Origin of the sequence: Pseudomonas sp. HS6, assembly GCF_023375815.1 — a bacterium.
Lineage (GTDB): Bacteria > Pseudomonadota > Gammaproteobacteria > Pseudomonadales > Pseudomonadaceae > Aquipseudomonas.
In genome coordinates this window covers 679,972-737,642 of record NZ_CP067412.1, presented here as the reverse complement: position 1 = coordinate 737,642, position 57,671 = coordinate 679,972, and the positions used below count along the sequence as shown (strand labels likewise).

Annotated in this window: 48 protein-coding genes and 3 tRNA genes (2 of these 51 only partly in view); 35 read left to right on the top strand and 16 right to left on the bottom strand. The window is 59.9% G+C overall.

The window, feature by feature from the left end:
• The 4 genes from carA to JJN09_RS03510 all read left to right on the top strand — a co-directional run.
• Window positions 1-268 carry the 3' end of a glutamine-hydrolyzing carbamoyl-phosphate synthase small subunit gene (carA, locus tag JJN09_RS03525; RefSeq protein WP_064593337.1) on the top strand. 869 nt of this gene lie to the left of the window's left edge, so only the last 268 of its 1,137 coding nucleotides appear in the window; its start codon lies off the left edge, out of view; it ends in the stop codon at window positions 266-268.
• A 126-nt stretch (window positions 269-394) separates the two neighbouring features.
• A complete protein-coding gene (gene carB, locus JJN09_RS03520; RefSeq protein WP_249485686.1) occupies window positions 395-3,616 on the top strand; it encodes a carbamoyl-phosphate synthase large subunit in 3,222 nt (1,073 codons plus the stop codon).
• 2 nt (window positions 3,617-3,618) lie between these two features.
• The gene (gene greA / locus JJN09_RS03515; protein ID WP_096819323.1) at window positions 3,619-4,095 is read left to right on the top strand and encodes a transcription elongation factor GreA; all 477 of its coding nucleotides are present in this window, start codon (window positions 3,619-3,621) and stop codon (window positions 4,093-4,095) included.
• Window positions 4,096-4,123: 28 nt separating this feature from the next.
• Window positions 4,124-4,528, top strand: coding sequence for an MFS transporter (locus JJN09_RS03510; protein ID WP_192559750.1), 405 nt, complete (start codon window positions 4,124-4,126; stop codon window positions 4,526-4,528).
• A 9-nt stretch (window positions 4,529-4,537) separates the two neighbouring features.
• Here the strand turns inward: JJN09_RS03510 and JJN09_RS03505 are convergent, their stop codons facing one another.
• Window positions 4,538-4,846 (bottom strand): YhbY family RNA-binding protein, encoded by a 309-nt coding sequence (locus JJN09_RS03505; protein ID WP_011332401.1) that lies wholly within the window; start codon window positions 4,844-4,846, stop codon window positions 4,538-4,540.
• A 101-nt stretch (window positions 4,847-4,947) separates the two neighbouring features.
• On the opposite strand from JJN09_RS03505, the gene rlmE reads away from it, so the two are divergent.
• The 16 genes from rlmE to JJN09_RS03425 all read left to right on the top strand — a co-directional run bounded on the left by rlmE (window position 4,948) and on the right by JJN09_RS03425 (window position 20,441).
• Complete coding sequence (gene rlmE, locus JJN09_RS03500) at window positions 4,948-5,577, top strand: 23S rRNA (uridine(2552)-2'-O)-methyltransferase RlmE (RefSeq protein WP_102619397.1); 630 nt, start codon at window positions 4,948-4,950, stop codon at window positions 5,575-5,577.
• A 202-nt stretch (window positions 5,578-5,779) separates the two neighbouring features.
• A complete protein-coding gene (ftsH, locus tag JJN09_RS03495; protein WP_249485683.1) occupies window positions 5,780-7,690 on the top strand; it encodes an ATP-dependent zinc metalloprotease FtsH in 1,911 nt (636 codons plus the stop codon).
• Between the two features lie 8 nt (window positions 7,691-7,698).
• Window positions 7,699-8,550 carry a dihydropteroate synthase gene (folP, locus tag JJN09_RS03490; protein ID WP_192559751.1) on the top strand — a complete coding sequence of 284 codons (852 nt, stop codon included), beginning with the start codon at window positions 7,699-7,701 and terminating at the stop codon, window positions 8,548-8,550.
• A gap of 16 nt (window positions 8,551-8,566) precedes the next feature.
• Window positions 8,567-9,904, top strand: a complete 1,338-nt coding sequence (gene glmM / locus JJN09_RS03485; RefSeq protein ID WP_249485682.1) for a phosphoglucosamine mutase — start codon at window positions 8,567-8,569, stop codon at window positions 9,902-9,904.
• A gap of 65 nt (window positions 9,905-9,969) precedes the next feature.
• Window positions 9,970-10,725, top strand: a complete 756-nt coding sequence (tpiA, locus tag JJN09_RS03480) for a triose-phosphate isomerase (RefSeq protein ID WP_249485678.1) — start codon at window positions 9,970-9,972, stop codon at window positions 10,723-10,725.
• Window positions 10,726-10,729: 4 nt separating this feature from the next.
• Window positions 10,730-11,113, top strand: a complete 384-nt coding sequence (gene secG, locus JJN09_RS03475; protein WP_011332406.1) for a preprotein translocase subunit SecG — start codon at window positions 10,730-10,732, stop codon at window positions 11,111-11,113.
• A gap of 22 nt (window positions 11,114-11,135) precedes the next feature.
• A tRNA-Leu gene (locus JJN09_RS03470) sits at window positions 11,136-11,221 on the top strand.
• Between the two features lie 97 nt (window positions 11,222-11,318).
• Window positions 11,319-11,395: transfer RNA gene (locus JJN09_RS03465), tRNA-Met, on the top strand.
• 138 nt (window positions 11,396-11,533) lie between these two features.
• A complete protein-coding gene (rimP, locus tag JJN09_RS03460) occupies window positions 11,534-11,992 on the top strand; it encodes a ribosome maturation factor RimP (protein ID WP_039769696.1) in 459 nt (152 codons plus the stop codon).
• Between the two features lie 47 nt (window positions 11,993-12,039).
• Window positions 12,040-13,521: a transcription termination factor NusA gene (nusA, locus tag JJN09_RS03455; protein WP_249485677.1), complete on the top strand. Its 1,482-nt coding sequence runs from the start codon at window positions 12,040-12,042 to the stop codon at window positions 13,519-13,521.
• Window positions 13,522-13,548: 27 nt separating this feature from the next.
• Window positions 13,549-16,068 carry a translation initiation factor IF-2 gene (gene infB / locus JJN09_RS03450; protein ID WP_249485675.1) on the top strand — a complete coding sequence of 840 codons (2,520 nt, stop codon included), beginning with the start codon at window positions 13,549-13,551 and terminating at the stop codon, window positions 16,066-16,068.
• Between the two features lie 159 nt (window positions 16,069-16,227).
• A complete protein-coding gene (gene rbfA / locus JJN09_RS03445) occupies window positions 16,228-16,629 on the top strand; it encodes a 30S ribosome-binding factor RbfA (protein ID WP_096818842.1) in 402 nt (133 codons plus the stop codon).
• A 4-nt stretch (window positions 16,630-16,633) separates the two neighbouring features.
• Complete coding sequence (gene truB, locus JJN09_RS03440) at window positions 16,634-17,551, top strand: tRNA pseudouridine(55) synthase TruB (RefSeq protein ID WP_249485674.1); 918 nt, start codon at window positions 16,634-16,636, stop codon at window positions 17,549-17,551.
• A 115-nt stretch (window positions 17,552-17,666) separates the two neighbouring features.
• Window positions 17,667-17,936 (top strand): 30S ribosomal protein S15, encoded by a 270-nt coding sequence (rpsO, locus tag JJN09_RS03435; protein ID WP_011332409.1) that lies wholly within the window; start codon window positions 17,667-17,669, stop codon window positions 17,934-17,936.
• A gap of 194 nt (window positions 17,937-18,130) precedes the next feature.
• Window positions 18,131-20,236, top strand: a complete 2,106-nt coding sequence (pnp, locus tag JJN09_RS03430; protein ID WP_096818846.1) for a polyribonucleotide nucleotidyltransferase — start codon at window positions 18,131-18,133, stop codon at window positions 20,234-20,236.
• A gap of 129 nt (window positions 20,237-20,365) precedes the next feature.
• Window positions 20,366-20,441: transfer RNA gene (locus JJN09_RS03425), tRNA-Thr, on the top strand.
• A gap of 6 nt (window positions 20,442-20,447) precedes the next feature.
• On the opposite strand, the gene JJN09_RS03420 is transcribed toward JJN09_RS03425, so the two are convergent.
• Window positions 20,448-20,951 (bottom strand): hypothetical protein, encoded by a 504-nt coding sequence (locus JJN09_RS03420; RefSeq protein ID WP_249485672.1) that lies wholly within the window; start codon window positions 20,949-20,951, stop codon window positions 20,448-20,450.
• Between the two features lie 276 nt (window positions 20,952-21,227).
• Here JJN09_RS03420 and JJN09_RS03415 point away from each other — a divergent pair, with 276 nt between their 5' ends.
• The gene (locus JJN09_RS03415) at window positions 21,228-21,527 is read left to right on the top strand and encodes a DUF6388 family protein (protein WP_249485670.1); all 300 of its coding nucleotides are present in this window, start codon (window positions 21,228-21,230) and stop codon (window positions 21,525-21,527) included.
• A 51-nt stretch (window positions 21,528-21,578) separates the two neighbouring features.
• On the opposite strand, the gene nadC is transcribed toward JJN09_RS03415, so the two are convergent.
• On the bottom strand, window positions 21,579-22,427 hold the full coding sequence (gene nadC / locus JJN09_RS03410) for a carboxylating nicotinate-nucleotide diphosphorylase (RefSeq protein ID WP_249485666.1): 849 nt from the start codon (window positions 22,425-22,427) through the stop codon (window positions 21,579-21,581).
• Window positions 22,428-22,682: 255 nt separating this feature from the next.
• On the opposite strand from nadC, the gene JJN09_RS03405 reads away from it, so the two are divergent.
• The 5 genes from JJN09_RS03405 to JJN09_RS03385 all read left to right on the top strand — a co-directional run bounded on the left by JJN09_RS03405 (window position 22,683) and on the right by JJN09_RS03385 (window position 29,080).
• Window positions 22,683-24,872, top strand: coding sequence for a DUF1631 domain-containing protein (locus JJN09_RS03405; RefSeq protein WP_249485663.1), 2,190 nt, complete (start codon window positions 22,683-22,685; stop codon window positions 24,870-24,872).
• A gap of 64 nt (window positions 24,873-24,936) precedes the next feature.
• Window positions 24,937-25,497 carry a 1,6-anhydro-N-acetylmuramyl-L-alanine amidase AmpD gene (gene ampD, locus JJN09_RS03400; protein ID WP_249490886.1) on the top strand — a complete coding sequence of 187 codons (561 nt, stop codon included), beginning with the start codon at window positions 24,937-24,939 and terminating at the stop codon, window positions 25,495-25,497.
• Window positions 25,494-26,327 carry a regulatory signaling modulator protein AmpE gene (gene ampE / locus JJN09_RS03395; RefSeq protein WP_249485661.1) on the top strand — a complete coding sequence of 278 codons (834 nt, stop codon included), beginning with the start codon at window positions 25,494-25,496 and terminating at the stop codon, window positions 26,325-26,327. Before ampD ends, ampE begins: the two co-directional genes overlap by 4 nt.
• A 179-nt stretch (window positions 26,328-26,506) precedes the next feature.
• Window positions 26,507-28,537 carry a methyl-accepting chemotaxis protein gene (locus tag JJN09_RS03390; RefSeq protein WP_249485659.1) on the top strand — a complete coding sequence of 677 codons (2,031 nt, stop codon included), beginning with the start codon at window positions 26,507-26,509 and terminating at the stop codon, window positions 28,535-28,537.
• A gap of 153 nt (window positions 28,538-28,690) precedes the next feature.
• Window positions 28,691-29,080: a hypothetical protein gene (locus tag JJN09_RS03385; RefSeq protein ID WP_249485656.1), complete on the top strand. Its 390-nt coding sequence runs from the start codon at window positions 28,691-28,693 to the stop codon at window positions 29,078-29,080.
• Here the strand turns inward: JJN09_RS03385 and JJN09_RS03380 are convergent, their stop codons facing one another.
• On the bottom strand, window positions 29,081-29,857 hold the full coding sequence (locus tag JJN09_RS03380; RefSeq protein ID WP_249485654.1) for a TatD family hydrolase: 777 nt from the start codon (window positions 29,855-29,857) through the stop codon (window positions 29,081-29,083).
• 3 nt (window positions 29,858-29,860) lie between these two features.
• Window positions 29,861-30,856 (bottom strand): catabolite repressor/activator, encoded by a 996-nt coding sequence (gene cra, locus JJN09_RS03375; protein WP_248738344.1) that lies wholly within the window; start codon window positions 30,854-30,856, stop codon window positions 29,861-29,863.
• A 306-nt stretch (window positions 30,857-31,162) separates the two neighbouring features.
• On the opposite strand from cra, the gene ptsP reads away from it, so the two are divergent.
• The 4 genes from ptsP to JJN09_RS03355 all read left to right on the top strand — a co-directional run bounded on the left by ptsP (window position 31,163) and on the right by JJN09_RS03355 (window position 38,433).
• Window positions 31,163-34,024, top strand: coding sequence for a phosphoenolpyruvate--protein phosphotransferase (ptsP, locus tag JJN09_RS03370; protein ID WP_249485650.1), 2,862 nt, complete (start codon window positions 31,163-31,165; stop codon window positions 34,022-34,024).
• On the top strand, window positions 34,024-34,965 hold the full coding sequence (gene pfkB, locus JJN09_RS03365) for a 1-phosphofructokinase (protein WP_249485648.1): 942 nt from the start codon (window positions 34,024-34,026) through the stop codon (window positions 34,963-34,965). The genes ptsP and pfkB overlap by 1 nt, the downstream gene beginning before the upstream one ends.
• Window positions 34,966-34,976: 11 nt before the next feature.
• Window positions 34,977-36,710, top strand: a complete 1,734-nt coding sequence (locus JJN09_RS03360; protein WP_249485646.1) for a PTS fructose-like transporter subunit IIB — start codon at window positions 34,977-34,979, stop codon at window positions 36,708-36,710.
• A gap of 181 nt (window positions 36,711-36,891) precedes the next feature.
• Window positions 36,892-38,433, top strand: a complete 1,542-nt coding sequence (locus JJN09_RS03355; protein ID WP_249485644.1) for an alkaline phosphatase — start codon at window positions 36,892-36,894, stop codon at window positions 38,431-38,433.
• Between the two features lie 45 nt (window positions 38,434-38,478).
• Here JJN09_RS03355 and JJN09_RS03350 read toward each other — a convergent pair whose 3' ends face one another.
• Window positions 38,479-41,007: a sulfite reductase flavoprotein subunit alpha gene (locus JJN09_RS03350; RefSeq protein WP_249485642.1), complete on the bottom strand. Its 2,529-nt coding sequence runs from the start codon at window positions 41,005-41,007 to the stop codon at window positions 38,479-38,481.
• A 132-nt stretch (window positions 41,008-41,139) separates the two neighbouring features.
• Window positions 41,140-43,467 (bottom strand): TonB-dependent siderophore receptor, encoded by a 2,328-nt coding sequence (locus tag JJN09_RS03345; RefSeq protein ID WP_249485640.1) that lies wholly within the window; start codon window positions 43,465-43,467, stop codon window positions 41,140-41,142.
• A 208-nt stretch (window positions 43,468-43,675) separates the two neighbouring features.
• Here JJN09_RS03345 and JJN09_RS03340 point away from each other — a divergent pair, with 208 nt between their 5' ends.
• Together JJN09_RS03340 and JJN09_RS03335 are read left to right on the top strand one after the other, a co-directional pair.
• Window positions 43,676-44,356 carry a Fe2+-dependent dioxygenase gene (locus JJN09_RS03340; RefSeq protein ID WP_085698411.1) on the top strand — a complete coding sequence of 227 codons (681 nt, stop codon included), beginning with the start codon at window positions 43,676-43,678 and terminating at the stop codon, window positions 44,354-44,356.
• 57 nt (window positions 44,357-44,413) lie between these two features.
• On the top strand, window positions 44,414-45,115 hold the full coding sequence (locus JJN09_RS03335) for a tetratricopeptide repeat protein (RefSeq protein WP_249490885.1): 702 nt from the start codon (window positions 44,414-44,416) through the stop codon (window positions 45,113-45,115).
• Window positions 45,116-45,427: 312 nt separating this feature from the next.
• Here the strand turns inward: JJN09_RS03335 and JJN09_RS03330 are convergent, their stop codons facing one another.
• From JJN09_RS03330 to JJN09_RS03310, 5 genes are all read right to left on the bottom strand, one after another.
• Window positions 45,428-46,591, bottom strand: coding sequence for a type III PLP-dependent enzyme (locus JJN09_RS03330; RefSeq protein WP_249485638.1), 1,164 nt, complete (start codon window positions 46,589-46,591; stop codon window positions 45,428-45,430).
• Between the two features lie 591 nt (window positions 46,592-47,182).
• The gene (locus tag JJN09_RS03325) at window positions 47,183-48,337 is read right to left on the bottom strand and encodes a betaine/proline/choline family ABC transporter ATP-binding protein (protein ID WP_249485636.1); all 1,155 of its coding nucleotides are present in this window, start codon (window positions 48,335-48,337) and stop codon (window positions 47,183-47,185) included.
• On the bottom strand, window positions 48,334-48,987 hold the full coding sequence (locus JJN09_RS03320; protein WP_085729571.1) for an ABC transporter permease: 654 nt from the start codon (window positions 48,985-48,987) through the stop codon (window positions 48,334-48,336). The genes JJN09_RS03325 and JJN09_RS03320 overlap by 4 nt, the downstream gene beginning before the upstream one ends.
• 13 nt (window positions 48,988-49,000) lie before the next feature.
• A complete protein-coding gene (locus tag JJN09_RS03315; protein WP_249485634.1) occupies window positions 49,001-49,894 on the bottom strand; it encodes a glycine betaine ABC transporter substrate-binding protein in 894 nt (297 codons plus the stop codon).
• Window positions 49,895-49,915: 21 nt separating this feature from the next.
• Complete coding sequence (locus JJN09_RS03310) at window positions 49,916-50,605, bottom strand: ABC transporter permease (protein ID WP_169432591.1); 690 nt, start codon at window positions 50,603-50,605, stop codon at window positions 49,916-49,918.
• A gap of 356 nt (window positions 50,606-50,961) precedes the next feature.
• Here JJN09_RS03310 and JJN09_RS03305 point away from each other — a divergent pair, with 356 nt between their 5' ends.
• The 3 genes from JJN09_RS03305 to JJN09_RS03295 all read left to right on the top strand — a co-directional run bounded on the left by JJN09_RS03305 (window position 50,962) and on the right by JJN09_RS03295 (window position 54,329).
• Complete coding sequence (locus JJN09_RS03305) at window positions 50,962-52,545, top strand: peptide chain release factor 3 (protein WP_249485632.1); 1,584 nt, start codon at window positions 50,962-50,964, stop codon at window positions 52,543-52,545.
• A 134-nt stretch (window positions 52,546-52,679) separates the two neighbouring features.
• Window positions 52,680-53,915, top strand: a complete 1,236-nt coding sequence (locus JJN09_RS03300) for an MFS transporter (protein WP_249485629.1) — start codon at window positions 52,680-52,682, stop codon at window positions 53,913-53,915.
• Between the two features lie 156 nt (window positions 53,916-54,071).
• Window positions 54,072-54,329 carry a hypothetical protein gene (locus JJN09_RS03295; RefSeq protein ID WP_249485627.1) on the top strand — a complete coding sequence of 86 codons (258 nt, stop codon included), beginning with the start codon at window positions 54,072-54,074 and terminating at the stop codon, window positions 54,327-54,329.
• 102 nt (window positions 54,330-54,431) lie between these two features.
• Here JJN09_RS03295 and JJN09_RS03290 read toward each other — a convergent pair whose 3' ends face one another.
• The 4 genes in view from JJN09_RS03290 to JJN09_RS03275 are tightly spaced (at most 11 nt apart) and all read right to left on the bottom strand, a layout consistent with a single transcriptional unit that may run on beyond the window.
• Complete coding sequence (locus tag JJN09_RS03290) at window positions 54,432-55,412, bottom strand: peptide ABC transporter ATP-binding protein (RefSeq protein WP_192559768.1); 981 nt, start codon at window positions 55,410-55,412, stop codon at window positions 54,432-54,434.
• Complete coding sequence (locus tag JJN09_RS03285; protein WP_249485625.1) at window positions 55,412-56,380, bottom strand: ABC transporter ATP-binding protein; 969 nt, start codon at window positions 56,378-56,380, stop codon at window positions 55,412-55,414. Before JJN09_RS03285 ends, JJN09_RS03290 begins: the two co-directional genes overlap by 1 nt.
• Before the next feature lie 10 nt (window positions 56,381-56,390).
• Window positions 56,391-57,317, bottom strand: a complete 927-nt coding sequence (locus JJN09_RS03280) for an ABC transporter permease subunit (RefSeq protein ID WP_249485621.1) — start codon at window positions 57,315-57,317, stop codon at window positions 56,391-56,393.
• Between the two features lie 11 nt (window positions 57,318-57,328).
• Window positions 57,329-57,671, bottom strand: partial view of an ABC transporter permease subunit gene (locus JJN09_RS03275; protein WP_096818896.1) — the end only. Its footprint extends 668 nt past the window's final position; the window shows 343 of its 1,011 coding nt (coding positions 669-1,011); its start codon lies off the right edge, out of view — the gene reads right to left on this strand; its stop codon occupies window positions 57,329-57,331.

Genomic DNA, 57,671 nt, shown 5'->3' with positions numbered 1-57,671 from the left:
CCACGGTGCCAACCACCCGGTACAGGATCTGGACACTGGCGTCGTGATGATCACCAGCCAGAACCACGGCTTTGCGGTTGACGAAGCGACCCTGCCAGCCAACGTCCGCGCGATCCACAAATCGCTGTTCGACGGCACCCTGCAAGGCATCGAGCGCACCGACAAGAGCGCGTTCAGCTTCCAGGGGCACCCTGAAGCGAGCCCGGGCCCGAATGATGTGGCGCCACTGTTTGACCGCTTCATCAACGAGATGGCCAAGCGACGCTAAGCGCTCGCCTTGAGACTGTAGCGAGAAGCCCCTCGAGGGCGGCCCCGAAGCCGGCGGCCCCCTCGGGACTTCAGAAATCGATCAAGACGGCTTGCCGACTGACCTGCGGATTTGAGTGACAAACCCATGCCAAAACGTACAGACATTAAAAGCATCCTGATTCTCGGCGCTGGCCCGATCGTTATCGGCCAGGCCTGCGAATTCGACTACTCCGGCGCCCAGGCTTGCAAAGCCCTGCGCGAAGAGGGTTACCGCGTCATCCTGGTGAACTCCAACCCGGCCACCATCATGACCGACCCGGACATGGCCGACGCCACCTACATCGAGCCGATCAAGTGGCAGACCGTTGCCAAGATCATCGAAAAAGAGCGTCCGGATGCGGTGCTGCCAACCATGGGCGGTCAGACTGCTCTGAACTGCGCACTGGACCTGGAGCGCGAAGGCGTTCTGGAGAAATTCGGCGTGGAAATGATCGGCGCCAACGCCGACACCATCGATAAGGCTGAAGACCGTTCGCGTTTCGACAAGGCGATGAAGTCCATCGGTCTGGCGTGCCCGCGTTCCGGTATCGCCCACAGCATGGACGAAGCCTATGCGGTGCTTGAAACCCTGGGCTTCCCGTGCATTATCCGTCCGTCCTTCACCATGGGTGGCACCGGCGGCGGCATCGCCTACAACCGTGAAGAGTTCGAAGAAATTTGTTCCCGTGGTCTGGACCTTTCGCCGACCAAGGAACTGCTGATCGACGAATCGCTGATCGGCTGGAAAGAATATGAAATGGAAGTTGTCCGTGACAAAAAGGACAACTGCATCATCGTCTGCTCGATCGAAAACTTCGACCCGATGGGCGTGCACACCGGTGACTCGATCACCGTGGCTCCGGCCCAGACCCTGACCGACAAGGAATACCAGATCCTGCGTAACGCCTCGCTGGCGGTACTGCGCGAGATCGGCGTCGAGACCGGCGGTTCCAACGTTCAGTTCGGCATCTGCCCGGACACCGGCCGCATGGTCGTGATCGAAATGAACCCGCGTGTATCGCGTTCCTCGGCCCTGGCTTCGAAAGCCACCGGTTTCCCGATCGCCAAGGTTGCGGCCAAACTGGCGGTCGGCTACACCCTCGACGAGCTGTCGAACGACATCACCGGCGGCAAGACTCCGGCGTCCTTCGAACCGTCCATCGACTACGTCGTGACCAAGCTGCCGCGCTTCGCCTTCGAGAAGTTCGCCAACGCTGACGCACGCCTGACCACTCAAATGAAGTCGGTAGGCGAAGTCATGGCCATCGGCCGTACCTTCCAGGAATCCCTGCAGAAAGCCCTGCGCGGTCTGGAAGTGGGCGTTTGCGGTCTGGACGAGAAAGTCGATCTGAGCAACCCGGAAAGCATGAGCGTGCTCAAGCGCGAGCTGACCGTACCGGGCGCCGAGCGTATCTGGTACGTGGCGGACGCTTTCCGCGCCGGCATGACCGTCGAAGAAATCTTCGGCATGAACATGATCGACCCGTGGTTCCTGGTACAGATCGAAGATCTGATCAAGGACGAAGAGAAGGTCAAGACCCTCGGTCTGTCCGCTATCGACCGCGACCTGATGTTCAAGCTCAAGCGCAAAGGTTTCTCCGATCAGCGTCTGGCCAAGCTGCTGGGCGTCACCGAGAAGAACCTGCGCACTCACCGTCAAAAGCTGGAAGTGTTCCCGGTCTACAAGCGCGTCGACACCTGCGCCGCCGAGTTCGCCACCGACACCGCGTACCTGTACTCGACTTACGAGGAAGAGTGCGAAGCCGCGCCGTCCGGTCGCGACAAGATCATGATTCTGGGTGGTGGTCCGAACCGTATCGGCCAGGGCATCGAGTTTGACTACTGCTGCGTACACGCTGCCCTCGCCCTGCGCGAAGACGGCTACGAAACCATCATGGTCAACTGCAACCCGGAAACCGTTTCCACTGACTACGACACTTCCGACCGTCTGTACTTCGAGCCGGTGACCCTGGAAGACGTGCTGGAAATCTGCCGTGTCGAGAAGCCGAAAGGCGTGATCGTCCAGTACGGCGGCCAGACTCCTCTGAAACTGGCTCGCGCCCTTGAAGCGGCCGGCGTACCGATCATCGGCACCAGCCCTGACGCCATCGACCGTGCCGAAGACCGTGAGCGTTTCCAGCAAATGGTTGAGCGCTTGAACCTGCGTCAGCCGCCAAACGCTACCGTGCGTAGCGAAGACGAAGCCGTTCGCGCTGCCGCGAAGATCGGTTACCCGCTGGTGGTGCGTCCGTCCTACGTGCTGGGCGGCCGGGCGATGGAAATCGTCTACAAGGAAGAAGAGCTCAAGCGTTACCTGCGTGATGCGGTGCAAGTGTCGAACGACAGCCCGGTGCTGCTCGACCACTTCCTCAACTGCGCCATCGAGATGGACGTGGATGCGGTCTGCGACGGCAAGGATGTAGTGATCGGCGCGATCATGCAGCACATCGAACAGGCGGGCGTTCACTCCGGTGACTCCGCATGCTCGCTGCCGCCGTACTCGCTGCCGGCGCACATCCAGGACGAGATGCGCGAACAGGTCAAGAAAATGGCCCTGGAACTGGGCGTGGTCGGCCTGATGAACGTTCAGTTGGCGCTGCAAGGCGAAGACATCTACGTCATCGAAGTCAACCCGCGTGCTTCCCGTACCGTGCCGTTCGTATCGAAGTGCATCGGTGTTTCCCTGGCGATGATTGCTGCCCGCGTAATGGCCGGCAAAACTCTGAAGGAAATTGGCTTCACCAAGGAAATCATCCCGAACTTCTACAGTGTGAAAGAGGCGGTGTTCCCGTTCGCCAAATTCCCTGGCGTTGACCCGATCCTCGGTCCAGAGATGAAGTCCACCGGTGAAGTGATGGGCGTCGGCGACACCTTCGGCGAAGCCTTTGCCAAAGCCCAGATGGGCGCCAGCGAAGTGCTGCCGACCGGCGGTACCGCATTCATCAGCGTGCGTGATGACGACAAGCCGCTGGTTGCAGGCGTGGCCCGTGATCTGATCAACTTGGGCTTCGAAGTGGTCGCCACTGCCGGCACTGCCAAGCTGATTGAAGCCGCAGGTCTGAAAGTGCGTCGCGTGAACAAGGTGACCGAGGGGCGTCCGCACGTGGTCGACATGATCAAGAATGACGAAGTCACCCTGATCATCAACACCACCGAAGGTCGTCAGTCGATCGCCGACTCTTATTCCATTCGCCGCAACGCCCTGCAGCACAAGATTTACTGCACCACCACCATTGCTGCTGGCGAAGCCATCTGCGAAGCGCTGAAGTTCGGTCCCGAGAAGACCGTACGCCGCTTGCAGGATCTACACGCAGGATTGAAGGCATGAGCATAACCAAGTACCCGATGACTGTTCAGGGCGCTCGCGCCCTGGAAGAAGAACATACTCACCTGACCAAGGTCGTTCGTCCGAAGCTCAGCCAGGACATCGGTACGGCCCGCGAGTTGGGTGACTTGAAGGAAAACGCTGAATACCATGCTGCCCGCGAACAGCAGGGCATGGTCGAGGCGCGCATTCGTGACATCGAAGGCCGGATCCAGAATCAGGTCGTCATTGATGTCACGACCATTCCTCACACGGGCAAAGTGATTTTCGGCACCACCGTTGAAATTGCCAACGTCGAGACTGATGAAAGCGTCACCTACCACATCGTTGGTGAGGACGAAGCAGACTTCAAACTCGGCAAGATTTCGGTCGGTTCGCCTCTGGCCCGTGCCTTGATCGGCAAGGAAGAGGGTGACGTCGTTGCCGTGAAAACGCCTGGTGGCGTTATCGAGTACGAGATTGTCGAAGTCCGTCACATCTGAAACAGGGCGCCTGCTGCATGCGGGCGCCATGCTCTGGCAGCTGACCCAGATGTTGTGGGTCGGCGGGTTATGGCTGGTGCACCTCGGTCTGCGGCCGGTGCTGGGCAAGATTGGCCTGGCGCCGCTGCTGATCGACGAAGTCGCCAGTGCGTTTGAGGTGCCGGTGGTGGGTTTCGCTGCCGCGTGCGTGATTTTTCAGGCTTTGGTGCTGGTACAGGCCGAGGGCCTTGCCAGTCTATGGCGGGATTTTCGCGGGCAAGTGCTGCTGATGGCGTTGTATGCGAGTGCGATGTATATCGCAGTGCGTGTCGGCTGGCCGGATGCGCAGCGCTGGCAGGTGTTCAGCTATCTTGTTCTGGGTTTTTCCGGGCTGGTACTGGTGTTGCAGCCAGTACCGGGATGGAGTGGCAGGGTGCGCGAAGCACACCCTTGACCCTTGCCATCACTTGAAGCGATGGACGTTCGACAGCTGCTTGTTGACGCTGAAGTTCTTGCGGTAAATCAGTGCCATCTTGCCGATGACTTGAACCAGATCGGCCTTGCCGACCTTGCACAGCTCTGCAACGGACGCCAGGCGTGCTTCGCGATCGAGGATGTTGAGCTTGATCTTGATCAGCTCGTGATCCGCCAAGGCGCGTTCGAGTTCGGCTAAAACACCCTCAGTCAAACCGTTGTCAGCCACCGTCAAAACTGGTTTCAGGTGGTGACCGATGGATTTGTACTGTTTCTTCTGCTCTGGAGTGAGCGGCATAATCTGACCCTTTCGTCTGGATTCTGTAAAATGGCGGCCATTTTACCCGAGGGCTCGTGGATCCGCCCAATTAATCACGACCCTAATCAACGAGGTGCCCAATGGCGCGTTCCAAGACAAGCCTTGGTTGGCTGAAACGACATGTCAACGATCCCTATGTGAAACAGGCGCAGAAGGATGGCTACCGCTCGCGTGCGAGTTACAAACTTCTGGAGATCCAGGAGAAATATAAGCTGATCCGTCCGGGCATGAGCGTCGTCGACCTCGGCGCAGCGCCTGGCGGTTGGTCGCAGGTCACTAGCCGGCTGATCGGTGGTCAGGGGCGACTGATCGCCTCGGACATCCTGGAAATGGACAGCATTCCGGACGTGACTTTCATCCAGGGTGACTTCACCGAGGACGCAGTGCTCGCTCAGATCCTTGAGGCCGTGGGTAATTCGCAGGTGGACCTTGTGATTTCCGATATGGCCCCCAATATGAGTGGTACGCCTGAAGTGGATATGCCAAAAGCCATGTTTCTTTGCGAACTGGCGCTTGATCTGGCGGAGCGGATACTCAAGCCAGGTGGCAATTTCGTGATCAAGATTTTTCAGGGCGAAGGGTTTGATGTTTACCTGAAGGATGCTCGTCGGAAATTCGACAAGATCCAGATGATCAAGCCGGACTCTTCCCGTGGCAGCTCCCGTGAGCAATATATGCTGGCTTGGGGCTATCGCGGCCGTAGCGAGTAAAACGAGGTTTTTTGGCGGGGTGATAGGTTTTTCGTATTTCGCCCCGCGCGCATAAGCGAATATTGTGTAGAAAGTGTTTCACAAAGGGTTACAGACGGCGCCTGCCAGAGCTGTAGGTAATGTAGTAAGTTAGGCCGGTGAATATCATGCGAAGCGCGCGCCAGTAGCGGAGCTTGCTTCAGAGGGTAGTTAATTGAACGATATGGCAAAGAATCTGATCCTGTGGTTGATCATCGCGGCTGTCCTGGTGACGGTGATGAACAACTTCTCCAGCCCTAACGAGCCGCAGACCCTCAACTATTCCGACTTCATCCAGCAGGTCAAGGATGGCAAGGTCGAGCGCGTAGCGGTTGATGGCTACGTGATTACCGGCAAGCGCAACGATGGCGACAGCTTCAAGACCATTCGTCCGGCAATTCAGGACAATGGCCTGATCGGCGACCTGGTCGACAACCACGTCGTGGTCGAAGGCAAGCAGCCTGAGCAGCAAAGCATCTGGACCCAGCTTCTGGTGGCCAGCTTCCCGATCCTGGTGATCATCGCGGTGTTCATGTTCTTCATGCGCCAGATGCAGGGCGGTGCGGGCGGCAAGGGCGGGCCGATGAGCTTTGGCAAGAGCAAGGCGCGTCTGCTATCCGAAGATCAGGTGAAAACTACCCTGGCTGACGTTGCTGGTTGCGACGAAGCCAAGGAAGAGGTCGGCGAGCTCGTCGAATTCCTTCGTGATCCGGGCAAGTTCCAGCGCTTGGGCGGCCGCATTCCTCGCGGCGTGTTGATGGTCGGTCCTCCAGGTACCGGTAAAACCTTGCTGGCCAAGGCGATTGCCGGCGAAGCCAAGGTGCCGTTCTTCACCATTTCCGGTTCCGACTTCGTCGAAATGTTCGTCGGTGTCGGTGCCAGCCGTGTTCGCGATATGTTCGAACAGGCCAAGAAACACGCACCTTGCATTATCTTCATCGACGAGATCGACGCCGTTGGTCGCCATCGTGGTGCTGGCATGGGCGGCGGTCACGATGAGCGTGAGCAGACTCTCAACCAGTTGCTGGTCGAGATGGACGGCTTCGAAATGAATGACGGCATCATCGTCATCGCGGCAACCAACCGCCCTGACGTACTGGACCCTGCTTTGCTGCGTCCAGGTCGTTTCGACCGTCAGGTGGTGGTCGGTCTGCCGGATATCCGTGGGCGCGAACAGATCCTCAAAGTGCACATGCGTAAAGTGCCAATGGGTGATGACGTGGCTCCGGCCGTTATCGCTCGTGGTACTCCGGGCTTCTCCGGTGCCGACCTTGCGAACCTGGTCAACGAGGCTTCGCTGTTCGCTGCCCGTGCTGGCAAGCGCATTGTCGAGATGAAGGAATTCGAGCTGGCCAAAGACAAGATCATGATGGGTGCCGAGCGCAAATCCATGGTCATGTCCGAGAAAGAGAAGCAGAACACGGCTTATCACGAAGCTGGCCACGCCATTGTCGGTCGCGTCGTGCCTGAGCATGATCCGGTCTACAAGGTGTCGATCATCCCGCGCGGTCGCGCGCTGGGTGTGACCATGTTCCTGCCGGAAGAAGATCGCTACAGCCTTTCCAAGCGTGCGCTGATCAGTCAGATTTGCTCGCTGTACGGCGGCCGTATTGCTGAAGAAATGACCCTGGGTTTCGATGGTGTGACCACCGGTGCCTCCAACGACATCATGCGTGCCAGCCAGATTGCACGGAACATGGTGACCAAGTGGGGTCTGTCCGAGAAGCTCGGTCCGTTGATGTATGCGGAAGAAGAGGGCGAGGTGTTTCTGGGGCGTGGTGGTGGTGGTCAGAGCGCCAGCTTCTCTGGGGAAACTGCGAAGCTGATCGACTCGGAAGTACGCAGCATCATCGATCAGTGCTACGGCACCGCCAAGCAGATCCTTACGGACAACCGTGACAAGCTCGATGCCATGGCTGATGCCTTGATGAAGTACGAGACGATCGATGCCGAACAGATCGACGACATCATGGCGGGTCGCGCACCACGCGAGCCTCGCGATTGGTCGGGTGGCACCGGTACTGGCACGCCTCCTCCGGTGGTTCAGGATGAGCGTCCGGAAACACCGATTGGCGGTCCGGCTGCTGACGTTTAAGGTTTGAAATGACTTCTGTACAGTCCCTGACCCGGTTGCCTTGCGGCAACCGGGTTCTTGATTTGGCCCGGACGCATGTCATGGGCATTCTCAATGTCACTCCCGATTCCTTCTCCGATGGCGGCCGATACAGCCAGCTTGATGCTGCCTTGCGTCATGCCGAGGCGATGGTGCTGGCCGGTGCGACGCTGATTGATGTCGGCGGAGAGTCAACGCGGCCTGGTGCGCGAGCGGTTTCACCGCTTGAGGAGCTGGAGCGTGTGGCGCCCATTGTGGAGCTGATCAATCGTGAGCTGGATGTGATCATCTCTGTCGATACGTCGACCCCGGCTGTCATGCGGGAAACTGCGCGGTTGGGGGCTGGATTGATCAATGACGTGCGATCGCTGCGGCGTGATGGTGCGCTGGATGCTGCTGCGGCCACGGGGTTGCCGGTCTGTCTGATGCATATGCTGGGTGAGCCCGGTGACATGCAGGACAACCCGCAATATCAGGATGTCACCCGGGAAGTGGGTGAGTTTCTCGCCGAGCGCATGGAGCGATGCGCGTCGGCTGGCATACCTGCGGAGCGGATCATTCTCGATCCGGGCTTCGGTTTCGCCAAAACCTTGCAGCACAATCTAAGCTTGTTCAGGCATATGGATGCCCTTCATGCATTGGGGCGACCTCTGTTGGTCGGCGTCTCGCGAAAAAGCATGATCGGGCAGGCCCTGAATCGCCCGGTGGGCGAGCGCCTGTATGGTGGTTTGGCCCTGGCTGCACTGGCGTCCGTCAAAGGCGCGCGTATATTGCGCGTCCATGATGTGGCAGAAACGGTGGATGTCGTGCGGATGATCGCGGCCGTGGAATCAGCCGAATAAGAATGATGGAGCACTTATGAGCAAGAAATATTTTGGTACCGACGGCATTCGTGGTCGTGTCGGTGAATACCCGATTACTCCGGACTTCATGCTCAAGCTCGGCTGGGCTGCCGGTATGGCATTCCGAAAAATGGGCGCCTGCAAGGTGCTCGTTGGCAAGGACACGCGAATCTCCGGTTATATGTTCGAGTCGGCTCTGGAAGCTGGCCTCACCTCGGCAGGTGCCGACGTGATGCTGCTCGGGCCGATGCCGACGCCTGCTATCGCATACCTGTCGCGCACATTCCAGGCTGAGGCCGGTATCGTGATCAGTGCTTCGCACAATCCTCACGACGATAACGGCATCAAGTTTTTCTCCGGTCGCGGCACCAAGTTGCCGGATGAGCTGGAGCTGATGATCGAAGAGCTGCTCGATACTCCAATGACAGTCGTCGAGTCGAGTAAGATCGGCAAGGTCTCGCGAATCAATGATGCGTCCGGTCGATACATTGAATTCTGCAAGAGTAGCGTGCCGACCAACACCAGTTTTGCCGGTCTCAAGATCGTAATCGACTGCGCGCACGGAGCAACCTACAAGGTCGCGCCGAGCGTCTTTCGTGAGTTGGGCGCCGAGGTTGTGGTGTTGTCTGCCCAGCCCAACGGCCTGAACATCAACGACAACTGTGGCTCGACGCACATGGGGCCGTTGCAGGCGGCGGTGCTTTCCGAGCACGCCGACCTGGGTATCGCTTTCGATGGCGATGGTGACCGGGTGTTGATGGTTGATCACACCGGTGCGGTTGTTGATGGCGATGAGCTGATTTTCATCATCGCGCGCGATCTGCATGAGCGCGGCAAGTTGCAGGGGGGCGTGGTCGGTACGCTGATGAGCAACCTGGGTCTGGAGTTGGCCCTGGCTGATCTGGGTATTCCTTTTGTGCGCGCGAATGTCGGCGACCGTTATGTGATTGCCGAGTTGCTGGAGCGCGATTGGCTGGTAGGGGGCGAGAACTCCGGGCATGTCGTCTGCTTCAACCACACCACGACTGGCGATGCGATCATCGCAGCGTTGCAGGTGTTGATGGCGCTGAAAACCCGCAACGAAGGTCTGGCGCAAACCCGTCAGGCGCTGCGCAAGTGTCCTCAGGTGCTGATCAATGTGCGTTTCGGCGGTGGCGACAGTCCGCTTGATCACCCGGCTGTCAAGGAAGCCAGCAGGCGTGTAACCGAGGCGATGGCGGGGCGTGGGCGTGTGCTTCTGCGCAAGTCCGGGACAGAGCCTCTGGTGCGTGTCATGGTCGAAGGCGAGGATGAAGCACAGGTTCGCAGCTATGCCGAAGAACTGGCAAAACTGGTAACTGAAGTTTCTGCCTGATACGGCTTGCCAGCCATGATTGTGTTGGGTAACATCTGCGCCCACTTTGACCGACGAGGTACAGCATGCGTCGCCCTATGGTAGCTGGTAACTGGAAGATGCACGGTACCCGCGCCAGCGTCGCTGAGCTGATCAACGGCCTTCGTCATCTGGCCTTGCCAAGCGGTGTTGATGTCGCGGTATTCCCGCCTTGTCTGCATATCAATCAAGTGATTGATGGCTTGAAAGGAAAGTCGATTTCGGTCGGCGCGCAGAACTCTGCGGTGGAATCGATGCAAGGTGCATTGACTGGTGAGGTTGCACCGAGTCAGTTGGTGGATGCAGGTTGTTCCCTGGTGCTTGTCGGGCACTCCGAACGCCGTCAGGTCATGGGCGAGCGAGACGGGATGCTGAATCGCAAGTTCGCAGCGGCACAGGCATGTGGCTTGATTCCGGTGTTGTGTGTAGGGGAGACCCTGGAACAGCGCGAAGCTGGAAAAACTCTTGAGGTTGTCGGGCGTCAGCTGGGCAGTATCATAGAGGAGCTGGGCGTCGGTGCTTTTGCCAATGCAGTGATCGCTTACGAGCCGGTCTGGGCCATTGGTACCGGGCTGACTGCAACGCCGCAACAGGCTCAGGATGTGCATAAGGCCATTCGCGAGCAGTTGGCGGCAGAGAATTCTGAAGTCGCACGAGGTGTGCGGCTTCTATACGGCGGCAGCGTGAAGGCGGCCAATGCGGTCGAACTGTTCGGCATGCCGGATATCGATGGGGGGCTCATTGGTGGAGCTTCCCTGAATGCAGATGAGTTCGGTGCGATCTGTCGCGCCGCGGGAAACTGAAAAAATGCTGGAAACAGTCGTAGTCGTTTTTCATCTGCTGGGTGCATTGGGCGTAGTTGCTCTGGTTTTGCTGCAGCAGGGTAAGGGTGCGGACGCTGGCGCGTCTTTCGGAGCAGGTGCTTCAAATACTGTGTTCGGAAGCCAAGGTTCCTCTACCTTTCTTAGTAAGTTTACTGCTATACTTGCCGCCGGTTTCTTCATAACCAGCTTGGGGTTAGGATACTTTGCTAAAGAGAAGGCTCATCAGCTGACTCAGGCAGGTTTGCCAAACCCGGCAGTGTTGGAAGTTCCAAAGCAACAACCGGCTTCTGATGATGTTCCGGTGCTTCAAGAGCAAAAGTCGGCTACTCCAGCGACTGACGTACCTCCAGCTCAAGAGCAGAAGTAAGAAGGGTTTCAAACGTAGTATTGCCGAGGTGGTGGAATTGGTAGACACGCAACCTTGAGGTGGTTGTGCCCATAGGGTGTAGGGGTTCGAGTCCCCTTCTCGGTACCAATTAGTCAGGAGAGCCCGCTGTTGCGGGCTTTCTTGCAGGTGGAAGGTTACATTGACCCTACTGGGGATCGGTCGTATACTTCCGCCCCAGCTTTGTCGCGGGGTGGAGCAGTCTGGTAGCTCGTCGGGCTCATAACCCGAAGGTCGTCGGTTCAAATCCGGCCCCCGCAACCAGTTTAAGGAGCCCCTTTTAAGGGGCTTTTTGTTAGCTGGACACTTTCAACGCCGCTGTTCGACGGCGTTTCAAGGATGGGCGTTTCGCCCATTTTTTTATTTTGCATAGCATGCACATACATGCACGAGGGGGTTCAGGTGTCGAGCAAGCTAGAAGAGTTGCAGGCCTTGCTGGCCCCGGTGGTCGTGGCCCTAGGCTATGAATGCTGGGGTATTGAGTTTTCGGCTCAAGGTCGCCACTCAATGTTGCGCGTTTATATCGATAAGGAAGGCGGCGTACTGGTGGACGATTGCGCCATCGTCAGCCGTCAGATCAGCGGTGTGCTGGATGTTGAAGATCCGATATCCGTTGAATACACCCTTGAAGTTTCCTCGCCAGGCATGGAACGCCCACTGTTCACTCTTGAGCAGTTTGCCAAATATGTCGGTGAACAAGTGAAGATCAAGCTGCGCTCGCCTTTTGAAGGACGACGCAACTTTCAGGGCCTTCTGCGCGGTGTAGAAGAACAGGATGTCGTGGTGCAGGTAGATGACCATGAGTTCCTGTTGCCGATCGATATGATCGACAAGGCCAACATTATTCCCAGTTTTGACTGAGACGCGGATCCCGCGGATCCAATGGCTTGCGAAAGGCGAGGCGTACGATGAGCAAAGAAGTACTGCTGGTTGTTGAGTCGGTATCCAATGAAAAGGGCGTACCGGCAAGCGTAATTTTTGAAGCGCTGGAGCTGGCTCTGGCCACTGCTACCAAAAAGCGTTTTGAAGACGAAGTTGATCTGCGTGTGGAAATCAACCGCCACACCGGTTCTTACGAAACTTTCCGTCGCTGGACGGTCGTTGAAGAGAATGATCTCGATGATCCGGCCATCGAAACCTGGCCGAGCAAGGTTGCTGAAACGCATCCTGGCGCCAAGGTCGGTGACGTCGTCGAAGAAAAGATCGAATCCATCGAATTCGGCCGCATTGCTGCGCAGACCGCCAAGCAGGTCATCGTGCAGAAAGTGCGCGAAGCCGAGCGCGCTCAAGTGGTCGACGCTTATCGCGAGCGCCTGGGAGAAATCATCTCCGGCACCGTGAAAAAAGTGACCCGCGACAACGTGATCGTCGACCTGGGTAATAACGCTGAAGCGTTGCTGGCCCGCGAAGACATCATTTCTCGCGAAACCTTCCGTGTTGGCGTGCGTCTGCGTGCGCTGCTCAAGGAAATCCGCACCGAGAACCGTGGCCCTCAGCTGATCCTGTCGCGTACTGCGCCGGAAATGCTGATCGAGCTGTTCCGTATCGAAGTGCCGGAAATCGCCGAAGGCCTCATCGAAGTCATGGCCGCTTCCCGTGATCCGGGTTCGCGCGCCAAGATCGCTGTCCGCTCCAAGGACAAACGCATCGACCCGCAGGGCGCGTGCATTGGTATGCGCGGTTCGCGCGTCCAGGCCGTGTCGGGCGAGTTGGGTGGCGAGCGTGTCGATATCGTCCTGTGGGACGACAATCCGGCGCAGTTCGTGATCAATGCCATGTCGCCGGCAGAAGTGGCGGCCATCATCGTTGACGAAGATGCCCACGCCATGGACATCGCCGTTGGCGCAGACAATCTGGCTCAGGCCATCGGTCGTGGTGGTCAGAACGTGCGTCTGGCGAGCCAGTTGACTGGCTGGACCCTGAACGTGATGACCGAATCGGACATCCAGGCTAAGCAGCAAGCAGAAACCGGCGACATCCTGCGCAACTTCATCGACGAGCTGGAAGTCGACGAAGATCTGGCACAGGTGCTGGTAGATGAAGGTTTCACCAGCCTGGAAGAGATTGCCTACGTACCGTTGGAAGAAATGCTCAACATCGACGGCTTTGACGAAGATACCGTCAACGAGCTTCGCGCTCGTGCCAAGGATCGTTTGTTGACCAAAGCCATCGCTACTGAGGAAAAGCTGGCAGACGCCCATCCGGCCGAAGACCTGCTCTCGCTTGAGGGTATGGACAAGGATTTGGCGATGGAACTGGCGGTGCGCGGCGTAATTACCCGCGAAGACCTGGCCGAGCAGTCTATTGACGACCTGCTCGACATCGACGGCATTGACGATGATCGTGCCGGCAAGTTGATCATGGCCGCCCGAGCCCACTGGTTCGAGTAATTAGGCGCGGCCTGAGGAGAGAAATGCATGACGCAAGTCACGGTGAAACAACTGGCCGATGAGGTCAAAACACCGGTAGAGCGCCTGTTGCAGCAGATGCGTGAGGCAGGTCTGCCGCACACCGCCGCCGAAGAACATGTGACTGACAGTGAGAAGCAATCCCTGCTGACTCACTTGAAGAGCAGCCACAAGGCGAAAGTGGAAGAACCACGCAAGATCACGCTGCAGCGTAAAACCACCAGCACCCTGCGTGTGGCTGGCAGCAAAAGCATCAGCGTTGAAGTCCGCAAGAAGAAAGTTTTCGTACAGCGTAGCCCGGAAGAAATCGAAGCCGAGCGCAAGCGTGAACTGGATGAGCGTCGCGCAGTAGAAAATGCTGCCCGTCAAAAGGCTGAAGAAGAAGCCCGTGTTCGCGCCGAAGAAGAAGCGCGTCGCCAGCCTGCTGCTGCATCGACCGCCACTTCCGAGCCTGTTGCCGCAACTGCGCCAGCTGCTGAACCTGTGCGCGAAGCTGCACCGGTTGTGGCTGCAGCACCAGCTGCCGACGCTCGCAAGCGCGACGAACAGCGCCGTCCGGACAAACCACGTGCCGACGACAACAGCCGTCGTGGCAGTGGCGATGGCGAGCGCAAAAACGCTCCGCATCGCGCTTCGGTCAAGGAAAAGGCACCGGCTCCACGTGTGGCGCCACGCACTACCGACGAAGAAAGCGATGGCTTCCGTCGCGGCGGTCGCGGCAAGGCCAAGCTGAAGAAACGCAACGCCCACGGTTTCCAGAACCCTACCGGTCCTGTCGTGCGTGATGTGCAGATTGGCGAGACCATCACTGTTGGCGATCTCGCCAATCAGATGTCGGTCAAGGCTGCTGAAATCATCAAGTTCATGTTCAAACTGGGTACTCCAGCGACCATCAACCAGGTGCTTGATCAGGAAACTGCTCAGCTGGTAGCCGAAGAACTGGGCCACAAAGTGACCCTGGTCAGCGACACCGCCCTGGAAGATTCCCTGGCCGAGTCCCTGAAGTTTGAAGGTGAGTCGTTCTCCCGTGCTCCAGTCGTGACCGTAATGGGCCACGTTGACCACGGTAAGACCTCGCTGCTCGACTACATCCGTCGTGCCAAGGTAGCTGCAGGCGAAGCCGGCGGCATCACCCAGCACATCGGTGCATACCACGTTGAAACCGACCGTGGCATGGTGACGTTCCTCGACACCCCGGGTCACGCCGCGTTTACCGCAATGCGTGCCCGTGGTGCCAAGGCGACCGACATCGTGATCCTGGTGGTGGCGGCGGACGACGGCGTGATGCCACAAACCATCGAAGCCGTTCAGCATGCTGTTGCTGCTGGCGTTCCGCTGGTGGTTGCGGTGAACAAGATCGACAAGCCGGGCGCTGATCTCGATCGCATCCGTAGCGAACTCTCGGTTCACGGCGTGACTTCGGAAGAGTGGGGCGGTGATACGCCGTTCGTACCGGTTTCGGCGAAAGTCGGTACTGGCGTGGACGAGCTGCTCGAAGCTGTTCTGCTGCAAGCTGAAGTTCTCGAACTGAAAGCGACCCCGTCGGCTCCTGGCCGTGGTGTCGTGGTTGAATCGCGCCTCGACAAAGGTCGTGGCCCGGTTGCAACCGTTCTGGTTCAAGACGGTACCCTGCGCCAAGGCGACATGGTGCTGGTCGGCTCGAACTATGGCCGCGTGCGCGCCATGCTCGACGAGAACGGCAAGCCGATCAAGGAAGCGGGCCCGGCCATTCCGGTCGAGATCCTCGGCCTGGACGGTACGCCTGATGCTGGCGACGAGATGAGCGTGGTTGCCGACGAGAAGAAAGCCCGTGAAGTGGCTCTGTTCCGTCAAGGCAAGTTCCGCGAAGTCAAACTGGCTCGCGCTCACGCCGGCAAGCTGGAAAACATCTTCGAAAACATGGGTCAGGCAGAGAAGAAGACGCTCAACATCGTCCTCAAATCCGACGTCCGTGGTTCGCTGGAAGCATTGCAGGGCGCTCTGAACGGCCTGGGCAACGACGAAGTGCAAGTGCGCGTGGTCGGTGGCGGTGTCGGTGGTATTACCGAATCCGACGCCAACCTGGCACTGGCTTCCAACGCTGTACTGTTCGGCTTCAACGTGCGTGCCGATGCCGGCGCACGGAAGATCGTCGAGCAGGAAGGTCTGGACATGCGTTACTACAACGTAATCTACGACATCATCGAAGACGTCAAGAAAGCCCTGACCGGTATGCTTGGCAGCGATGTTCGCGAGAACATCCTCGGTGTGGCCGAAGTACGTGACGTGTTCCGTTCGCCTAAGTTCGGCGCTATCGCCGGCTGCATGGTGATCGAGGGTACTGTTCACCGTAACCGTCCGATCCGTGTACTGCGTGAAGACATCGTGATCTTCGAAGGCGAGCTGGAATCCCTGCGCCGCTTCAAGGATGACGCTTCCGAAGTACGTGCCGGCATGGAATGCGGTATCGGCGTGAAGAGCTACAACGACGTCAAAGTCGGTGACAAGATCGAAGTCTTCGAGAAGGTTCAGGTTGCTCGCAGCCTCTGACTCGCGCACTTCAAGGGCCACGTCGGGCCGTCGCATGAACATGCGCGGCACGGCGTCAGGACTCTAAACGCAACGCCCGGTCTGGCTTTTGTCAGGCCGGGCGTTTGCCGCTTTCAGACCTTGCGGGTTTCACCGCTGGGCAGTAACAGGTAACAAATCATGGCAAAAGAATACAGCCGTACCCAACGTATCGGCGATCAGATGCAGCGTGAGCTGGCCCAACTGATCCGTCGTGAAGTCAAAGATCCGCGCGTCGGCCTGGTCACCATTACCGCTGTTGAAGTCAGCCGTGACGTCGGTCACGCGAAGATTTTCATCACCGTGATGGGGCAGGACAACGCTGAAGACATCGCGCAAAGCATTAAGGTGCTCAACGCTGCCGCCGGTTTCCTGCGCATGCAGTTGGCCCGCGAGATGAAGCTGCGCAGCGTGCCGCAATTGCATTTCCACTACGACGAAAGCGTCGTGCGTGGCGCGCACCTGTCGGCCCTGATCGAGCGCGCCGTAGCTGAGGATAATCAGCACGTGGTTGCGGCAGAACCCGAAGACACCAAGGAGTAACTCGGTGGCTCAGGTCAAACGTATCCGTCGTAACGTCAGCGGCATCATCCTGCTCGACAAGCCGCTGGGGTTCACCTCAAACGCCGCGTTGCAGAAGGTTCGCTGGCTGCTCAATGCCGAGAAGGCCGGACACACCGGCAGTCTCGACCCGCTGGCCACCGGCGTGCTGCCGCTGTGCTTTGGCGAGGCGACCAAGTTCTCGCAATACCTGCTCGATTCCGACAAGGGTTACGAAACCCTGGCGCAACTGGGCAAGACCACCACCACGGCAGACGCTGAAGGTGAGGTTTTGCAGGAGCGTCCGGTGACCGTTGGTCAGGCCGACATTGAAGCGGTTCTGCCGACATTTCGCGGTCAAATCAGTCAGATACCGCCGATGTACTCGGCTCTCAAGCGTGATGGGCAGCCGCTGTACAAGCTGGCCCGTGCAGGCGAAGTAGTGGAGCGCGAACCGCGTTCTGTTACTATTGCGCGCTTGGAATTACTGGCCTTCGAAGGCGATACTGCGCGTCTTGCGGTGGATTGCAGCAAGGGCACCTATATTCGTACCCTGGTGGAGGATATCGGTGAGCAACTCGGTTGTGGTGCGTACGTCGCTGAATTGCGCCGTACCCAGGCCGGGCCTTTCACCCTGGCGCAGACCGTGACCCTCGAAGAGCTTGAAGCGGTACATGCCGAAGGCGGCAACGAAGCAGTCGACCGCTTCCTGATGCCATCGGACAGTGGCCTGCTGGATTGGCCACTGCTTCACTTCTCGGAACACAGTGCGTTCTACTGGCTCAACGGCCAACCGGTACGTGCTCCGGATGCTCCGAAGTTCGGCATGGTGCGAGTACAGGATCATAACGGTCGCTTCATCGGTATCGGTGAAGTGAGCGAAGACGGGCGCATCGCGCCGCGTCGACTGATTCGGTCAGAATGACCGAACGAGTGTGGCTGTTAACAGGCACGGTCACTACTCATTTATAGATACAGGGATTTGTCCCTGGCCTGTTGAAACTGTTTTTGAAACAGTTTCCTGATAAAAGGATTGCCTCATGGCTCTCGACGTTCAAGAAAAAGCTCAAATCGTAGCTGACTACCAGCAAGCTGTTGGTGACACTGGTTCGCCAGAAGTGCAAGTTGCACTGCTGACCGCCAACATCAACAAACTGCAAGGTCACTTCAAGGCCAACGGTAAAGATCACCACTCCCGTCGTGGTCTGATCCGCATGGTAAACCAGCGTCGCAAGCTGCTGGACTACCTGAAAGGCAAGGACGTGAGCCGTTACAGCGCTCTGATCGCTCGCCTGGGTCTGCGTCGCTAATCAGCGATTGCGCTAGAGGTTGGTTGTCTGTCGTGCGTCAGTGGGATTCCCGCTGGCGCATGGCAGGCTCCCAGCCTCAAGTTTTATCTGGATACACGTTTTACCCCGGACAGACGTCGGGCCGATTCCCGGCATTGCCCAAGAATTTCGCAAGAAACCAGTTCCCCCAAGAGCCACAAAGAAGGTAGGACACCGTGAACCCGGTAATCAAAAAATTCCAGTTCGGTCAGTCGACCGTTACCCTCGAGACTGGCCGTATCGCCCGTCAGGCCTCCGGCGCAGTATTGGTCACCGTTGACGACGACGTCAGCGTATTGGTGACAGTAGTCGGTGCAAAACAAGCCGATCCGGGCAAGGGTTTCTTCCCTCTGTCCGTTCACTACCAGGAAAAGACTTACGCTGCCGGTAAGATCCCTGGCGGTTTCTTCAAGCGTGAAGGCCGTCCTTCCGAGAAAGAAACCCTGACTTCCCGACTGATCGACCGTCCGATCCGTCCGCTGTTCCCAGAAGGCTTCATGAACGAAGTGCAGGTTGTCTGCACCGTCGTTTCCACCAGCAAGAAAACCGATCCGGACATCGCTGCGATGATCGGTACCTCGGCTGCCCTGGCGATCTCGGGCATTCCGTTCGACGGCCCGATCGGCGCCGCTCGCGTTGCTTTCCACGAAAGCACCGGCTACCTGCTGAACCCGACCTACGAGCAGCAAGCTGCTTCGAGCCTGGACATGGTCGTTGCCGGTACTTCTGACGCCGTGCTGATGGTTGAATCGGAAGCCAAAGAGCTGACCGAAGACCAGATGCTGGGCGCGGTACTGTTTGCTCACGACGAGTTCCAGGTTGTGATCAACGCAGTCAAAGAACTGGCCGCTGAAGCTGCCAAGCCAACCTGGACCTGGGCTCCTGCTCCAGAAGCCACCGAACTGCTGGGCGCTATCCGGGCCGAGTTCGGCGAAGCGATCTCCCAGGCTTACACCATCACCATCAAGGCCGACCGTTACGCTCGCCTGGGTGAGCTGAAGGATCAGGTTGTTGCCAAGCTGTCCGGTGAAGAAGGCCAGCCTTCGGCTTCCGACGTCAAAGCTGCATTCGGCGAAATCGAATACCGCACCGTTCGCGAAAACATCGTTAACGGCAAGCCACGTATCGACGGCCGCGACACTCGCACCGTACGTCCGCTGAACATCGAAGTCGGCGTTCTGCCGAAGACTCACGGTTCGGCGCTGTTCACCCGTGGCGAAACCCAGGCTCTGGTAGTCGCGACGCTGGGCACCGCCCGTGACGCACAGCTGCTGGACACCCTGGAAGGCGAGAAAAAAGACCCGTTCATGCTGCACTACAACTTCCCTCCGTTCTCGGTGGGCGAGTGTGGTCGCATGGGTGGCGCCGGTCGTCGCGAAATCGGTCACGGCCGTCTGGCCCGTCGTTCGGTTTCGGCGATGCTGCCTGCCGCTGACGTGTTCCCGTACACCATCCGTGTGGTTTCGGAAATCACCGAATCCAACGGTTCGAGCTCGATGGCTTCCGTTTGCGGCGCTTCCCTGGCCCTGATGGACGCTGGTGTGCCGATGAAGGCACCGGTTGCCGGTATCGCCATGGGTCTGGTTAAAGAAGGCGAGAAGTTCGCTGTTCTGACCGACATCCTGGGTGACGAAGACCACCTGGGCGACATGGACTTCAAAGTAGCCGGTACTGCCAAAGGCGTTACCGCGCTGCAGATGGACATCAAGATCAAGGGCATCACCGAAGAGATCATGGAAATCGCTCTGGGCCAGGCCCTGGAAGCGCGCCTGAACATCCTCGGTCAGATGAACCAGATCATCGGCCAGTCGCGTACCGAACTGTCGGCCAACGCTCCGACCATGATCGCGATGAAGATCGACACCGACAAGATCCGTGACGTTATCGGTAAAGGTGGCGCGACCATCCGTGCGATCTGCGAAGAAACCAAGGCTTCGATCGACATCGAAGACGACGGTTCGATCAAGATCTTCGGCGAAACCAAGGAAGCGGCTGAAGCAGCACGTCAGCGCGTTCTGGGCATCACCGCAGAAGCCGAGATCGGCAAGATCTACGTCGGCAAGGTTGAGCGCATCGTCGACTTCGGCGCATTCGTCAACATCCTGCCAGGCAAGGACGGTCTGGTTCACATCTCGATGCTGAGCGATGCTCGCGTAGAGAAAGTGACCGACATCCTGAAAGAAGGCCAGGAAGTGGAAGTGCTGGTACTGGACGTGGACAACCGCGGCCGTATCAAACTGTCCATCAAAGACGTGGCAGCGGCCAAGGCTTCGGGCGTTTAATCACCCCGCAGCGTTAGCGCAATAAAAATGCCCCGCCGTGAAAACGGCGGGGCATTTTTTTGTCTGCGAAATATCGAGACATTCTGCGAAGTTGCCGACCTTCAAGACCAGTGCTAGGTTTAGCCCACCGCCCGTGTAGCTCAGCCGGTAGAGCAGCGCACTCGTAACGCGAAGGTCGCAGGTTCGATTCCTGTCTCGGGCACCACTTCTCTTATTTCACCTTGCGGCTCAACTCCTCGACGGTACGTTTGAGCTGATCCATCGCCCGATCCTGATCGTTGAGCTTCTGCTTCAGGCTGGAAATTTCGCTGTTGTTCGAACTGGAGCTGGAGCCGCTGTTGCGCTTGAGGTCTTCGACCTGACGGTTCAGCGTATCGATCTGACGATCCTGTTCCTTGACCTTGCTCTTCAGGTCATCGATTTCTCTGCCGCTGGAGCTTGAGCTGGAACCGCTGCTGCGCTTGAACTCTTCGATCTGACGCGACTGCTCATTGACGGTGTCGCGCATCTTTTTCAATTCTTCGACACCGATACCACTCTTGATCACCACATCTTTGCCGAAATCGTTGTGAATAGCGGATATCTGGTCGCCATAGGAAGGGCTGCTGCTACTCAGTTCAACTGCCATTGCGCTGGCTGGCAGGGCCAGGGTGCCCAGCAGGGCGGTCAGAGCGGTGGCGGACACAACAGAAGCAATCTTCGAAAAGCTGCGCATCACTGGGTTTCCTTGTGAACAGCGAAGGTGAGTGCTGATATGGCACATCGCTATGACTTGGAATTCCGGTTTATGTTCCCCAGGTCAACTTTTTGTGGGAGAGATGTAAAGACCCGTGTAATTCGCTCGCCAAACGTCCTATATTCGTTGTCTGCATGTGCATCGCCCAGCAGTTTTCAGATGATCCCGAATGGTTCCGAAGGCCGGACAATCCGCGTCAGAGAGATCCTTGATGATCCAGATCCATCTTCCATTCTTATGATCAGCGAGAACGCCATGACTGAATTGACCCAAGAGCAACGCCACGAACAAGCGCTGGAAAAGTACAAACTTGATGCGTCGGAGCTGATGGACGAGATCAAGGATCTGAGTGCCGATGAGCAGAAAGACCAGATCCAATGGGCGTTCGAAGACGAAGCCGAAGCCCAGGGATTGCAGCCGTGGGAGCTGACGCTCAAATACACCAGCACCCCTGAAGAGTTCGAGGCCAAGCGCCTGGAGCTGCACAAGGAGGCGGCTGAAGTGTTGGGCGTCGAGTGGGAAGAGTACTGCGAGATGAACAATCTGGTGGTCTGAAACAAAAACGCCAGCCTTGAAAGGGCTGGCGTTTTTTATTGCGTGTTCGAATCAGAGACTCAGGCGCATTGACAGGTCCACGGCCTTCACGTCCTTGGTCATCGCGCCGATCGAGATGTAATCCACCCCGGTCTGTGCAATCGGCAGCAACGTGCTTTCGTTGATGCCGCCGCTGGCTTCCAGTTTCGCCTTGCCGCCATTCAGGCGTACGGCTTCGCGCATGTCATCGAGGCTCAGTTCGTCGAGCATGATGATGTCGGCACCGGCCGTCAGCGCTTCCTTCAGTTCATCCAGGCTTTCCACTTCGATTTCCACCGGTTTGCCCGGCGCGATCTTGTGCGCGGCGGCAATGGCCTGCGGGATTCCGCCGCTGGCGGCAATGTGGTTTTCCTTGATCAGGAACGCGTCGTACAGGCCGATGCGATGGTTATGGCAACCGCCGCAAGTCACCGCATACTTCTGCGCCAGACGCAGGCCCGGCAGGGTCTTGCGGGTGTCGAGCAGTTTCACGTCGGTTTCGGCGACGAAGTCCGCAAGGTATTGCGCGCGGGTTGCCACCCCGGATAGCAACTGCAGAAAGTTCAGGGCGCTCCGTTCGCCGGTCAGCAGCGAGCGGGCCGGGCCTTCCAGGTGAAACAACGGCTGGTTCGGCGAAACCCGTTCGCCATCGCGCACCTGCCAATGCACTGCCACCCGTGGATCGAGCTGACGGAACACTGCATCGACCCAGGCCGTACCACAGATGATGGCGGCGTCGCGGGTGATGATGGTGGCTTTGGCCAGGCGTTCGGCCGGGATCAGTTGCGCGGTGATGTCGCCGCTGCCGATGTCTTCGAGCAACGCACGGCGCACGTTGGCTTCGATTTCGGCGGTCAAATCGGCGAGACGTAGATTCGGCATAACGGGCTCCACAAACTAAGTGGCCCGATTATAGGGGCATGGCATCGACCAACCCAAGGCGAGAACAGCCACGCATTGCTGCATCCGGTCGATTTTCTTTGAGTAAAGCCGATTCCGTCGCGGTCATTGGAAGGTGTCGGTGTCTAGGGGAAACCCTGAGGCCTATGGCGCCGGAGACAGCTTTTGCAAGATAATCCGCCTTGCATTTGACGTCATAGCTTTGACGTCGGCAAATCACCGTTTCAGGAGGCTTGGATGCACAACGACGGGAATGTAGTGCCTTTGCACAAGGCCGCTACCGATCAGGCGACCCATTCGCCGCTCGCCCGCCTGCCTGTGATTCTGCTTCAGGTTCGCGACAAGGCTGCACAGCGCCTGCGCAACGGTTTGCAGGAACTGTTCGATAACGCCGACGACACGCTGTTCGAGATGGCCGACCGGGCGCGCAACGACGTCGAACAGAACATCTTCTTCGAAGCCATGCGCGATTTGCGCCTCAAGCGCAAGAACATCGAGCGCGGCTTTCTCGAGCAATTCTTCGAGGCGTTTGTCGGCCTCACTCAATATGATCCCGCCCAGAATGTCGTGTCTCATGCATTGCAGTACGAAGACACCTCGGCACGCACCGACGACATGGAGCGCAGTGTCGCCATCGAGACCATGGTCGGTCGTGTGCTGAATCGCGACGGTTTCGCCCTTGATCAATTGACCACGCGGTTCAGCGCACTGCTGGGCAAATCCCTTGATGATCAACACAACCCGCTGGGCCCCGCGCTGCTGTGTGAGTATTTCCTGCAGGCCGGGCGCAATCTGGGCGTGGAGATCAAGGTCAAGCTGATTCTGCTCAAACTGTTCGAGCGCTATGTGTTGGCCGATACCGACCAGCTCTTCGCGGAGGCTAATCAACTGTTGGTTGCCACGGGCGTGTTGCCCGAGCTGAAACCGGCACCGGCCCGACGGGCGAGGGATCATGTTTCGGCCAGCGTGCACAGTGAGTTCGACGATCTCGATCAATCGCCGGCGGACGCGGGTGTGCAGGAGGTCTTTGCCGCACTCCAGGAGTTGCTGTTGCACGTGCGCGGCAGCGTCGCGCCGACCCTTGAGCCAAGCGCGGCGACCCAGCCGATTTCCACTCGCGACCTGCTGCGCCTGCTCTCGCACTTGCAGCAGTACGTGCCGGTGCTGGCGGGGCAGGAGGATTTCGATCTGCGCAATCAGCTTGAACAACTGCTGACGCGGGTCAGCGTGAAAAGCGGAAAGTCGCGGATCGTTGGTGGTGCCGATGAGGATGTGATCAACCTGGTCGCCATGGTTTTCGACTGCATTCTTGATGACCGAAATCTGCCGGATTCGCTCAAGGCGTTGATTGCCAGGTTGCAGATCCCGATGTTGAAAGTTGCGGTGATCGATAAGAGCTTTTTCAGCCGCAGTAGCCACCCGGCGCGACGTCTGCTCAATGAAATCGCCGAAGCGGCGATGGGCTGGGGTGAATGCGACGGTGAGGCGCGCGACAGCCTTTATCTGCGCATCGAGCAAGTGGTTCAGCGGCTGCTGACGGACTTCGTCGATGACCCGGCGATTTTCTCAGAGTTGCTGGCCGACTTCCTCACCTTTACCAGCGACGAGCGCCGCCGCAGTGAACTGCTTGAGCAGCGTCTGCGCGATGCCGAAGAGGGCCGGGCGAAAACCGAACTGGCCCGCCTGCGTGTCGAACAGGCGCTGAACCAGGCGATGCTGGGCAAAGTCCTGCCGCCGTCGGTGGTGACCTTCGTCCAGACGGCCTGGAGCAAAGTGTTGCTGCTGACCTGCCTCAAGCACGGCGATCAGTCTGCCGAATGGCAAGCCGACGTGCAGACCATGGAGCAGTTGATCTGGAGTGTGCAGCGGCACGAAGGTGCCGAGTCAGGCCTGCGCTTGCTGTCGCTGGTGCCAGGACTGCTCAAGTCGCTGCGTGACGGGCTCAGCAGTTCAGCTTTCGACCCGTTCGCCACCAGCGAGTTTTTCAGCGCGCTGGAGGCATTGCACGTTCGTTTGCTTCAGCCCTCCGTCGAGTCGGATCAGGCTGAATCGCCGCCGATGATCCAGGTGTCTCAGGCCATCGTTTTGCAGACCGCCGACGAAGGTAATCCTATGCTGGTCCCGGAGCGGTTGCCGGCGGATGAGGCGAGCCTGCGTCAGGTCGATCAATTGCGCCTGGGCAGTTGGGTGGCGTTCGAAGAAGATGAAGAACACACCTTGCGCTGCAAACTGGCGGCGATCATCGAGGCGACCGGCAAGTACGTGTTTGTCGACCGCACCGGGATGAAAGTACAGGAGCGCAATCGCGTCGCCCTGGCCATGGAGTTCCGTCGCGGGACGGTGCGGGCGCTGGATGACACCTTGCTGTTCGACCGCGCGTTGGAGTCGGTACTTGGCAATCTGCGGCGGCTCAATCGCGGCAAGTGATCGCGCGCCGGGGGCCGATCACGGCATACTGGGCGCCAACACAGTCGGCGTTGAAGGAATCGGTATGCAGTTGGATCCCGCAAGCGGTTGGTGTCACGGGGTGCAGGTGTGCCCGTCGCCCAACTTCAATGAACGCCCGGCGGGCGAAGTGTCCCTGTTGGTCATCCACAACATCAGCCTGCCGCCGGCGCAGTTTGCCACCGGCAAGGTGCAGGAATTTTTCCAGAATCGTCTGGATGTCACGGAGCATCCCTATTTTGCAGGGATCGCCGACCTGCGCGTCTCCGCGCATTTCCTGATCGAACGTGACGGCAAGGTCACCCAGTTTGTCTCCTGTCTTGAGCGTGCCTGGCATGCCGGCGTTTCGGTGTTCGACGGGCGGGAAACCTGTAACGATTTTTCCGTGGGCATCGAACTCGAAGGTACCGATGATCTGCCGTTCACCGATGCGCAGTATCAGGCGTTGATCGTGCTGACCGGCCATTTGCAAAAAGCGTTTCCGGCGATCACTGTCGAACGTATCTGCGGACACAGCGACATCGCGCCCGGACGCAAGACCGACCCTGGACCCGCGTTCGACTGGGCACGCTACCGCGCAGCCCTGGCACAAGAGGAAGGACAATGAGTTTTCTGGTGTTACTGCTGGCGGTCTGGATCGAGAAGTTCTCGGCCCTGCGCCATCGGGTTCAACGCGATGGCGGATGGATCCGCGAACTGCACAAGCTTGAAAGTGGCCATCTGGCAAAACGCCCGTGGCTGGTGCTGGTTATTCTGGTGCTTTTACCGGTGGCGTTGCTGGGGTTGCTGCTGTTGGTGCTGGACCCGATCGCCTACGGCCTGCTGGCCTTGCCGGTGCATTTGCTGGTGGTGATTTACAGCCTGGGGCGCGGCGATCTGCTCGGCGGTCTCGGCCCGTTCCGCGATGCCTGGCGTCGGGAAGACTTGCAAGCGGCCGCCCATGTGGCCAAGCGCGATCTGGATATCTGTGCCGAAAGTGGCGAGCAATTGCTGGAGCAAGTGCAGCGCCATCTCTTGTGGCAGGCCTACCAGAGCTTCTTCGCAGTGATTTTCTGGTACTTCCTGCTCGGCCCGGTTGCAGCGCTGAGCTATCGCCTGCTGGCCCTGGCTGAAGAAAACGCACAGAACCCGGCGCTGGCCGAACGGGCAGGGCAACTGCGACATGCCTTCGACTGGGTGCCGGTACGCCTGCTGGCGGCGAGTTTCGCCCTGGTCGGCAACTTCGTTGCGGTCAGTCGGGTCATGCTGCATGAACTGTTGAACTGGAACATCAGCGCCGCGCAATTGATCAACAAGGTTGGCCTGGCCGCCGGGGAAATCCCGCCCGCCGCCGTCGGCCCGGAAGGCATCAACACCCTCGATTGCCTGTGGGAACTGCTGCTGCGTGCCGCCGTGTTGTGGTATGCCGGATTTGCGCTGTGGACCGTGCTGCACTAGCACTTCTCTCGTCTTGTTGTAGCCCATACGTGTAGCGAGGGGGGCAATCCCCCTCGTTAACCTTAAGTTACAAAACCTCCCTTCGATTTGAGCTATACAGAGATAGCGCCCGATAGTGGCTATCTGCTGTCGCCCCGCGCCTGCCAATAAAAACAAGAAAAAACCAAGGGAGACTTCCAGTGAAGAGCTTGCTCTATCCCGCCGTCTCGCTGATGAACCGCTTGAGCTTCGGCATGAAGTTCAGCCTGATCAGCGTGCTGTTCCTGGTACCGATGCTGGTGACCAATTTCTATCTGGTGCGTGATTCCTATCGCGAATTCCAGGGCACCCGGGTGGAGTTGCAAAGCCTCGACCTGCTGGGCAGCAGCCTGACCCTGCGTCGGGATCTGGAAACCCTCAACAATCTGGTGCAGATCAACGTCACCCTCGGTCAGTCGGGCAAGGCCGGCAATGTCGAAGCGCAAATCACTGGCCTTGAGAAAAGCGTACTGGCGCGCTTGCAAGGGCTGACGGCCATGACCGAGGACCCGGAGCAGATCAAGGTCTTCGATGCCAAGCGCGATGAAATGATTGCCGCGTTCAAGGCCCAGCAAACGGAGAACTCCCTGCAAAGCAAAAGTGCCCTGATCGGCAAGCTGCTCGGCAGCGCACAGATTTTCAGTCAGATCATCGCCAGCCAGGCCGGTCTGAGCCGCGACACCCAGAGCGATATCCGTCAACTCAGCGAACTGGTCACTGCGATCACGCCGGCCATTACCCAGACCCTCGGTGAAGGCCGGGCCGTGGGCTCTTACTCGTTGGGGCAGGGGTTTCTCAACAGCTCCTCCAGCACCCGGTTCGATGAACTGCTGGCGCAGATCGAAAAGCTTCAGGGCGAGTACGGGCTGAAACTGCAGGATGCGTTGGGCTCAAGCAAGGCCGCACGCGATTCACTGAGTGCAGTGGCCGACGCCAGCAAGGCCTCGCTGAAGCAGGCCAGCGAAATATTCGAAGAGCAAGTGGTGGTCGCCGAGACCCTCGATGCCCCATGGCAAGCTTTTTATGATCAAGTCACCGGGCTGATGGACCGGACTTATCAGCTCAACGAAGCCACCCTGAAATTCCTCGATACCCAATTGCAGCAACGCCTGGCGCAGAACCGCACGCACATGGTGTTGCAGGCCGTGGCGCTGGCGGTGGTGTTCGTGTTGATTTTCTATCTCTATGGCGGCTTCTACGCCTCGACCCGTAACACCCTCAAACGCCTGGGCGCGATGATGGACAAAGTCGCGGCCGGGGACATGACGGTCAACTTCATGGCCCACAGCCGCGATGAACTGGGCGAACTGGGCGAGGTGTTCAATGGCACGGTGCGCAAAATCCACGACCTGATCGAGCGAGTTGGGCATACCGTCGGCGAAGTCGAGCGTCAGGCCGGGCAAGTGGAAAATGTCTCGGCGCAAAGCAATCAGGCCGTGGCCGGTCAGCGCACCCAGATCGAGCAAGTGGCCACGGCCATGAACCAGATGTCGGCCACTTCACTGGAAGTGGCGCGCAGCGCGGCGGCAGCGGTGAGCAGCGCCCACAGCGTCAACGATGAAACCATCAGCGGACGTGGCCTGGTGGAGTCGCAGCAGGGCAGCATCGCGGCCCTGGCCAGCGAGATCGATCAGTCGGTGCTGGTGATCAACCAGTTGGCCAGCGACAGCCAGTCGATTAGCCGGGTGCTGGAGGTGATCAAGAGCATCGCCGAGCAAACCAATCTGCTGGCGCTCAACGCGGCTATCGAAGCGGCGCGGGCCGGTGAGCAGGGCCGGGGTTTTGCGGTGGTGGCGGACGAAGTGCGGACACTGGCCAAACGCACTCAGCAATCGACCGAAGAAATCGAGCAGATGATCGCCAAGTTGCACGGCGGGGTCGGTGCAGCGGTGAAAGCCATGGGCGTCAGTCATCAGATGGCCAACGGTACGGTCGGGCAGTCGGAAAAGGTCCAGCAGGCGCTGGAAAACATCCTCGGTGCGGTAGGCATGATCGTCGATCAGAATCAGCAGATCGCCGCTGCGGTGGAGCAGCAGACCGCTGTCGCCCATGACATCGACCAGAACATCGTCGAGATCAACCGCGCCGGTGAACGCACGGCCGAAGGTGCGCATCAGACCGAAAACGCCAGTCGCGCACTGTCGGCGCAGGTGGTTGAGTTGAAACAGTTGATCAGCGCCTTCCGGGTTTAATCAACCTGCCTCCTGGGAGGCAGGTTTGTCGGAATAATTTGTAGTACTTCTTTGCTTACGTTTGTAAGCAATTTCCTGATTACCTCCGTGCTCTGATTTTTCGTCTTCAATGGATCAAGATCACAACAACTGACCGTTTGGAGGAGGCCACACATGTCTGTTGCAACCCTGGGAGTCCAGGGCCGCTGTGCCCATTGCCAGACCACGCTGCGGCTCAAACCTTGGCAACTGAATGCCATCGCGATCAATGAACCGTTCACCTGCGCTCACTGCCAGAAAGCCCTGGAGCTGCGTTGCCCGAAACAGATCAGACGTTTCAGATCTCTCGATTCGCTGGGCTGGTTGCGCTTCAGTGCGTCGTTGACGGTGTGCACCGCGCTGTTGGTGGCGCTGGTGATGGAATGGATCGGTCTGCTCAATGTGACCGAGCAGTTGAATGCCTCATTGATCGTGATTTTCGTGTACTTCGCGCTGATGCGTTTTGTTCACCACCGTCAGCACATGACCCTGACGCTGGACGCGGTGAAGGCCCACGGCGAATGACTACCAGCCGAACACTTCGGAGCAGTTGGCGGTGCTGGCCTCGGCAAGTTGTTCTGCACTGATACTCATCAATTCCGCAAGCGCATTGCAGATCGCCGGCAGGTGCGCAGGTGTGTTGCGTACGCCGGGGTACATGGCGGGCGCCATGTCCGGTGAGTCGGTCTCAAGCACCACCGAGTCCAGCGGCAACTCGGCCAGCACCCGATGCATACGCAAGGCCTGAGGCCAGGTCGGTGCGCCTCCAAGGCCCAGTTTGAAACCGAGTTTGATGTATTCCCGCGCCTCTTCTCGACTGCCGGCGAAGGCATGGATGATGCCTCCGCGCTTGAGCTTGAAGCGCTTGAGCGTGGCAATCACCGCCGCATGGCTGCGCCGCACATGAATCAACGCCGGTAACTCGAAATCCGCCGCCAGTTGCAGTTGCGCGTCGAACAGCGCTTGCTGGCGTTCGCGGTCGAGGGTTTCGATGAAGTAATCCAGACCTATTTCGCCAACCGCACACAGTTGCCGATGACCGCGCAGCCGTGTCAGCCAATCGCCCAGCGCATGCAGATCTTCAGGGCGATGTTGATCGAGATAGACCGGGTGCAAACCGAAAGCCGCGTACAGCTCGGGATCGCTTTGCACCAGATCCCACACCCGCTGCCAGTTGCCTTCATACACCCCCAGTACCACCATTCGCCGCACCCCGAGGGCACGGCTTTCAGTCAGCAGCGCCGCACGGTCGGTGTCGAAGTCGGGAAAGTCCAGATGGGTGTGGCTGTCGATCAGCTCCACGGCTCAGTCCCGGTGAATACGCTGCTTGAAGGTACGGGCGATGGCCTGTACGCCAGGCTGGTAATCCGATTGCTCGACCGCCGCCAGCGCCAGTGCCAGCGCCTTGTCGGCGATCAGCTGGTGCTGTTGGGCCATGGCGTTGACCGGTAGCGGCAGGAAGTCCAGCAACTGGGTGTCGCCAAATGTGCCAAGGCGCAGCGGGCGGTTTTTGAGCGGGAAGTCATGCAGCGCATCGAACACACCCTGCAACAGCACGTAGGACGTGGTCACCAACGCATCCGGCAAATGCCCGAGACGTTGCAGGAGTTCTTCCATCAATTGCTTGCCGCACTCGCGGCTGAAGGATTCGGCGTGCTCGATCAGCACTTCGCCCTTGAACCCGGCCAAGGCTTGCTTGAAGCCGGCGGCGCGTTCCTGGCTGATGCTCAGTTCCGGGCGGGCGCCCAGCAGCACGATCTGTTTTGGCTGCGGGTCGAGCAGGCTTTCGGTCAGGTGCAGGCTGGCCTCGCGGTCGTCGCTGACCACCGAGCAGAAATGCTCGGGGTCCATCACCCGGTCGATGGCGATGACCGGCAGACCCTTGGCCTGCAACTGGCGGTAGCTGTCGTCACCGGCCGGCAGGCAACTGGCGACGATCAACGCATCGCAGCGCCGGGCGCGGAACAGTTGTAGCAGTTGCCGTTCGCTGTCCGGCGCATCGTCGGAGCTGGCGATCAGCAACTGATAGCCGCGTGCCCGGGCGCCTTGTTCCAGCAGCTTGGCGATCCGCGCGTAACTGGGGTTTTCCAGATCCGGCAGGATAAAACCCAGGGTCCGGGTGTGCCGACTGCGCAGCCCGGCCGCCTGGGGATTGGGGGTAAAGCCGTGCTGATCGACCACCGCCCGCACCCGCTCGACGGTGGCGGTGCTGATGCGTTGCTGTTCGGCCTTGCCGTTGATGACGTAGCTGGCGGTGGTCACGGACACTCCGGCCAACCGCGCGATATCACTGAGTTTCAACCCGGGATTTCCTTGTTTTTTCGAGCTTGCCGCCACATTTTCGCCAATCCTACCCGATTCAGGCAGGCGACCATTGTCGCAGCGCATCCGACAAGTTGGACTTCAAGGATGAGACATTATCGAGTAACGTGCCGATCAATCTAGATTAAACGTTTCAGCAAGCGTATTTTCTACGTTTTAGACGCCTTTGGCCGGTTCTGCCGTGAAACCGCCAAAACTGCCTCCTGAAAGGGAAGCCTACAAGCGCCTAAGCTGCAACCATTCAAAACAATACCTGGCATTGAACCGTGCCAAAAAGGAGATCGCATGCTCGAGCTCACTGTAGAGCAGATATCCATGGGCCAATCGGCTGTGGATAAAACCGCCGCCCTGCAATTGCTGGCCAGTCATCTGGTCGCTGATGGTCTCGTCGCCGACGGATACCTCGCCGGCTTGCGGGCCCGGGAGGCCCAGGGCTCGACTTTTCTTGGTCAGGGGATTGCGATCCCGCATGGCACGCCCGAAACCCGCGATCAGGTGTTCGCCACCGGCGTGCGACTGATGCAGTTTCCAGACGGCGTGGACTGGGGCGACGGCCAGATCGTCTATCTGGCCATCGGAATCGCAGCCAAATCCGACGAACATCTGCGCCTGCTGCAATTGCTGACCCGCGCCCTCGGTGAGACCGATCTGGGCCAGGCCCTGCGCCGCGCCAGCTCGCCCGAAGCGCTGCTGAAACTGCTGCAAGGTGCGCCACAGGAACTGGCGCTGGATGCACAGATGATCGGCCTCGGTGTCTCCGCCGACGATTTCGAAGAGCTGGTCTGGCGCGGTGCGCGTCTGCTGCGCCAGGCAGATTGCGTGAGCAATGGTTTTGCCGGGGTGTTGCAGCAAGTCGAAGCACTGCCACTGGGCGATGGCCTGTGGTGGCTGCACAGCGAACAGACCGTGAAGCGTCCGGGTCTGGCCTTCGTCACCCCGGACAAACCGATGCGCTACCTTGGCCAGCCGCTCAGCGGTCTGTTTTGCCTGGCCAGCCTCGGCGAAGCGCATCAGGCGTTGCTCGAGCGTTTGTGCGCATTGCTGATCGAAGGTCGCGGCCATGAACTCGGCCGCGCCACCAGCAGCCGAAAAGTCCTCGAAGTGCTCGGCGGTGAATTGCCTGCCGACTGGCCGAGTGCGCGGATTGCGCTGGCCAACGCCCATGGCTTGCATGCGCGACCGGCGAAAATCCTCGCGCAACTGGCGAAGAGTTTTGACGGCGAGATTCGTGTGCGTATCGTCGACGGTCAGGACAGCGCCGTATCGGTGAAGAGCCTGAGCAAACTGCTGAGCCTCGGCGCCCGTCGCGGTCAGGTGCTGGAAATCATCGCCGAACCGAGCATCGCCGCCGACGCCTTGCCGGCCTTGCTGGCGGCTATCGAAGAAGGCCTCGGCGAAGAAGTCGAACCGTTGCCGGCCGTGAGTCAGCAGCGCGAAGTCATTGCCGATATCGCCGAAGTCTTGAGCGCCCCGGCCTCCGGCAGCCTGCTGCAAGCGATTCCCGCCGCCCCCGGCATTGCCATCGGCCCGGCGCACATTCAGGTCCAGCAAACCATCGATTATCCGTTGCGTGGCGAGTCCGCCGCCATCGAGCGCGAACGTCTTAAAAACGCGCTGGTCGAGGTTCGTCAGGACATTCAGGGCCTGATCGAGCGCAGCAAGGCCAAGGCGATTCGCGAGATTTTCATTACCCACCAGGAAATGCTCGACGACCCGGAGCTCACCGACGAAGTCGACACCCGCCTCAAGCAGGGCGAAAGCGCCGAGGCGGCCTGGATGGCCGTGATCGAAGCCGCCGCGAAACAACAGGAATCCTTGCAGGACGCTTTGCTCGCCGAACGTGCTGCCGATCTGCGCGACATCGGTCGTCGAGTGCTGGCGCAACTGTGCGGCGTGCAGTCCGCCAGTGAGCCCGAGCAACCGTACATTCTGGTGATGGACGAGGTCGGTCCGTCCGACGTGGCACGGCTGGATCCGGCGCGGGTGGCGGGGATTCTCACCGCACGCGGCGGCGCCACCGCCCACAGTGCAATTGTTGCCCGCGCCTTGGGAATTCCGGCATTGGTCGGTGCAGGCGCTGCGGTATTGCTGCTGAAACCGGGCACGCCGTTGCTGCTCGACGGCCAGCGCGGTCGCCTGCATGTCGATGCCGATGCTGCGACCCTGCAACGCGCCGCCGAAGAACGCGACACACGCGAACAGCGTCTGAAAGCCGCCGCCGAACAACGCCATCAACCGGCACACACCACCGACGGCCACGCCGTGGAAGTGTTCGCCAACATCGGCGAAAGCGCTGGCGTGATCAGCGCGGTGGAGCAGGGTGCCGAAGGCATCGGCCTGCTGCGCACCGAACTGATTTTCATGGCCCACCCGCAGGCGCCGGACGAGGCGACTCAGGAAGCCGAATACCGCCGCGTCCTTGATGGCCTCGCCGGTCGACCGCTGGTGGTGCGCACCCTCGACGTCGGCGGCGACAAACCGCTGCCATATTGGCCGATCGCCAAGGAAGAAAACCCGTTCCTCGGTGTGCGCGGGATTCGCCTGACCTTGCAGCGTCCGCAGATCATGGAAGCGCAGTTACGCGCCTTGCTGCGCTCGGCGGACAACCGTCCGCTGCGGATCATGTTCCCGATGGTCGGCAGCGTCGAGGAGTGGCGTCAGGCTCGCGACATGACCGAGCGTCTGCGCCTGGAAATCCCGGTCGCCGACCTGCAACTGGGGATCATGATCGAAGTGCCGTCCGCCGCATTGCTGGCGCCGGTGCTGGCCAAAGAGGTCGACTTCTTCAGCGTCGGCACCAACGATCTGACCCAGTACACGCTGGCGATCGACCGTGGTCATCCGACCCTGTCCGCCCAGGCTGACGGCCTGCACCCGGCGGTGCTGCAACTGATCGACATCACCGTGCGCGCGGCCCATGCCCACGGCAAATGGGTCGGCGTCTGTGGCGAACTGGCGGCGGACCCGCTGGCGGTGCCGGTGCTGGTCGGCCTCGGTGTGGATGAACTGAGTGTGTCCGGGCGCAGCATCGCCGAGGTCAAGGCGCGCATCCGCGAACTCAGCCTGACGCAAACGCAAAACCTTGCTCAACAAGCCCTGGCCGTGGGTAGCGCCAACGAAGTGCGCGCATTAGTGGAGGCCCTGTAATGGCCAAGATTCTTACCCTGACCCTCAACCCGGCGCTGGACCTCACGGTGCAGTTGCCACGCCTTGAGGCCGGTCAGGTCAACCGCAGCGACGAGATGCACACCCACGCCGCCGGCAAGGGCGTCAACGTCGCGCAAGTGCTGGCCGACCTCGGACATCAACTGACGGTCAGCGGCTTTCTCGGCGAAGACAATTTGCAGGCGTTCGAAACCCTGTTCGCCAAGCGTGGTTTCACTGATGCCTTTATCCGTGTGCCCGGCGAGACCCGCAGCAACATCAAGGTCGCGGAACAGGACGGACGGATTACCGACATCAACGGCCCGGGGCCGGTGGTCGGCGCGGTGGCGCAACAGGCGTTGCTGGATCGTCTGGTGCAGATCGCGCCGGGGCATGACGCGGTGGTGGTCGCCGGCAGTCTGCCACGCGGGGTCAGTGCACAGTGGTTGCGTGAATTGATCGAGCGCCTTAAGGGGCTCGGCTTGAAAGTCGCGCTGGACACCAGCGGCGAAGCGTTGCGCACGGCACTCGAGGCCGGCCCGTGGCTGATCAAACCGAACACCGAAGAGCTGGCGGATGCGCTCGGCTGTGAAGTGGTGTCTCACGCGTCTCAGGCTGAAGCGGCCAATCGGCTGCACGCTCAAGGCATCGAGCATGTGGTGATCTCCCACGGCGCAGAAGGTGTGAACTGGTTCAGTGTCGGCTCGGCGCTGCATGCCACGCCGCCGAAGGTCAGCGTTGCCAGCACGGTGGGCGCCGGTGACTCGTTGCTGGCCGGCATGCTCCACGGCCTGCTCAGCGCCGACACGCCGGAGCAAACCCTGCGCACGGCCACGGCGATTGCGGCGCAGGCGGTGACCCAGATCGGTTTCGGTATTCACGATGCGGCGCAACTGACGCAGCTCGAACAGGGCGTGCGCGTGCGCCCCCTGACAGAACAATAAGAGGGTTTGTCATGAAGTTAGCCATTGTCACGGCCTGCCCGAACGGCATGGTCACCAGTGTGCTGTGCGCTCGGCTGCTGGATGCCGCGGCCCAGCGTCAGGGCTGGAGCACCAGCGTCGAAGTGGTAGATGCGGCGCATCCTGAGCGCGAGTTGTCAGCGGCCACCATCGAGGCGGCGGAGTGGGTGTTGCTGGTGACCACCGGTGACGTCGACATGCGCCGTTTCGTGGGCAAGCGAGTATTCAGGATCGCTCCGGCTCAAGCGTTGCAGGATGTCGAAGCGGTGCTGCGGCGCGGTACCGAAGAGGCCGAAATTTATGTCGCCAGTGAAGTCGCGCCGGCTGCCGCTGAGCGACGCGCACCGCGCATCGTCGCCATCACAGCGTGCCCGACCGGCGTCGCTCATACCTTCATGGCTGCCGAAGCCTTGCAGCAAACGGCCAAGCGTCTGGGCTATGAACTGCACGTCGAAACCCAGGGTTCGGTGGGGGCGAAAACTCCGCTGAGCGCAGCGGCAATTGCCGAGGCCGACGTGGTGCTCCTGGCGGCCGACATCGAAGTCGCCACCGAGCGTTTCGCCGGCAAGAAAATCTACCGCTGCGGCACCGGGATCGCGTTGAAGCAATCCGAAGCCACGCTGAAAAAAGCGCTCGCTGAGGGCCAGCAGGAAAGCGCCGCAAGTGACGGCAAGACACCGGCCAAACAAGAGAAGACCGGCGTCTACAAACACCTGCTGACGGGTGTATCGTTCATGCTGCCGATGGTGGTGGCGGGCGGCTTGATGATTGCGTTGTCGTTCGTGTTCGGCATCACCGCGTTCAAGGAAGAAGGCACGCTGGCGGCGGCGCTGATGCAGATCGGTGGCGAAACAGCGTTCAAATTGATGGTGCCGTTGCTGGCCGGTTACATCGCCTACTCGATTGCTGACCGTCCGGGTCTGGCGCCGGGGATGATCGGCGGTTTGCTGGCGAGCACACTCGGCGCAGGATTCATCGGCGGGATCGTCGCCGGTTTCATTGCCGGTTATGCAGCGAAGCTGATCAGCCGTTATGTGGCGTTGCCGCAGAGTCTGGAAGCGCTGAAACCGATTCTGATCATCCCGCTGTTCGCCAGCCTGATCACCGGACTGGTGATGATTTACGTGGTTGGCAAACCGGTGGCCGGGATGCTGGCGGCGCTGACGCATTTCCTCGACAGCATGGGCACCACCAACGCGATTCTGCTCGGTGTGTTGCTGGGCGGCATGATGTGCGTCGACCTCGGCGGGCCGATCAACAAGGCCGCCTATGCGTTCTCGGTGGGGCTGCTGGCCTCGCAGAGTTATGCGCCGATGGCCGCGACCATGGCCGCCGGCATGGTGCCGCCGATTGGTCTGGGTATCGCCACGTTCATCGCCCGACGCAAGTTTGCCCAGACTGAGCGCGAGGCGGGTAAAGCGGCGCTGGTGCTGGGCTTGTGCTTCATCTCCGAAGGAGCGATTCCGTTTGCCGCAAAAGACCCGTTGCGGGTGATCCCGGCGAGCATAGCCGGCGGTGCGCTGACCGGTGCGCTGTCGATGTACTTCGGCTGCAAACTGATGGCGCCGCACGGTGGCCTGTTTGTGCTGGCGATTCCGAACGCGATCAACCATGCGCTGCTGTATCTGCTGGCAATCGTCGCGGGCAGCCTGCTGACGGCGGTGGTGTATGCGCTGGTCAAGCGGCCGGAGGCCGTCGAACTGGCGCTGGAGCCCGCCAACGCCTGACATAGTAAGCTTGTGGGAGCGAGCTTGCTCGCGATGGCGGTTTATCAGGCAAAGGTAAGGTGACTGACCCGCCGCTATCGTCGGATCGCCGCCCGGACCAAGCTCGCTCCCACAGGAAATGTGTTGTCATCCCCAATTCATGATCCCGTGCTTAAGTTTTCCTTTTTTCAGGGAGAACAGCATGAGCGATTTCAACCTCGGTCGCCGGCGCGTGATGCAAGTGGTCGGCGCCGGTTTGCTGATGCCAGGGCTGGCACCGGCCGTGATCGCCTCGGTCAAGGATCGACCGCAACTCACCGACGGCGTGCAGTCCGGCGACCTGCAAGGCGACCGGGCGATGATCTGGAGCCGCAGCGACCGCCCGGCGCGGATGGTGGTGGAGTGGGACACCCGCAGTCAGTTCCGCCATCCGCGACGCGTCATCTCTGCGCTGGCCGATGCCCGCAGCGATTTCACCGCCCGTGTCGAACTCACCGGATTGCCCGCCGATCAGGCGATTTTCTACCGCGTGTATTTCAAGGACGCCCAGACTGGCGTTGCCAGCGAACCGTGGCTCGGCCACCTGCGCAGTGCGCCGACCGCACGGCGCAATATCCGTTTTGTCTGGAGCGGCGACACCGTCGGCCAGGGCTTTGGCATCAACCCCGATATCGGCGGCATGCGCATCTACGAATCCATGCGCATGCGCCTGCCGGACTTCTTTATCCACAGCGGCGACACGATCTATGCCGACGGCCCGGTGCCGGCGCAACTGACCACTGAGGGTGGCCGGATCTGGCGCAATCTCACCACCGAAGCCAAGAGCAAGGTCGCCCAGACCCTCGACGACTATCGCGGCAATTACCGCTACAACCTGATGGATGAAAACATCCGTCGCTTCAACGCCGAAGTGCCGCAGATCTGGCAATGGGACGACCATGAAGTGGTCAACAACTGGTCGCCGGGCAAGCAGCTCGACGAGCGCTATCAGGAAAAAGATATCCACACCCTCGTCGGGCGTGCGCGTCAGGCCTGGCTCGAATATTCGCCGATGCGATTGCAGGCAGCCGATGGCGGCGGGCGGATTTATCGCAAGCTGAACTACGGGCCGATGCTCGATGTGTTCGTGCTCGACATGCGCAGTTATCGCGGCGCCAACGACGACAATCTCGGGGCGGAAAAACCGTTCCTCGGGCGCGAGCAATTGAACTGGCTCAAGCGTGGGCTGAAGTCGTCGAAAGCCCAGTGGAAAGTCATTGCTGCCGACATGCCGATCGGTCTTGGCGTGCCTGACGGCGAAGTCAGCCCGGGTGTGCCGCGTTGGGAAGCCGTGGCCAACGGCGACCCTGGCCCGGCTCAGGGACGTGAACTGGAAATCGCCGAACTGCTGGGATTTCTGCGGGCGCAGCAGGTGCGCAATTTCGTGTTCCTGACGGCGGACGTGCATTACTGCGCGGCGCATCACTATCACCCGGATCGCGCGGCGTTTCAGGATTTCGAACCGTTCTGGGAGTTTGTCGCAGGGCCGCTGAACGCCGGGAGTTTCGGGCCCAATCCACTGGACAAGACCTTCGGCCCGGAAGTGGTGTTCCAGAAAGCACCGCCGACGCAAAACGCTTCACCGTTTGCCGGGTTCCAGTTTTTTGGCGAGGTGAATATCGAGGGGCAGAGCGGGGAGCTGAGTGTGGTGTTGCGGGATCTGGATGGGGTGGCGGTGTTTGAGCAGAAGTTGCAGCCGGTCTGATCACACGATCTTGAAGGAGCCGGCAAGCCGGCTCCTTCAGACGGGTCAATAAACGTCGCGGCGATAGCGACCCTGTTCGATCAGGCGTTCGACTTCGGCGGCCCCCAGCACTTCATTCAGCACTTGATCCACGCCCGAAGCCATGCCTTGAAGACTGCCGCAGATGTAGATCACGGCACCGTCCGCCAGCCATTTTTTCAGCTCGGCAGCCGACTCGCGCAAGCGATCCTGCACATAGATTTTCTGCGCCTGATCCCGTGAGAACGCCAGATCCAATCGCGCCAGATCGCCGTTGATCAGCCACTCTTCGAGTTCTGCGCGACACAGGAAATCGTTCTCCCGATTGCGCTCACCAAACAGCAACCAATGGCGCTGCTGCCCGTCGGCAATCCGCGCCTTGAGCAAGCTGCGCAGGCCGGCAAGGCCGGTGCCGTTGCCCAGTAAAATCATCGGCACAGGCTGGTTTGGCAGATGGAAACCGCTGTTGCGCCGCACCCGCAGGCTGATGCTGCCGCCCACCGGAGCGTGTTCGGTCAGCCAGCCGGAGCCGATGCCGAGGGTGCCATCGCTGTGTTGTTCCTGACGCACGATCAATTCCAGCACGCCGTCGGCAGCAATCGAGGCGATCGAGTATTCGCGCATCGCCAGCGGCACCATCGCATCGACCAGTGCCTGGGCATGCAGGCCTACAAGATGGGCGCGGTGTTCGGGCAACTGGCGGGTGGCGAGGGCCACTTCCAGCGACTCTTCCAGGCCGTTGACCTTCACGCTGGTTTCGCCACGAATGCCGAGGCCGTCGAGGAAATGTTCGATGGCCCACGGGCAATTGCGTGGCAACACTTCCACCAGATCGCCAGCGAGCCAGCTGCTGGTGTCAGGCGCCGAGAGACCCAGCAGGAAAACCGGTGAACCGCTGCTGTCAGGGTTCATCAGTTCGCGGCGTTCCAGCGTCCAGTTGCCGTAGCTCGGTGCCTGCCAGGTGTCGACCGGTGCTTGCCCGGTGATCAGGCCGAGTTGGGTCTGCCAGTGACGCAGTGCGTACGGATCGCCACTGTCGACCTCCACCGGGGCGAACAGAGTCTTGCCGCCATGCTCGCCCAGCCATTGATGCAGGCGTCGAGCGAAACCGCAGAAGTGCTGATACTGACGGTCGCCGAGACCGAGCACGGCGTAGTTGAGGCTGTCGAGGGTCGAGGCGTTGTTCAGCACTTTGCGCTCAAAACCGCGAGCGCTGTCCGGTGCTTCGCCGTCGCCGAAGGTGCTGACCACGAACAGCGCATTGTTGGATTCCTGCAGATCCTGCTCGCTGACATTCGCCAGCGGCTGCACCTTCACCGGCAATCCTGCTGCCTGCAACTGGCCGGCGGTCTGCCAGGCGAGTTGCTCGGCGAAACCGCTCTGACTGGCGAAACCGATCAGCCACGCCGGGGTGTCGCCGTCCGGTTGTTCGAGGCCTTTGCGTGCATCCTTGATCTGCTTTTTCTTGCGTCGGCGATCCAGATACAACAGCCAGCCGGTGATGAAGAACAGCGGCATCAGCACGGCGGCGACCGTCACGATGATCCGCCCGACCAGACCGAAATAGCTGCCGACGTGCAGCGCGTAAATGCTGGTCAGCAATTGCGCCTTGAAACTCTTGTCGGCGTAGCGGTCGACGCGTTTGACGACGCCGGTGGCCGGGTCGAGGGTGATCTGGTTCAGCGCGCGCTCGTGGGGCGAGCTGTCGAGCAGATAGAACACGGTTGCCGGTTGGCCGGCCACAGGCGGCATGCGGATGTTGTAGGAGGCGAGGCCTGGACCTGCGGAGCTGTAGATGCTGACCCACATGGCGGCGTAATCGGCAGTCGGCGCCGGTCCTTCAGGTGCCGGGCCGCGTCCACCGCGCACGCGTTCGTTTTGCGGTGCATCGGAAAGCAGTCTGGTCAGGCCTTTGTTGTACCACTCGTAGGACCAGGACAGTCCGGTCAGCGCCAGCAACAGGTAAACCAGCATGCACCAGGTGCCGAACACCGAGTGCAGATCCCAGTTGAAGCTGCGGCCCTTTTTCTTCCAGTCCAGGGTCAGCCATACGCGCCAGCTGCCCCACTGGCGTGGCCAGCGCAGGTACAGGCCGGACAGGCAGAAGAACAGCAGCATCAGGGTGCAGGCGCCGGTGATGTTGCGGCCGGTATCGCCCATCGCGAGGAACCGGTGCAGTTGCAGCATCAGGCCGAAGAAATCCTGTCCGGTGGCTTCGCCCTTGAACTCGGCGGTGTAGGGATCGAAGTAACGCATCTCGCCACGGCGCTCACCTTTCGGCGGGGTGAACCAGACGCGGCCGGCGGTGCCGCTTTCCGTCTCGGCGGAGAGCATCGAGACTTTCTTGCCCGAGGCCGCTTCGATGTGCGCCACCAGATCGGCGGGCGGCAGGACACCGGCGACCTGTTTCTCCACCTGCAACACGGATGGGTTGAGGGCTTTCAGGATTTCGTCCTGAAACGAATAGGCAGCGCCGGTGATGCCCATCAGGGCCAGCACCAGCCCGGCAGTGATGCCAAAAAACCAGTGCAACTGGAACAGGGTTTTCTTCAACACGTCGCTTGCCTTGTCCGTTCGGAAATTGTGTTCACGGCGTGCATTATGCCGTGGCCTATCGAGAAACGTTCTTTATTACGCACAAAAGCCCCGTTCAAGTGAATGAACGGGGCCCGAGGCTTCCGGCTTCTATCAGAAGTGGAAGTTGGTGCTCAGCAATGCCGTACGGCCCGCCGCCTGGTTGGCGAAGTGAGTCGAGAAGGCTTTGTCGTAGTAGGTTTCGTTGGTCAGGTTCTGCACGTTCAGTTGCAGGTCGACGTTCTTGGTCAGCTTGTACGCAGCCATTGCGTCGTAGCGAACATAGGAATCGACCATAGTGGTGTTGGCCACGCTGCCGAACACGTCATCCACGTAGAACGCACCGCCACCGATGGTCAGCTTCGGCGTGACCTGGTAAGTGGTCCACAGGCTGGCGCTGTTTTTCGGTGTGTTAGGCAGTTCGTTGCCGTTGTTGGCTTTGTTGGCCGGCAGGTCACCACCGTCCACTTGTTCGCTGTCCATGTATGCGTAACCGGCGAACACTTGCCACTTGTCGGTGATCTTGCCGCTGGCGGACAACTCGATACCTTGTACACGAGTCTTACCGGCGTTTTCGTACGACGTGGTATCAACCTGGACACGAGCGTTTTCTTTCTCGGTGCGGAAGATGTCGGCGGTCAGCGACAGGCGATCGTTCAACAGATCCCACTTGGTGCCGATTTCGTAGTTCTTGGTGGTTTCCGGCTCCATGTCGCTCTTGAGCAGGTTGCCGTTGCGATCCGGCGTGCCGCCCAGCGGGTTGCCGTCCATGCCTTCGCCCAGGGTGTTGCCCGGTGGCGTGGCGGAGGTGGCGTAGGACGCATAGATGCTGCCGTTCTCTGCCGGTTTGTAGACGATACCGAACTGACCGGTGACGAACTCGCTGGTGTCCGCACCTTTGGAGGTGGTGGTGCCAGCGTTGTTGTAAGTGTGGTAGCCGGTTTCGAAGTGGTCGTAACGCAGGCCCATGTTCACCAGCCATTGCTGGGACAGCTCCAGGGTGTCGAACACATACAGCGCGTAGGTATCGGACTGGGTATCGGTGCCGGCGTAGTTGCGCGAAATGGCGCCGTTCCACGGATCGTTCGGGTTCGGGTTCGACAGCGAGGTGCAGTTGTAGCCGCTCGACGCGCCGATCATCGACGGGGTGCAGTTGGTGCTGGAGTTGCCAGCGCTGCGCGGCGTGGTGTCGGTGTTGACGTTGTACGAGGACTTCTGGCTTTCCTCACGGGTGTATTCGACACCGGTGGAGAAGCTGTTCTTGAAGCCTGCAACGTAGAAGTTGCCGAACAGGTCAGTCTGGTTGGTGGTGGTCTCGGTGTTGCTCACGCGAGTGTTCGCACGACGCCAGACACTGCCGTTGTTGACGTTGCCCTTGCTGTCGTCTGGCTGGGTCAGGATGTAATCCTGCATGCTGGTGCCGTGACGCAGGGTGTTCTTGAGGGTCAGCGAGTCGTTCAGGTCATGCTCGATGGCGAAGGTCGCGGTGTCGGTGCGGCCCTTGCGGAAGTCGCGACCGTCCAGACCGTAGAAGTTGCTGTGATCGCCGCCGGAGTACGGCTTGTCCGGGTTGGACTTGGTACGCGCGGCCGAGCCAGCCTTCGGAATGGTGTACGGGATGCCCGAGTCCGGGGTGTCGTTGCTTTCGAGATGGTAGTAGTCGAGGTTGACGCGGGTGTCGGTGCCCAGGCCGAAGGCCAGGGAGGGTGCGATGCCCCAGCGGTCGTAGTCGACGCTGTCACGGCCGGCGACGTTGCTCTCGTGGCTCATCAGGTTCAGACGGCCGGCAGCGGTGTCGCTGAACTGATAGTTGCCATCCATTGTGTAACGCTGGGTCTGGTCGGAGCCCCAGGTGAAACCACCGTCGAACGAGTTGCCCAGGTGCGCTTTCTTGCTCACCAGGTTGATGCTGCCGCCAGCCGCGCCGCGACCACCGATGGCGGAGTTCGGGCCCTTGCTGACTTCGATGTTTTCTACGGCGAAGATCTCGCGGCTCTGCGAACCGGTGTCGCGCACGCCGTCGAGGTAAGTGTCACCTTGGGCGTCGAAACCACGGATGAACGGACGGTCGCCCTGTGGGTTGCCACCTTCACCGGCACCGAAGGTGATGCCCGGTACGGTGCGCAGCGCATCCTGCATGTTCAGGGCGCCGGTGTCCTTCAGGACTTGTTGCGGAATAACGGTAACCGAGCGCGGTGTATCGACCAACGGCGCGGTGTACTTGGGCGAGGAGGCTTTCTCGACCTGGTAGGACGTCGAGTCCTGGGCTTCGCCGGTGATGGCGGTGGCGTCCAGGGCAATGGCATTGCCGGAGGCTTTGCTGTCGGTCTTTTCAGCGGCGAACACCATGTGGCCAGCGGAGCCGGCGGTGATTGCCACGCCGATGGCGGAAGCGAGCAGACGTGGTGAACTGACCGGTAATTGTGCGTGTTGACGTGCCATTTTTATTTCCCCTCCCCAAGGATTTGAGGCGGCGGAATATAGGGTAAACAGGTATTCGTATCAATTGCGAAACATTGCTATCCGCACTGAATTTACATTCTTTACAATTTAACCTTACGGTTTTTGCCAGTTCATTCGTCTAGCGGGTTTTACACAGCCAATAAGAATCAATACCATTGCCGCCTCTTTGCCATCAGGTGACTTCGACATGCTGCTGCACATCCCCGCTCTGTTCGAGAAAGACGAAGTGCGGCGCATCCGCGAGGCTCTGGAGCAAGCCGACTGGGCCGATGGCAAGATCACCGCCGGCTATCAATCGGCCAAGGCCAAGCACAATCTGCAATTGCCGGAAGGCCATCCGCTGGCCAAGGAAATCGGCGCCGCGATGCTCGAACGCCTGTGGAAAAATCCGCTGTTCATGTCCGCCGCGCTGCCGCACAAGGTATTTCCGCCGTTACTCAACTGCTACACGGCGGGTGGCAGTTTCGACTTCCACATCGACAACGCGGTGCGCCAGCCCAAGGGCAGCATCGAGCGCGTACGCACGGATTTGTCCGCCACGCTGTTCTTCAGCGAGCCGGAGGACTACGACGGCGGCGAGCTGGAAATCCAGGACACCTTCGGCACTCAGCGAGTGAAACTGCCCGCCGGCGACATGGTGCTGTACCCCGGCACCAGCCTGCACAAGGTCAACGCAGTCACGCGCGGTGCGCGGTATGCCTCGTTCTTCTGGACCCAAAGCCTGGTGCGCGAAGACAGTCAGCGCGCCTTGCTGTTCGAGATGGACGGCGCGATCCAGCAACTGACTCAAGATATGCCCGATCACCCTTCGTTGATCCGCCTCACCGGCACCTACCACAACCTGTTGCGTCGCTGGGTCGAGGTGTAAGTGGCGGACTTTCGCTTGCGCCGCGAGGAAGTCCTCGATGGCGAACGCCTCACCGCCATGCTTGAAGAAAGCCCGGCCCGTGCGGCGCAGGCCATTCTGATGGCGGCAGGTGAGGGCGTGCTGGAGGCTCAGGCGCTGCTCGGGCAGATTCTGCTCGATGGTCATGGGATTGCTCAGGATCAACCGCTGGCATTGCGCTGGTTTGACATCGCCGCCGGGCAAGGGCATCTGATGGCGCGCAACATGCTCGGCCGCTGTCATGAACACGGATGGGGTTGTGTGACCGACGCGGCAGTTGCCGCCAAGCATTATCGCGTTGCAGCGGATGACGGGCTGGATTGGGCGATGTACAACTTCGCCAATCTGCTTGCAACCGGGCGCGGTGTTGTCGTCGATCATCTTCAGGCCATGGCGTTGTATCAACGTGCGGCCGAGGCCGGTCATGCCAAGTCGATGAACCTGCTCGGACGTTATCTGGAAGAAGGGCAAGTGTGCCCGGCGAATCCGGTAGCGGCCCGTGACTGGTATCGACGTTCGGCCGAGGGCGGGGACTTTCGCGGGCAGTTCAGTTATGCGGCGGTGCTGGCGGCTGAGGGGCAAGTGGATGTCGCGCTGGTCTGGCTGGAGAAAGCGCTGGCTGGCGGCAACCTGAATTTCCTGCGAGTGGCGAGCCAGGCGCTTTTAAGTGCGACAGATCCCAGAATCCAGGGGATGGCTGCTCGGTTCGCGCGTCGATGCATAGACTTGCAGCGCGTCTGAATTCGCAAGCCCTCACCCTGACCCTCCCGAAACGTCGGACCGCCCGGAGGGAGAGGGGACCGATTGGGGGATGCTTGAGAGGTGCGCCGACCTGAAAGTGCTTTGCTGAATCCATAATCGGCGCGGTATTTCCGGTCGGTGAATGACGCTTTACACCTCGGTGGCTCCCTCTCCTTTGGGAGAGGGCTGGGGAGAGGGGCCTCGGTCTCAAGTCCCCCGCAAAACTTCAAGCCGAACGCACAGACACAAAAAAGCCCATGACGTGTCATGGGCTTTTCACTTGCAGCTCGCAGCTTGAAACTCCAGCGGCGCTTACACGTAGAACGATTTCAGCGGCGGGAAGCCATTGAACTCTACGGCGCTGTAACTGGTGGTGTACGCACCGGTCGACAGCCAGTACAGACGATCACCGATCGCCAGGTTCAGCGGCAGGCCGTACTTGTAGTTTTCGTACATGATGTCGGCGCTGTCGCAGGTCGGGCCGGCGATCACGACTTCTTCCATCTCGCCTTTCTTCTCGGTCCAGATCGGGAACTTGATCGCTTCGTCCATGGTTTCGATCAGGCCGGAGAACTTGCCCACATCGGTATAAACCCAACGCTCGACGGCGGTACGGGATTTACGTGCAACCAATACCACTTCGCTGACCAGGATGCCGGCGTTGGCGATCAGCGAACGGCCCGGCTCCAGAATGATTTCCGGCAGGTCATCACCGAAGTCTTCCTTCAGGAAGCGGATGATTTCTTCGGCGTAGGTTTCCAGGCTGTTGGTGCGGGTGATGTAGTTGGCCGGGAAGCCACCGCCCATGTTGATCAGCTTCAGGTGGATGCCGTCTTCTTCTTTCAAGCGTTCGAAGATCACTTTGACCTTGGCGATCGCCGCGTCCCAGACGCTGATGTCGCGCTGTTGCGAACCGACGTGGAACGAGATGCCGTATGGCACCAGGCCCAGGTCACGGGCGAGGATCAGCAGGTCCATGGCCATGTCGGTCTGGCAGCCGAATTTGCGCGACAGTGGCCAGTCAGCGGTGGTCGAGCCTTCGGTCAGGATGCGCACGTAGATTTTCGAGCCCGGCGCAGCCTTGGCGATATTGCGCAGGTCGGCTTCGGAGTCGGTGGAGAACAGACGCACACCCTTCTCGTAGAAGTAGCGAATGTCCTTGGATTTCTTGATGGTGTTGCCGTAGCTGATGCGGTCGGCGCTGACGCCGCGGCCCAGCACTTTGTCCAGCTCATAGATCGAGGCGATGTCGAAGCTCGAACCTTTCTCTTTGAGCAGGTCGATGATCTCGACGGCCGGGTTGGCCTTGACCGCGTAGTAGACCTTGGCGAATTCGAAACCGGCGCGCAGGTCATCGTAGGCCTGGCTGATCATCGCGGTGTCGATCACCACGAACGGGGTTTCTTGCGTGTCGGCGAACGCCTTCATTTTGTCAAAAGTGGCGCGCGCGAAATAGTCTTCGACCTGGATCGACATGCTGGGAGCTCCTATGGGCAAACTCGTAAAAACAATGGGTGCAAATGAACGCCCTCCGTATCCCCACTTTGGTTCGCCTACTTCCCAAGGCATGTCGCCGAAAGCAAAAAGGCCATGGGAAATGTAGCTTTCTTTCCCTTGGCCTTGCTGTCTCGTCGTCAGTACTTGAGCCGGATGGATCGTTTCCAGCATGGACGTTCGGCGCGAACTTTAGGGCGTGAGGGGCCTGAGATCAACTAAAAATGTCGCGTTTTTGCACGGTTCTGACGTGTGTCGCGGATATCACTCTTTGTAGCCGACCGAGATGACGGTCAGATGTTCCGCAATAATTTTCAGGTGTTAAAAATACCTGCACGTTCGACGCTGATGCTTGCCAACTCGCGGATAACTACGATCACTTCAACATCGGCGACGTTGGCGGCGAGAAGGGTAGTTGAGGGGGAACTTGCTGGTTGAGGCTGACAAGATCGTCCGAGTTCGCACCTCTGATGTGTTGATATTTCTTGCCGGCTCATCGTCGGCAAAAAAAACACGGCTTTGAGGTTCCGACGGTCGAAAAAAAGGGCTGTCGAACAGCCCTTTGAATCTTGATCAGGCCACCACCTCGGCCGGCGACACAATATTGGTCTTCATTCCGCGTGAACGACCCGAACTCAGGTAAGCCGCAATCGACTCCTGAGTCACCTCGCCGAGGAACACTCGCTCGGCATCCATCACCGGCAACCACGCACGATTGAACTCGTACATTCGCGACAACAGGATGCGCAAATGCTCGTCATATGCAGCGGTGGCGTTGAACTCACGCAGGAACTGCGCACAGGTGCCGGTCTGACGGTGCAGGTCGCGACGTCGTACATACCCCAGCGCCTTGTTCTCGGCACAGGTGACCACTACATAACGGCGGTCATGCTCGTCCATCAACTCCAGCGCATCGGCGACCGGGGTTTCCGGGCTCACCGATGGCGCGTTGTCTGCGGCGTCTTCGGCTTTCACCAGCAGCAGGCGTTTGAGCGTGCTGTCCTGGCCGACGAAGTTGCTGACAAAGTCGTCCGCCGGATGGGCGAGCAGGGTGTCCGGGTGATCGATCTGCAACAGCTTGCCGGCGCGGAAGATCGCGATTTTGTCGCCGAGTTTGATCGCCTCGTCGATGTCGTGGCTGACCATGATCACGGTCTTGTTCAGCGCGCGCTGCATCTCGAAGAACTCGTTCTGGATCATTTCACGGTTGATCGGGTCGACCGCGCCGAACGGTTCGTCCATCAGCAACAGCGGCGCATCCGCCGCCAGCGCGCGGATCACGCCGATCCGTTGCTGCTGGCCGCCGGACAGTTCACGCGGATAACGATGCAGATATTGCTTGGGTTCAAGCTTGATCATGCTCATCAGTTCGCGGGCGCGGTCGTGGCATTTCTGTTTGTCCCAGCCGAGCAGTTTCGGCACGACGACGATGTTCTCTTCGATGGTCATGTTCGGGAACAGACCGATCTGCTGGATCACGTAACCGATGTTGCGGCGCAGGGTCACTTCGTCGAGGTCGGTGGTGTCTTCGCCGTTGATCAGGATCTTGCCCGAGGTCGGTTTGATCAGGCGGTTGATCATTTTCAGCGTGGTGCTTTTGCCGCAACCCGATGGCCCGAGGAATACGCAGATTTCGCCTTCATTGACGGTCAGGCTCACCGAATCCACGGCTTTCACGTCTTTGCCGTTGCTTTGGAAGGTCTTGCTGAGGTTTTGAAGTTCGATCATTTGAGTAATCCTTTTGGAGTCAAAGAGCGTTGCAGCCACTGCAAAAACAAATCGGCGAAGATCGCCAGAAGACTGACAAGCAGCGCGCCGACGATGAGCATCGACATGTCACTGCGGCTGATGGAGGCGAGGATCAGCACGCCGAGGCCACCGGCGCCAATGGTCGCGGCGATGGTCATTACGCCGATGTTCATCACCACGGCGGTGCGCACGCCGGCGAGGATCACCGGCACCGCAATCGGCAACTCGACCATCCGCAGGCGCTGGCCGAAGGTCATGCCGATGCCGCGTGCGGCTTCACGAATGCCCGGTTCGACACCGGTCAGGGCGAGGTAGGTGTTGCGCATGATCGGCAGCAGTGAATAAAGGAACACTGCCGTGATTGCCGGCATCGGACCGAGGCCCTGGCCGAATTTCGAGTAGAACGGCAGCAGCAGGCCGAACAGCGCAATCGACGGCACGGTCAGCAGCACCGTGGCGCTGGCCTGCAAGGGACCGGCGAGGCTCGGGAAGCGCGTCATCAAAATGCCCAGCGGCACGCCGATGAGAATCGCCAGGCTGACGGCGATGCCGACCAGGGTGATGTGCTGCCAGGTCAGGTGCATCACCTGCTGCCAGTCGAGGTGGGAAAAGGCGTTCAAAAATTCCATGACTTTTCCTCCTTTAGTTCAGTGGATGCTGGCGCAGGAAATCGGCAGCGACTTTCGACGGGCTCTCGTGATCGACATCGACCCGTGCGTTGAGCTGGCGCATGGTTTCGTCGTCGAACAGTTCGGCCAGCGGCTTGAGTTGCTCCGCCAGTTGCGGGTGCGCGTCGAGGTAGGCCTGACGCACCACTGGCGCGGCGGTGTAGTCCGGGAAGTAATGCTTGTCGTCTTCCAGCAGCTTCAGACCGAACGCGTTGAGTCGACCGTCAGTGGTGTAGACCAGACCGGCAAACACCTGACCATTGCGCAGCGCGGTGTAGACCAGACCCGCATCCATCTGCCGGATGTTCTGGCGCGTCAGGTTCATGTCGTACAGCTTGACCATGCCGTCCAGACCGTCGGAGCGGTTGGCGAACTCGGTGTCCAGCGCGACCAGGTGATTGCTCTTGGCCTCGCTGCGCAGCACGTCGTTCAATTGGCTGATGTTGCTGATCTGCGGGTATTGCTCGGCGACCGTTTTGGGCAGGGCGAGGGCGTAGGTGTTGCTGAATTTCGACGGCGTCAGCCAGACCAGACCTTTTTTCGCGTCGAGTTCTTTCACCCGGGCGTAGGACTGTTCGCTGTCGAGTTTCTCGGTGACATGGTTGTAGGCCACCAGCGATACGCCGGTGTATTCCCAGAGCATATCCAGTTGCCCGCTCTCGTGGGCGCTGCGGGCCAGGTTGCTGCCCAGACCTCCGGTGATCTGCGCGTCGTAGCCTTTGCTGCGCAGGTATTGGGCGGTGATTTCCGCGAGCAGGGTTTGCTCGGTGAACACCCGGGCGCCGAGACGAATGAGCGGCTTTTCCGCCGCCTGGGCAAATCCTGCGAACAGCAGGGCGCAGCCTAAGATCAAGCTAAGTCGTTTCATGAATATTCCTTTGCCGAAGCCTTAAGACGGGCGCAAACCGCGTTCCAGCCAGAGACGGCTGGCGAGGGTGACCACGCCATCGAGCAGCAGGGCCAGCAGCGCGGTGCACGCGGCGCCGAGCAACAGTTGCGGCTGATTGTTCAGGGCTATGCCGGGGAAAATCAGGCTGCCGAGGCTGTTGGCGCCGATCAGGAAGGCCAGCGGCGCAGTACCGACGTTGATCGCCAGTGCCACGCGCACACCGCCGACGATGATCGGCACGGCGTTGGGCAACTCGACTTGCCACAGCACCTGACGCGGGGTCATGCCGATGCCGACGGCGGCTTCTTTCAGCGAACCCTGAACGTTTTTCAGGCCTTCATAGGTGTTGCGCACAATCGGCAAAAGCGAGGCGAGGAACAAAGCGAAGATCGCCGGACCGCTGCCGATGCCGAGAATCCCCAGGGCAATCGCGAGCACGGCCAGCGGTGGCACGGTGTTGCCGATGTTGAAGATCTGCATGAAGCGTTCGGCGCGGCCGACCATGGTCGGGCGGCTCAGGAAGATACCGGCGGGGATGCCCACGACAAGGGCGGCCAGCATTGAAGCGAGGACGAGAATCAGATGAGCTTGCAGGTAAAACAACAAATCGTCGCGGTAGTGTTCGATCGTGTTGATGCCGATCCAGTGGACCAGCAGGGCCAGGAGTGCGATCACCACCGCACCTCCCATCAGCCCTTTGCCATAGCGGATAGCCACAGGCGGACTCCTTTTTTATAGTCGGCGAACGCCGTCCCGTGTGGCATGCCATGCCTGGCTGCCGGGAATAAACGTTCGCGAGAAGCAGCTCCCCCAGCACCGGCAACAGCGGTCTGAAAGCGAGCCATGAGCGCAGCCTCGTCAGGCTAACTTGCTGATTTTTCAGCCCCTGACGAAAAGTCGTAACAGGGGATGGACGTCTCCGTGCTTTAAAAGGTTCCCATCCACGGCAGCATTTGGCCACCCTTAATGTGCTCAACGGTTCGGTTATTGCGTTGACTTGGGCTATAATCGCGGCCCTTTTTTGAATCACCGCCAGGCGATTTCCTATGACCAACCAGGCCGCCGAAGTCGCGAAACGCCGCACTTTCGCCATTATTTCCCACCCCGATGCCGGTAAAACCACCATCACCGAAAAGCTCTTGCTGATGGGCAAGGCGATTGCCGTGGCCGGTACGGTGAAATCCCGTAAGTCCGACCGCCACGCGACATCCGACTGGATGGAGATGGAAAAGCAGCGGGGGATCTCGATTACTACGTCGGTCATGCAGTTCCCGTATCGCGAACACATGATCAACCTGCTCGACACCCCGGGCCACGAAGACTTCTCCGAAGATACCTACCGTACCCTGACGGCAGTGGACTCGGCCTTGATGGTCCTCGACGGCGGTAAAGGTGTAGAGCCACGTACCATCGCGCTGATGGACGTCTGCCGTTTGCGTGACACGCCGATCGTCAGCTTCATCAACAAACTCGACCGTGACATCCGCGACCCGATCGAACTGCTCGACGAAATCGAAGCCGTTCTGAAGATCAAGGCTGCGCCGATCACCTGGCCGATCGGTTGCTACCGCGACTTCAAGGGCGTGTACCACCTGGCTGACGACTACATCATCGTCTACACCGCCGGTCACGGTCACGAACGCACCGAAACCAAGATCATCGAGAAGCTCGACTCTGACGAAGCCCGCGCACACCTGGGCGACGAGTACGATCGCTTCCTCGAACAGCTGGAGCTGGTGCAGGGCGCCTGCCACGAGTTCAACCAGCAGGAGTTCCTCGACGGTCAGCTGACCCCGGTGTTCTTCGGTACGGCGTTGGGCAACTTCGGTGTCGACCACGTACTCGACGCTGTCGTCGACTGGGCGCCGCGCCCGCTGGCCCGTGTGGCCAACGAGCGCACCGTGGAGCCGGTGGAAGAGAAGTTCTCGGGCTTCATCTTCAAGATCCAGGCAAACATGGACCCGAAACACCGTGACCGCATCGCCTTCATGCGTATCTGCTCCGGCAAGTACGAGAAAGGCATGAAGATGCGCCACGTGCGCACTGGTAAGGATGTGCGCATCGGCGACGCCCTGACGTTCTTCTCCTCCGAGCGTGAGCAGCTTGAAGAAGCCTTTGCGGGCGACATCATCGGTCTGCACAACCACGGCACCATCCAGATCGGCGACACCTTCAGCGAAGGCGAAAGCCTGGGCTTCACCGGCATCCCGCACTTCGCCCCGGAACTGTTCCGCCGCGTACGCCTGCGTGATCCGCTGAAATCCAAGCAACTGCGCCAAGGCTTGCAACAACTGGCCGAAGAAGGCGCGACCCAGGTGTTCTTCCCGGAGCGCAGCAACGACATCATCCTCGGCGCCGTCGGTGTGCTGCAGTTCGATGTGGTCGCCAGCCGCCTGAAAGAGGAATACAAGGTCGAGTGCTCCTACGAGCCGATCACCGTGTATTCCGCGCGCTGGATCGAGTGCAGCGACAAGAAGAAGCTGGAGGAATTCTCCAACAAGGCTGTGGAAAACCTGGCATTGGACGGCGGCGGTCACCTGACCTACCTCGCACCGACCCGCGTCAACCTGGCCCTGATGGAAGAGCGCTGGCCGGACGTGAAATTCCGTGCGACGCGTGAGCATCACTAAGCGCTGACTGGCGACACCCGAAAGCCCACTGATAAAACAGTGGGCTTTTTTTTGCCTGTTGATTGAGTATGAGCGGGTCCATTTGATCCGGGTGTGAACCTGTGGCGAAGAATGATCAAGGAGGGATCAAGGTAATGACCGGTCGGTTGATTCATCTGCTGCGGCTCGACGGTTACTTCAGCACCATGTCTTGGGTGTTGGCGGCGCTGTTGTTTATCAATCGGCTGAGCAGCATGGTCAAGCTGTTCATGGCGCTGTACCTGCGTCAGGAGTTGGGCTTCGCCATCGAGACCGTTGGCTGGCTATTGGCGGCGTACGGCGGCGGGCTGTTGATCGGTTCGATGCTGGGCGGCTTGCTCAGCGACCATATCCGCACCGCTCGGCTGACGGCGGCGCTGTTCTTCGTTTCAGCGTGGGTGCTGCTCGGGCTCGGGCTGGTCACGCAGGTGCCATTGCTGGCCGGGTTGCTGTTGCTCAGCGGCACGATCGACGGCGCGATCCGTACGTTGCATCAACGACTGATCATGGAATATTGCGAGGTTGCGCAGCGCCCACGGGCGCAGGCCTTGAGCCGTATTGCGCGAAACCTCGGGATGGCCGCCGCCGGTATCGCGGGTGGTGTGCTGGCGCAGACGGATTTTCGCTGGGTGTTCTTCATCAGTGCGGCGCTGACGCTGGTGGCCTTGCTCTGGTTTGTCCGCACCACCTGGCGGCGACCGATTCTTGTCCCGGAAGAAAAGCTTGAGGCGCAGACCGGCTCGGGCCTGCCGTATCGCGACAAGCCATTCCTCTGGCTGCTGGCGGCGACCGTCCTGCTCGGCATGGCGTTCGACACCGTCTACAGCACGCTCGGCAACTACCTGCGCGATTACTATCGCTTGAGTACCGAGGCCATCGGCTGGCAGTTCGCGATCAACGCAGTCCTTGTCGTGGCGTTGCAGATTCCAATCTCGCATTGGGGCGAACGCTGGGGTTCGCGCTGGCCGTTGATTGCCGGTTGCGTGCTGCTGGCGGTCGGGCTCGGCATGTTGCCGCTGGGTTCCGGTTTGTTTTACGCCTGTCTGTCGACGGTGGTCTGGACCCTCGGCGAAGCGCTGTTCATGCCGCCGCTGAATGTGCTGGTCATGCAGCATGCGCAAACCGGCAAAAGCGGCCAGTACTTCGGCCTGTTTTTCATGGCCTGGAGTGCGAGCGCGCTGCTGTCGCCAGTGCTGAGTGGTCAGCTTTACGGGCAGTTCGGTGGTCACAGCGTCTGGGTGGCCAGTGCGACGCTGGCGCTGATGTCCGTCCCGCTGGTGTATCTGGCGACCCGTTTGCGGGCCTCGAGCAAGCAGCCCTTGCAGAACCGCAAGGCCGCCTCGCTTAGCTGATCCGGTTATGGAGGTTATTCGAAAGCGGTCTGTCCACCCGCAGCAATTATGGGCATTGGTTAGCGTCCTATCTGGTGAACCCGGCTGATCGGAACTAGATTTTATTCAGCGCCGGATCGGCACTCTGGCTTCAACCACGAAAGGATGGAAACGCTCATGAGCATTTTTCAACGCATAGTGTTGTTGCTTAAGGTTTTGGTGATGCTGACGCTCGGCACCACGGCGGCATGGGCGAGTACCGGCGGCCCACCGCAGGGTTTTAACGCTGCCCATGGGCAAGCGGCGGTAATCACGCTCGCCAAGTCCGAATCCGAACCGGGTGATCAGGATCAGGGCGGCAGCAAGGACGATGACGACTCGACCACCGACGAGCCGGACACCGATGATCCGGATGATGGCGATAGCCAGACGTAGATTGCAGGCAAAAGAAAACCCCTTTTCTCCCGACTGATGCGCAATCGAAGGAAAAGGGGTTTGGTCAACTCAACAACCCGCCCCGGCAACAGGGCGGGTTTTTTATGCCGCGCCGTCGAGGAACTGTTCGGCGTAGTGGCAAGCCACCTGCCGATTGTCGAGGTGGCGCAACGCCGGCTCTTCAGTACTGCAACGCTCGGTCGCGTACGGGCAGCGCTTGTGGAAAGCACAGCCCGGTGGCGGGTTCAGCGGATTAGGCAATTCGCCGACGATCTTGATTTTCGGCTTGTTCGGGTCCGGGTGGATGGTCGGGGTTGCCGACAGCAGCGCCTGGGTGTACGGGTGCAGCGGGCGCTCGTAGATGTCGTTCTTCGGGCCCATTTCCACTGGGCGGCCGAGGTACATCACCATCACGTCATCGGCCACGTGTTGCACCACCGCGAGGTTGTGCGAGATGAACACGTAGGCGGTGTTGAACTCCTGCTGCAGATCCATGAACAGGTTAAGTACCTGGGCCTGGATCGACACGTCGAGCGCGGAGGTCGGTTCGTCCGCCACCAGCACTTTCGGTTGCAGCATCATGGCGCGAGCCAGCGCAATACGTTGACGCTGACCGCCGGAGAACATGTGCGGATAACGCTGGTAGTGCTCGGGACGCAAGCCGACCTGCTTCATCATCGCCTGGACTTTCTCGCGACGTTCGGCAGCCGACAGGTTGGTGTTGATCAGCAGCGGTTCGCCGAGCTGGTCACCGACTTTCTGCCGTGGGTTCAACGAGGCGTACGGGCTCTGGAACACCATCTGCACGTCTTTGCGCAGTTGCTTGCGCTGGGCCTTGTCGGCGCCGGCCACTTCTTGCCCGGCGATTTTCAGGGAACCGGACGACGGCTCCTCGATCAGGGTCAGGGCGCGGGCCAAGGTGGATTTGCCACAGCCCGACTCGCCTACAACGGCGAGGGTCTTGCCGGCTTCCAGTTCGAACGACACACCGTTGAGGGCGCGCACGGTCGCGTGGCCCTTGAACAGGCCACGGGAGACTTCGTAGTGACGGGTCAGGTCGCGGGCGGTAAGTACGACGGCCATTACGCCACCTCCTGGTTCAGCGGGTAGAAGCAGCGGGCGAGGCTGTTGCTTTTCGGGTCAAGGGTCGGACGCTGGGTGCGGCAGCTGTCCTGCACGTACGGGCAGCGTGGCGACAACAGGCAGCCTTGCGGGCGGTCGTAACGGCCGGGAACGATGCCCGGCAGGGTCGCCAGACGCTCGGCACCCTGGCTGTGTTCCGGAATCGCCTTGAGCAGCGCTTCGCTGTACGGGTGGGCCGGGATGTCGAACAGTTGCGGCACCTGACCGACTTCAACGGCTTGACCGGCGTACATCACGCACACGCGCTGGGCGGTTTCAGCTACGACGGCGAGGTCGTGGGTGATGAGCACCAGGCCCATGTTCTGCTCTTTCTGCAACGCCAGCAGCAGATCCATGATCTGCGCCTGAATCGTCACGTCGAGTGCGGTGGTCGGCTCGTCGGCGATCAGCAGTTTCGGCTCGCCGGCAATCGCCATGGCGATCGCTACACGCTGGCTCATGCCGCCGGACAGTTGGTGCGGATAGGCGTCCATACGGCTGGAGGCACCCGGGATTTCAACCTTTTCCAGCAGTTCGATGGCGCGTTTGCGCGCTTGCTTGCCGGACATTTTCAGGTGCAGGCGCAGCACTTCTTCGATCTGGAAACCGACGGTGTAGCTCGGGTTGAGCGCGGTCATCGGGTCCTGGAACACCATGGACAGGTCTTTGCCGACGATCTGCCGACGCTGGCGATTGCTCAGCTTGAGCATGTCTTTGCCGTCGAAACTCAGCGAGTCGGCAGTCACGATCCCCGGATGCTCGATCAGGCCCATCAGCGCCATCATGGTCACGGACTTGCCGGAACCCGACTCGCCCACGATGGCCAGGACTTCGCCCTTGTCCACTTTGAGGTCGAGGCCGTCGACCACCGGTGTGGCGTTCTTGTCGCCGAAACGTACGTTGAGATTCTTGATTTCTAACAGTGACATGGGAATCTCCTCAGGCGGCGTTCTTGAGTTTCGGGTCCAGCGCATCGCGCAGACCGTCGCCCATCAAGTTGATTGCCAGCACGCTGAGCAAAATGGTCAAACCAGGCAGACTCACGACCCACCAGGCGCGTTCGATGTAGTCGCGGGCCGAAGCCAGCATGGTGCCCCACTCAGGGGTTGGCGGTTGTACGCCTAGACCGAGGAAGCCCAGGGCGGCGGCGTCGAGGATCGCCGAGGAGAAGCTCAGGGTTGCCTGAACAATCAGCGGTGCCATGCAGTTCGGCAGCACGGTAATGAACATCAGGCGTGGCAGGTTGGCACCGGCCAGGCGCGCGGCGGTCACGTAGTCACGGTTCAGCTCGCCCATCACCGCAGCGCGGGTCAGGCGTACGTAGGACGGCAGCGAGACCACGGCAATGGCGATCACGGTGTTGATCAGGCCAGGGCCGAGGATGGCGACGATCGCCACAGCCAGCAGCAGTGACGGCAGGGCCAGCATGATGTCCATCAGACGCATGATGGTCGGGCCGAGGATCTTGGGGAAAAAACCGGCCAGCAGACCCATGAAGATGCCCGGAATCAGCGACATCACTACCGAGGACAGACCGATCAGCAACGACAGGCGCGAACCCTGGATCAGTCGGGACAGCAGATCACGGCCCAGCTCATCGGTGCCGAGCAGAAACTGCCATTGGCCGCCTTCCAGCCATACTGGCGGGGTCAGCAGGAAGTCGCGGTATTGCTCGCTCGGATTGTGCGGTGCGACCCACGGGGCGAAGATCGCGCAGAACACGATCAGGGTGAAAAACGCCAGCCCGGCGACGGCGCCCTTGTTCTTGGCGAAGGCTTGCCAGAATTCCTTGTAGGGCGACGGATACAGCAGGCTTTGATCCGCGGTCGAAGGGGCGTTGGCTACTGAGGATGTTGGAGTGCTCATGGGTATAGACCTCAGCGCTGGTGACGAATGCGTGGGTTGGCAAAGCCGTAGAGGATGTCCACCACGAAGTTGACCAGAATCACAATGCAGGCAATCAGCAAGATGCCGTTTTGCACGACCGGGTAATCCCGGGCGCCGATGGCTTCGATCAGCCATTTGCCAATGCCGGGCCAGGAGAAAATCGTTTCGGTCAGAACCGCACCGGCCAGCAGAGTACCGACTTGCAGGCCGACCACGGTCAGCACCGGAATCAGTGCGTTGCGCAGGCCGTGAACGAACACGACACGTGCCGGCGACAGGCCTTTGGCACGGGCGGTGCGGATATAGTCTTCACGCAGTACTTCGAGCATGGAA

What these genes read in the sequence shown, in the direction of transcription:
- glmM (WP_249485682.1), top strand. Translation starts at nt 8,567, where the DNA reads ATGAGCAAGAAATATTTTGGTACCGACGGCATTCGTGGTCGTGTCGGT.
- JJN09_RS03355 (WP_249485644.1), top strand. Translation starts at nt 36,892, where the DNA reads ATGAGCGATTTCAACCTCGGTCGCCGGCGCGTGATGCAAGTGGTCGGC.
- JJN09_RS03360 (WP_249485646.1), top strand. Translation starts at nt 34,977, where the DNA reads ATGAAGTTAGCCATTGTCACGGCCTGCCCGAACGGCATGGTCACCAGT.
- JJN09_RS03340 (WP_085698411.1), top strand. Translation starts at nt 43,676, where the DNA reads ATGCTGCTGCACATCCCCGCTCTGTTCGAGAAAGACGAAGTGCGGCGC.
- ampE (WP_249485661.1), top strand. Translation starts at nt 25,494, where the DNA reads ATGAGTTTTCTGGTGTTACTGCTGGCGGTCTGGATCGAGAAGTTCTCG.
- JJN09_RS03320 (WP_085729571.1), bottom strand. Translation starts at nt 48,987, where the DNA reads ATGGAATTTTTGAACGCCTTTTCCCACCTCGACTGGCAGCAGGTGATG.
- JJN09_RS03505 (WP_011332401.1), bottom strand. Translation starts at nt 4,846, where the DNA reads ATGCCGCTCACTCCAGAGCAGAAGAAACAGTACAAATCCATCGGTCAC.
- rpsO (WP_011332409.1), top strand. Translation starts at nt 17,667, where the DNA reads ATGGCTCTCGACGTTCAAGAAAAAGCTCAAATCGTAGCTGACTACCAG.
- JJN09_RS03290 (WP_192559768.1), bottom strand. Translation starts at nt 55,412, where the DNA reads ATGGCCGTCGTACTTACCGCCCGCGACCTGACCCGTCACTACGAAGTC.
- rbfA (WP_096818842.1), top strand. Translation starts at nt 16,228, where the DNA reads ATGGCAAAAGAATACAGCCGTACCCAACGTATCGGCGATCAGATGCAG.
- JJN09_RS03315 (WP_249485634.1), bottom strand. Translation starts at nt 49,894, where the DNA reads ATGAAACGACTTAGCTTGATCTTAGGCTGCGCCCTGCTGTTCGCAGGA.
- infB (WP_249485675.1), top strand. Translation starts at nt 13,549, where the DNA reads ATGACGCAAGTCACGGTGAAACAACTGGCCGATGAGGTCAAAACACCG.
- ptsP (WP_249485650.1), top strand. Translation starts at nt 31,163, where the DNA reads ATGCTCGAGCTCACTGTAGAGCAGATATCCATGGGCCAATCGGCTGTG.
- ampD (WP_249490886.1), top strand. Translation starts at nt 24,937, where the DNA reads ATGCAGTTGGATCCCGCAAGCGGTTGGTGTCACGGGGTGCAGGTGTGC.
- JJN09_RS03300 (WP_249485629.1), top strand. Translation starts at nt 52,680, where the DNA reads ATGACCGGTCGGTTGATTCATCTGCTGCGGCTCGACGGTTACTTCAGC.
- JJN09_RS03335 (WP_249490885.1), top strand. Translation starts at nt 44,414, where the DNA reads ATGCTTGAAGAAAGCCCGGCCCGTGCGGCGCAGGCCATTCTGATGGCG.
- pfkB (WP_249485648.1), top strand. Translation starts at nt 34,024, where the DNA reads ATGGCCAAGATTCTTACCCTGACCCTCAACCCGGCGCTGGACCTCACG.
- folP (WP_192559751.1), top strand. Translation starts at nt 7,699, where the DNA reads ATGACTTCTGTACAGTCCCTGACCCGGTTGCCTTGCGGCAACCGGGTT.
- JJN09_RS03305 (WP_249485632.1), top strand. Translation starts at nt 50,962, where the DNA reads ATGACCAACCAGGCCGCCGAAGTCGCGAAACGCCGCACTTTCGCCATT.
- JJN09_RS03420 (WP_249485672.1), bottom strand. Translation starts at nt 20,951, where the DNA reads ATGCGCAGCTTTTCGAAGATTGCTTCTGTTGTGTCCGCCACCGCTCTG.
- JJN09_RS03330 (WP_249485638.1), bottom strand. Translation starts at nt 46,591, where the DNA reads ATGTCGATCCAGGTCGAAGACTATTTCGCGCGCGCCACTTTTGACAAA.
- JJN09_RS03325 (WP_249485636.1), bottom strand. Translation starts at nt 48,337, where the DNA reads ATGATCGAACTTCAAAACCTCAGCAAGACCTTCCAAAGCAACGGCAAA.
- JJN09_RS03415 (WP_249485670.1), top strand. Translation starts at nt 21,228, where the DNA reads ATGACTGAATTGACCCAAGAGCAACGCCACGAACAAGCGCTGGAAAAG.
- nusA (WP_249485677.1), top strand. Translation starts at nt 12,040, where the DNA reads ATGAGCAAAGAAGTACTGCTGGTTGTTGAGTCGGTATCCAATGAAAAG.
- JJN09_RS03285 (WP_249485625.1), bottom strand. Translation starts at nt 56,380, where the DNA reads ATGTCACTGTTAGAAATCAAGAATCTCAACGTACGTTTCGGCGACAAG.
- carB (WP_249485686.1), top strand. Translation starts at nt 395, where the DNA reads ATGCCAAAACGTACAGACATTAAAAGCATCCTGATTCTCGGCGCTGGC.
- JJN09_RS03510 (WP_192559750.1), top strand. Translation starts at nt 4,124, where the DNA reads ATGCTCTGGCAGCTGACCCAGATGTTGTGGGTCGGCGGGTTATGGCTG.
- JJN09_RS03345 (WP_249485640.1), bottom strand. Translation starts at nt 43,467, where the DNA reads ATGGCACGTCAACACGCACAATTACCGGTCAGTTCACCACGTCTGCTC.
- ftsH (WP_249485683.1), top strand. Translation starts at nt 5,780, where the DNA reads ATGGCAAAGAATCTGATCCTGTGGTTGATCATCGCGGCTGTCCTGGTG.
- JJN09_RS03295 (WP_249485627.1), top strand. Translation starts at nt 54,072, where the DNA reads ATGAGCATTTTTCAACGCATAGTGTTGTTGCTTAAGGTTTTGGTGATG.
- JJN09_RS03310 (WP_169432591.1), bottom strand. Translation starts at nt 50,605, where the DNA reads ATGGGAGGTGCGGTGGTGATCGCACTCCTGGCCCTGCTGGTCCACTGG.
- tpiA (WP_249485678.1), top strand. Translation starts at nt 9,970, where the DNA reads ATGCGTCGCCCTATGGTAGCTGGTAACTGGAAGATGCACGGTACCCGC.
- rlmE (WP_102619397.1), top strand. Translation starts at nt 4,948, where the DNA reads ATGGCGCGTTCCAAGACAAGCCTTGGTTGGCTGAAACGACATGTCAAC.
- JJN09_RS03405 (WP_249485663.1), top strand. Translation starts at nt 22,683, where the DNA reads ATGCACAACGACGGGAATGTAGTGCCTTTGCACAAGGCCGCTACCGAT.
- JJN09_RS03385 (WP_249485656.1), top strand. Translation starts at nt 28,691, where the DNA reads ATGTCTGTTGCAACCCTGGGAGTCCAGGGCCGCTGTGCCCATTGCCAG.
- nadC (WP_249485666.1), bottom strand. Translation starts at nt 22,427, where the DNA reads ATGCCGAATCTACGTCTCGCCGATTTGACCGCCGAAATCGAAGCCAAC.
- secG (WP_011332406.1), top strand. Translation starts at nt 10,730, where the DNA reads ATGCTGGAAACAGTCGTAGTCGTTTTTCATCTGCTGGGTGCATTGGGC.
- JJN09_RS03280 (WP_249485621.1), bottom strand. Translation starts at nt 57,317, where the DNA reads ATGAGCACTCCAACATCCTCAGTAGCCAACGCCCCTTCGACCGCGGAT.